This is a genomic window from Desulfonauticus submarinus (assembly GCF_900104045.1).
Lineage (GTDB): Bacteria > Desulfobacterota > Desulfovibrionia > Desulfovibrionales > Desulfonatronovibrionaceae > Desulfonauticus > Desulfonauticus submarinus.
Map to the genome: position 1 here is coordinate 1 of NZ_FNIN01000001.1, position 57,671 is coordinate 57,671.

The window sequence follows — 57,671 nt, forward strand, 5'->3', positions numbered from 1 at the left end:
ACCAGTCTTTTGTTTTCATCTAAAACTGGCAAAGAATTAATTCCTCTTTCTACAATCAAGGCCTCAGCTTCCATAACATGATCAGTAGGTTTTAAATAAACAAACTCAGTAATCATAATATCTTTTGCTTTTTTAGCCTCTACCTTTTCAATGCATTTTCTTAGAAAATCATTAATCTCAGGTTCTTGAATAGTCCTGGCTAGCTTTGCATCTAAATAATAAGGCATAACTTCCTTTAACAAATCATATCCTGTAATAATCCCCTCTAACTCCATCTTGTCATTTACAATATAAATCTGACGAGGAGCAAGCTTTCCTATCTTACATAATAAACTCTTAAACCTACACTCCCCACTCGCTAATACTAATTTCGTCTGCATAAACTTCGATACTAGCATTATTCCTCCTTATCGTTTAATGTTTAATTGTTTAATTTATATTTTTTTAATTTTCTCCATAAAGATACTCTATCTATGCCAATAATTTTTGAGGCACGCGTTTTATTAAAGTTACATTTTTCTAATACCCATTTTATATATCTTTTTTCAACTTCTTCTAATGAAGGTATTTCACTAAAATCTTTATGGTAGATTATAATATCTATACTTTTGATATACTCTGGAAGATCGTCCTCTGTAATAATGTCTGCGTTACTAAGGGTTACAGCTCTTTCTATAACATTTTCAAGCTCTCTTATATTTCCAGGCCATGAATAATGTTTTAAAAGTTTCATTGCTTCTACAGAGAAGCCTTGGATTTCTTTATTTTGTTCTTTGCTTTTTTGAGCTAAGAAATAGTTAGCTAAAATAGGAATGTCATCTTTTCTTTCACTCAAAGGTGGTAGAGCAATTGAGATGACATTTAAACGATAAAATAGATCTTGCCTAAAATTGCCTTGTTGAATTTCTACTTGCAAATCTCTATGGGTAGCTGCAATAAATCTTACATCTACTTTAATGGGTTTTGTACCACCTACGCGAAGGATTTCCTTTTCTTGAATTACTCTTAGTAATTTAACTTGTTGGGATAAGGGCATGTCTCCTATCTCATCTAAGAATAGAGTTCCTTTATGAGCTATTTCTATAAGTCCTTTTTTTAAAGAGGTGGCACCAGTAAAAGCACCTGCTTCATGTCCAAATAATTCATTTGCTATAAGTTCTTCTGTTAGAGAACCACAATTGAAGGCTACAAAAGGTTGTTGTGAGCGAGGACTGAGTTCGTGAATTGCTTTGGCAATAAGTTCTTTTCCTGTTCCGCTTTCTCCAATAATTAAAATATTAGAATTGCTTTTTGCCACTTGTTTAATTGTTGCAATAACTTTTTTAATTGCTGCGCTTTTGCCTTTAATTTGTTCTAATATGCTAGATTCTTTTAACTCTTGTTTTAATTTTTGATTTTCCAAAATAAGAGAACGTTTAGTTAAAGCTTCTTTAGTTATTTTCCTAACTTCTTCTAATTTGTACGGCTTTTCTAAATAATAATATGCCCCTAGTTTCATTGATTCTACTGCAGTATCTATAGATGCATGTCCAGTTATTAGAATCACTTCAGTATAAGGATATAGCTCTTTAGTTTTTTTTAGAATTTGAAGACCACTTACTTCTGGCATTTTTAAATCAGTAATTACTAGATCTGGTTCATGAGTTTCTAATATTTCTAAAGCTTTTTTGGGAAATTGTATCGGTACTATGTTGTATCCTTCTTTTTCAAGAATATGAGAAAGATTTTTTAGAGCAATTTTTTCATCATCAATAATGAGAATATTAGCTGAATTTTTCATTTAACTTTCTACTATATTATCTTGAGGTATAATGACGCTAAACGTAGTGCCTTGACCTTCTTTGCTTTGGACTTCAATTTTACCGCCATGTTGAGATATAATTCCTTGACATACAGCTAGTCCAAGACCTGAGCCCTTTCCAACATCTTTGGTAGTAAAAAAAGGATCAAATATTTTTGATAAATTTTCTTTGGGAATGCCTGGACCACTGTCTTTTACCTCAAAAATAAAATTATTTTTTTTCTTAAATCCAGCTACAGTGATAGTGCCTTCTTTTTTGTCTAGAGCTTGAATAGCATTTAAAACAAGATTTAAAATAACTTGTTGTATTCTTCGAGGATCTATTTTTACTTCCAGATCAGAAGGAATATCTATTTCTAGTTGAATATGAGTAGGGACCTCTCCTTGAATGAGTTTGAGAGTATTTTGGACGAGTTGTTTAAAGTTTATATTTTTTAAGGAAAAGGATGTTTCTCTTGAAAATTCTAAAAGGTTTCTAACTATTTCTTTGGCTCTATCTACTTGATTTAAACTTTCTTGAAGAAGTTCTTGTTGATATTTTTTATCTCCTGCATCTATCTCTTCCAATAAAATTTGGAGGGAAGTAGATATATTGTTTAGGGGATTGTTAATCTCATGAGCCACTCCAGAGGTTAAAGTTCCTAAAGCAGCCATTTTTTCTTTTTGAAGGAGTTGTTTATTCCTTAATCTCATTTCTGTTAATAGATAGTTTATATTTTTTACTAGGTTTTCAAATTCGTCCCCTGTTTGGATATTAGGTAGTTTATCATAATCTCCAGATACTATTTTTTGAATTGCTTCTTCAATATTTTTTAATGGTTTAGTAACATTTTTTAATAAGAATAAGAATGTAATAATAGCCAAAGAAATGAATGTTATAATTGTTATAAATAAAAAATTTCTAGATTGATTTATAATATGTTGAATTGTTTTTCTGCGTTTACTAATTGCCTTTTCTAAGAAAACAGTAGCTTTTCTACCTTTTTCTCTTATGTCGTGTATCTCTTTGCTATTTGTTTTAATATTTTTATTGTTTTTATTTTTATTAATAAAATTTGATATAGCGTCTTTATATTGTTTTAGAAATAGTAGCTCTTGAGAGAGAATATTGTCATTATCTTTTTCTGTTAAAATAATATTTTCTAACTGGTCCTCGCTTTTTTCGATAAAACTTTTTGCTATAATTAGGTTTTTAATATCATAACTTATAAAAAAATTTTTTTCATATCTTCTTGCTTCTAAGATATTATTTAATAAAGCTTCTTTTTTTTCTAATATATGTATTGTTTGATTTAAATTGCTATAATTAAAAAAGCTTAAAAGAGAGACTAGAATAACAATGAAGAAAAGAATTAAAAATGTTATGATAATCTTTTGTCTAATGCTTAGTTTTATTTTCATAGCCAAATTTTTGAGGCCTAACACCACTTTTAAAAGTGGTGTTAGGCCGAAGTTTTTTAGAATGTACTTCTTTTAATTATTGGATACCATAGAAAAAGTAAAGTACCCCTAATTCAACTACTAAGAAAAGGATGGTCATGATAGTTCCTGCTTTTGCATAGTCGATAGTTCTATAACCACCTGGTCTCATTATAAGGGCATTTACTTGATGGGTAGGGAGAACAAAGGTGTTAGATGCAGAAAGTCCTACGACAAGGGCTGCCATTCTTGGGTCCCCTCCTGCCATTACAGCCATATTCATACATAAAGGTACAAGAAGAACAGTAGCTCCTACGTTTGATATTACTAGGGTAAAAAAGGAAGTCATAATGCCAATGACAGTTAAAAGTACAATAGGAGAGGGTTGTCCTATTAATTCTAAAACTTTATGGGCAATATAAGAAGCTGTTCCAGTTTTTTCAAAAGCAATTCCTAGAGGTATTAGGCCAGCAAGTAAAAATACGGTCATCCAGTCTACAGAACGATAAGCTTCATCAACAGTAAGTACACCTGTAATTACCATGCCAAGTGCTCCTGACATGAGAGCCACGGATAACTTTACTTTAAAGAAAATAATCTGGGCTAGGGCTAAAGCAAGCCAGAATACTGCCCATTTAGCCTTGTGGGGTTTTAAGATTTCTCCTTCTAAAGGGCTTGCAAAAGCTAGGGGTCTGGGTTGTGGACGACTTTTTAAAATATGAAATTTTTCCCATGGTCCAAAAAGAAGTAAAGTGTCTCCCATTGCGAGTCTTATATTGGTTAAGCCACTATAAAATACCTTATTATTTTTTAATAAAGCTAAGGGAGTAACTCCATATAATTCTTTAAATTTTATTTCAGAAAGGGTTTTACCAATTAATTCAGATCTAGGAGTAATAATGGTTTCAGCAAGACCTGCATTGGTCTTAGCTAATTCTTCAGCAAATACTTCTAATCCATCTTTTATGGTAAAGCCAAGTTCTTTGGCCAATATTTCTACGTTTCTTTTTTTACCTACAATTGCAATAGTATCTCCGCCCTCTATAATATCAGAGCTTCTTGGCACCAAAATTTTTTCCTTTTTTTTGTCTTTGGCAATAGCAACAACAGTGACAAGATATTTTTCTCTGATAGCAAGTTGGACTAAACTTTGGGGAGAAAAATTTTGAGGAACACTTAGCTCAAATATACTTTCTAAACCCGTGTAAGCCTCCATAAGTAAGTCAGAGATTCCTTTATCTGATTGTCCACTTCCAGAAGGGAGAATATATTTACCGAAAAAAGCAAAATAGATAATAGCAGCGGCTAAAAGACAGATACCAATAGGGGTTTGGGTAAATAAACCGAATGGTTTTAATTTTTCTCCATTTAATATCATTAAGTCGTTTAACAAAATAGTTGGACTGGCTCCAACTAAAGTTAACGTTCCACCTATAATTGCACAGAATCCCATTGGCATAAGAATTCTAGAAATAGGAACTCCTGTTCTCTTGGCAATTCTTTGGGCAGCTGGCAAAAATAATGCTGCCGCCCCAATATTTTGCATCATACTTGAAATTATACCAACAGTTCCTGCAATAAAAGTGATTATTCGTTTTTCACTTTTTCCTGCTAATTTAATAATAGGACTGGCAACTTTATTCATTATGCCTGTTTTATCAAGACCTGCACCGATGATAATAACTGCAATGATGGATACAACTGCATTGGAACTAAAGCCGATAAATGCTTCTTTTGGAGTGACTAAGCCGATAAGAGGCAAAATAACCATCATCATTATTCCAACTACATCTACACGTACCCATTCAGATACAAAAAGAAAAATTACAAAAGCAAGCACAATCATTGTAAGTAGCATCTCTGGGGTCATAATTCCTCCTCATTTCTTAATTACAATAGGTATTTGAATTTTGATTTAAATTATTTTTTATTCTCATTGCGAAACATATAGCAAAGTATAAAAGTAATGATAATTATAGCTAATCCAAAGTAAAATTTAATGCCCATCATAATCCTCCTAACATAAACAATATACACATACTCTAGAGCAATTTTCTGGTCTGTTATCATTTGCTACAAAGTCTCTTTCTGCATCAGAAATTACAAATTCAATTGGTATGTTTTGTTGTTTAAGGTGTTCTAAAGCTGCCTCTTTATCTTCAAATAGAATTTTATGCTCTATGTCTACTCCGTTTGCTTTGGCTTTTTGGGCAAAGCTTAAAAAAGATTTTTCACTTTCTTCAGTAAAAGTTTTGATTAATTCTTTTTTAGCACTACTACTTAAAGGTACTCCATTTTCAGATAAGGGGGCAGCATTTAAAGCCAGTATTTTATATCCCATTCTTTTGGCCATATCCAGACTATAGTCTATGACTTCAGAACTAAATTTGGCTCTATCTCCGATTACCAAAAGCATAGGGTCTTTAGAAATAGTTTGATCCTCTTTGTTTAGAAGTTTACTTGCAGTATCCTTATCCCCTGCCTCTGCAAAAGTAATTGCTTCTTGGTACTGCTCTAATTTTTCTTTTGTCTTGCGGTTAAATAGCTTTTTTAAAAACATAATTCCTCCTCTTGTGTTTTTACTTTATCAATACCAGAGGTATATCTAGTTCTTTTTTAAGCTGACATAATCCTTTGTGATTCAATTTAAATGCATAAACAGGAAGAATTGTCATTAGAACATCTCTATGTTTGTTTACGAAATTCTTTATTTCTTTTATCAAAGATCCCTGTTGAATGTATATTTCTGGTTTTATTAAATTTTTATTAGGCAAATTAGAATTTATAGATTTTACTTCTTGGTAAATAATTTTTTTATAGTCTTCTAAACTTAAACTTTCAGCATAAGTTATATTTACCATCCTATCTTCTAAAAACATTCTTATCTTTTTTAAATTATTTTTTAATTTTTCTAAGTTGTTTTTTGGTTTATTAAATGGAATAATTTCTAAAATACTTAAATTTGCTTTCATTTCTTGACTTAAATTACATGCATATTGTAGAGCCTTGCGATCTGCCTTAAATCCTTGATTAGCAAGAAGAATAGTGTTCATTTTTTATTATAACCTCACTCTTGGAGTTGCTCTTCTTTCTACTCTTTTTTTAGAAATGTTTTTTATTTTTTTTTGGGATTTTGAATTTAAAAAATATTTAGCCTTATTAGGACAATTTGCCTCTGCAAAAGTAATTGCTACCATCATGCTTTCTAACTTTTCTCTTATATTCATTTTTTACCTCCTTTGTCGTTTTTGCACAGCATATTTTGTGCCATCTAACTTTTATAGTTAATTTATTGATTTTATTAAATTAATTTTTAAGTTTAATTTTATTCAGTGTTGCGAAATGTAATAGTATGTTTAGGTGACATTTATTTTTTTATTGTAATTCATTGAAATATAATTCTTTTTTTATAAATAAGGTTGTGTTACAAATAGCAATACCTAGTAAAGGGTTAGCGGCTTGCTTTTTTTAGTTTTTTTATACTAAGCTTAGTTAAAGAATAGTAAACAAAAGAATAAGTTTTTAGGAAATGGATTGAGATTGTTATTTTTAATTTTTTGAGCTGCCCGAAAGCACGTTTTATTCTCTGCTGTACAAAGATTTGGACACGTCTAAAACGTGCTTTTGAACTGTGCATAAACTGATTTAGTGGGACAATGGTATTTTTGTAAGGCACGTCAGAGGACGAGCTTTCTAAAAGGATTGCAATACCAATAGGTTAATAAAGTTAGAGATTGAATTAACTTATATTTAAAAAAAGTGTTAAAGGAGTCTTTAGTATGTTTTTTAATAAAAAAAGCAAAGAAGAAGTAGAGCAGCAGCAAGAAGTTTCTTCGTCAGAATTAGATGAACTTAAAAAGAAAATATTAAATGCTAGTTTGCCAGATAATGTTACAAAAGTTGCTCTTAAAGAATTGGAGAAAATTAAATATATTAGCACATCTTCTGCTGAGTATACTATTGGTCTGAATTATATAAATTGTCTTTTGGGATTGCCCTGGAATGAAGTGACTGCAGATAGTTTGGATTTGAGGAGAGCAAAGGAAATTTTGGATGAAGATCATTATGGTCTTATGGAGGTAAAAGAAAGAATTTTAGAGTTTTTAGCGGTTCGTTTGCTTAGAGCCAAAAAAAAGATAGGGGTTTTAGTGGTTGATGATGAAAAATTAACTTGTTTAAATTTGCAGCATGTATTGGAAAAAGATGGATATCATGTGGATTATGCTTTAAATGGAAGAGATGCTTTAGAGTTAATAGAAAAAAACAATTATGATATTGTAATTACTGATCTAAAGATGAGGGATATAGATGGATTTGGAGTGTTAGAAGCTGCTAAAAATAAGGATACTCATATAGAGGTTATTATTATTACTGGATACGCCACTGTCTCAACTGCAGTGTCTGCCCTGAAAAAGGGATCTTATCATTTTTTATCTAAACCTCTTCAGTTAGATGAAGTTAGAGATACAGTTAGAAAGGCATTAAATAAACGATTAGTGCGCTTAGATCCTAGGGGACCAATTTTATGTTTTTTAGGTCCTCCAGGAACAGGTAAAACTTCGTTAGGTGTTTCCATAGCAAGAAGTTTAGGAAGAAAGTTTGTTAGAATCTCTTTGGCAGGGGTAAGAGATGAAGCTCAAATTCGAGGACATAGAAGAAGTTATGTAGGTGCGTTGCCTGGAAGAATTATTCAGGAAATTAAACGGTGTGGTTCCAAGAATCCTGTATTTATGTTAGATGAAATGGATAAAATAGGACAAGATTTTAAAGGTGATCCTGCAGCTCCTTTATTAGAGGTTTTAGATCCTGAACAGAATAAACATTTTGTAGATCATTATTTAGAGGTTCCTTTTGATTTGTCAAAAGTGATGTTTATTGCAACAGCTAACACTTTAGATACTATTCCAGAACCTCTTTTAGATCGATTGGAAGTTTTATATTTGCCTGGATATACTAATGCAGAAAAAGTACAAATTGCTTTTAAATATTTGATCCCTAGAGCCATAAAAAGTGCTGCTTTAGAAGAGGTAAAGGTAAATTTTACAAAAGAAGGGGTAGAACATTTAATCAGAGGATATACTAAAGAAGTTGGTCTTCGGGGGTTAAATAGGCAAGTGGAGGCTATTTGTCGTAAGCTTGCTAAGGAAATTTTGTTGTCAGCTGATACTAATATTCAGGAGATTATTGTTGATGTAGAAAAAGTAGAGAGTTTGTTGGGTCCACCAAGATATGTTTCTCAAGTTTTAGATGCAAAAGATAGGGTTGGAGTGAGTACTGCTCTTGCTTGGACTCCTACTGGGGGAGAAATTCTTTTTGTAGAAGCTACTAAAATGAAGGGAAATAATGAACTTATTTTGACAGGTTCATTAGGAGATGTTTTAAAAGAATCTGCTCAAGCAGCTTTAAGTTATTTTAAAAGCAAAGCAGAGGAGTTTGAGATTCCAGAAGACTTTTTTTCTACCCATGATATTCATATTCATGTCCCTGCAGGTGCTATTCCAAAAGATGGTCCTTCTGCAGGGCTAGCTATAGCAGCGGCTTTATATTCTCTTTTAAAAGAGATGCCTTGTAAAAGAGAAGTTGGAATGACAGGTGAAATTACACTTACAGGAAGAGTGTTGCCCATAGGGGGAGTTAGAGAGAAATTAATGGCAGCTCATTTAGCAGGGGTTAAAATAGTTTTATTGCCTGAAAAAAATCGACCAGATTTAGATAAGGTGCCAGAGGATATAAAAAATAGTTTGCGTATTATTTGGATTAAAGATTTAAAAGAAGCTTTAGAATTTGTTGTTTAAAATATATTCAGGCAGAGGTATTTTTTTACAAATTAAAGGCAGTTTTAACTGATTTCCTGTATCTCCAGGTTTGAGTTTAGATGATTTCCATGCTTCATACCAGCCTGGCTTCATTAAAATAACTTTAGCGGCATTAAGAAAGTTTTGCTTTCTAAATACTCCATAGGGAAGTAAGCCATCTCCAAATAATTGTTTTTCTATTTCTTCGCTTATTTTTTTTAAAAGAGAATTAATAGAATCAGGTATTGTTTTTAATTCAATACAAAATAGATAACAAAAATTTTTATTGTCTACAACCATACACCAATGTGTTATTCCAATAGATAGATTTTTTTGCATTTTATTAACTGCTTTTGAGATTAATAGAGGAGAACTTTTTTCTCCACATATATTAGCTATTTCTCCTGATTTGCTTTCAAAAATAATATTGGGAGTTGTTCCTGTAAAACTTTCAACTCTAACTAAATCATGCATAGCATAACGATATAAACCAGACCATGTTGTAATATACATCTCGTAAACTTTGCCTTTTTCTAATTCATGGGCAAGAAGAAAATTTTTTTTATCATCTGGTAGGCAAAACTCAAAAAATATACCAAATACTGCAAGAGGTGCTGCTGGAGTTTCTGCTTTTAAGGGAATAGTAAATTTACCTTCGCTTGCACCATATCCACAGTCCATAAAGCTAATGTTTGGAAACATGTTTCTTATTGTTTCCACATAACGACCAACAGAGCCTCCAAGCCAGCAACTTATTACCTGTAAATTAGGCCAATAGTTTTTAGGTGTGAGAGGAGATTTGTTTTTTATCATTTGGTGTTTTAATAAGTTCGCCTGTTGAGGTTGAGGACGGAGAAAGGGATTAAGAGATTTTCTTATTTTAGTTGGTATATTGAATATTGAACTAAGAGTGCCATTTGCGATATCTTTTAAGATAATATCTTGATATTTTATAACAGTATTTACAAGTTGTTTTAAGCGAGCGGCATTGTTGCCAATGATTAATCTTACATCTTGGGTTAAAGCAAATCTCATTAATGTGTAATCTAGGGCCAACGGATCTTTAATATCCAGGATTTCAAGAGGATAAGCACAAGTACGAATTAAGGCCTTGGGTGCTTTAATAAGACTAATTCCTGATGCACATCCTACAGGTATGTTTTTTTTACTAGGAGGAAAAAGGATCTTATTGACCAAGGGCAACATCATTCCCTCAGATATTTTAGGAAATATTTCTTTTAATGCTTCTATTCTTAATTTAGTTATAAGATTTTTTACTTCTAGTCCTTTGGGAGATTCCGGTAAAATTTTTTCTTTCCCTGTAGTCCCACTAGTGACAATAAATACTTTTGGATCTCCTTTAAATAATTGATGAGGCTTTCCTTGAAAACTAGATATTGTATATGGTTCAATATCTCTCCAGTTAGTAGGATTAACATAATTTCTAAAGTCTTGAATGGTTTTTATTTTAGAAAAATGATGTTTTTGTCCAAATAAAGAATTTTTATTTTCTTTGATTATAGAAAAAAGTAGTTCTTTTTGAATGGAATGACAATTTTTACATATTTGTTTAAATTTTTTTATATTCATATTTTTAGATTAAATCTACTAAGTTATAATATTGTTGAACATAGTTTTTTAACTCGATTGCTTTATTTTCAAATAAGTTAATTTCATTAAAGTCTATATTTTGATTGTTTAAGTAAGTATATAAAAGTGTAAAATTAGATATAGTTCTTAGGCAGATTCCAGAAAAGAAAAATTTTAAATTCAAAAGAGATTCGTCTATATTCCATGGAAGAGGGTTATCTGTGAAAATTTTTAAATGTATAGTTTTAAAATTTTTTATACAGAGATCTTTTATAATATTTTTAAGTTCTTTTTGCCAGTGTATGCCAAATTTTTTAATTATGATTGTAGTTAACATTGCTCTATTATCTTTTTTTATCAAAAATTCAGTTTTTCTTTTTAAATGTTTATTATACTCTTTTTTAACTAAAGCAGGTAAACCACTGTGCTGTATTAAGTTTTTAATAATGATCTGATGTTCTTTTGGGACATAAAGTACACTTTCTGTTTTAGGTTTTTGAGTTAGAGAAATAGAATATAAAAGAGATTCTCTTTGGTTTGCTGTCTGCTCTTTAATATTTATGAATTTTGCTTTTTCATGAACTGAAAGTTTAAGAGCAAGAGGACAAAATTTAAAGTGTTTAGTAAGGCGTTGAGAGCCTGTGTGAGTAGTAACTAGATTGGATTCTAAGATTACTATATTATTATCCTTTTGCAAAGCATAGTTATATAATTTTTTTGCAATACGTATTAAAGCTGTACTATGCCTGTAGGTAGGATGAGTCATAAGTGCTCCTGCTTCTGCAATTTCTCTACATTCTGGAGATCGGATTAATGCTGAGTGAGCAATAACTTCATCTTCTTCATTTTTTGCCACAAAAGATATTATATTTCTCTCTTCTAGATGTTCTTTTAGTATTTCTGGATAATAAAAAGACGTTTTTGTGTAGGTGTATCTATATGTATGATAGGCGAGTTTAGTAATTTTATAAGAGTCATCTGGGATAGCTACACTAATATTAAATTTTGATTTTTCTTTATTGTTAGATTCAATATAAGATTTTTTTGTTCGAGGAATGTTAAAATTTGATATTTTTTTATCTAAAATTGTTTGCCAACCATCATTGCCACAATTAATAAATTCGAAATTGTCTGTAAGTTTTTTAATAAGAAAAAATTTTAGCCCATCTATAGAGTTTTCTGGATTTTCTGGTGTATATTGAGGAATATTTTTTTCATCAATAGGTATTCCTTTATTTTTTAAAATAACTTGAATTAGTTGTTTATCTTTTTTTATTTTAACTTTAACTTCAAATAATTCTTTTTCATCAGAGGGAAAATTTTCAATAATATGCTCAGCAGCTTCTTCAACTGCTAAAGTTAATTCATTTTTTTCTTTTTCATTTGCTCCATAGAATTCACAAATAGAAAAAATAAAATTTCTAATTATTGGTATTGCTTCAATTTGATAAATCGTTCTTAAGTTCATAATTATTACTATACTGTTTTTAAAAATAAGAGAGAATATTATATTTCTTTTGTTTAATTAATGTCAATAAATTTATTTATTAGGGATATTTTAAAAATTTGAAGTTTTTTGGACAATTTTTAAAAATTATAATATGTTAAAAACTATATTATAAAAAAATGTGTGGCCTCGATAATAAAAGATAGTAGAGAAGAAATATTGAGAACAAGGACTATTTTGTTTTTGGGATATAAAATGTCCTTGTTCTCTTATTTGCTTTATTTATATTTTTCTCTGAGCATTTTAGCAGCAGAGACCATATTTTTAAGAGAGGCAAGGGTTTCTGGCCATTCTCTTGTTTTTAATCCACAATCTGGATTTACCCAGAGTTTTTCTTTGGGTATTACTTTTAAAGCTAGTTCTAGAAGTTCTTTTATTTCTTCTATGCTTGGTACTCTAGGACTGTGAATATCATAAATCCCAGGACCTATTTCATTCGGATAATTGAATTCCTTAAAAACTTCTAAAAGCTCCATTTTGCTTCTACTTGCCTCTATACTGATGACATCTGCATCCATTTTAGCAATCCATTCTATTATATCTTCAAAATCACTATAACACATATGGGTATGTATTTGTGTTTCATCTTTTACGCCAGAGGTTGCTAACTTAAAGGCATTTATTGCCCAAGATAGATATTCTGACCATTTGTTTTGTTTTAAAGGCAATCCTTCTCTTAAAGCAGGTTCGTCTATTTGAATAACTTTAATATTGGCTTTTTCTAAGTCTTTTACTTCTTCTCGTATGGCCAAAGCAAGTTGAAAAGCAGTATCTTTGCGAGGTTGATCATCTCTAACAAAACTCCAACAGAGCATAGTAATAGGACCTGTAAGCATTCCTTTGACAGGCTTTGTGGTTTTAGATTGAGCATAGGTAATCCATTCTATTGTCATGGGAGAGGGTCTTTCTATGTCTCCATAGATAATAGGTGGTTTAACACATCTAGTTCCATAACTTTGCACCCATCCATTTTCTGTGGAGCAATATCCTTTTAATTGTTGTCCAAAATATTCTACCATATCATTTCGTTCGGGCTCACCATGAACAAAAACATCTAGTCCAAGTTCTTCTTGTCTTTGGATTACTTCATCTATAAATTTTTTTATTTTTTGTTTATATTCTTGTTCATTTAACTCTCCTTTTTTATATAAAAGACGGGTTTTTCTAATTTCTGGTGTTTGAGGGAATGATCCAATAGTAGTGGTTGGGAATAATGGTAAATTAAGGATAGAGCGCTGTTTTTTATTTCTTTCTTTATAGGAACTTTGTCGTTGAAACATTTTGGTATTAATTTGACTTAATTTATCTTGGATGTTTGTGATAGTTCGTAATGTGCTTTTTTGTCTAGAGTCTATTGTTTTTTGATTTTCTTCTAAAATTTTTGATACATCCTTTCCCTCTAAAGCCTGTTTTAAAATTTTTAATTCTTCACATTTTTGTTTGGCAAAAGACATCCATGATTTTAATTCTAAAGATAATTTTTTTTCATATTCTAAATCAATAGGAACATGTAATAAAGAACAAGATGTAGATAACATAATTCTTTCTATATCTAAGGATTTACTAGACAAAATATTTTTTATATCATCTAATATTTTATTTAAATTTGCTTTCCAAATATTTCTACCATTGATGATACCTAGGGATAAAAAAGTGTTTTTAAATTCATGTAAGTAATTGAGTTGTTTTTTGCCTCTAATTAAATCTAAGTGTAATCCATCTATAGGAAGAGATAACACAGTATCTTTATTGTCTAAGATATCTTCAAAGTATGTTGCTAATAAGATTTTATTGTTAGAAGGAAGATGTTTTTTTATTTTTTTATAGGCCTTGATAAATAATTCTTTGATCTTAGATGGAAGATTTAAGACAAGAATTGGTTCATCAATTTGAATCCACTCACAATACGGTGATATTTTAATAAGTAATTCAATATAGATATCTATTATCGGATCTATTAAACTCCATTTATCAAAATTTTTATCCTGAGATTTTCCAAGATAAAGATAAGTAAGAGGGCCTATAAGAATAGGTTTTAGATTAGCAAAACCACTATTTTTAGCCTCTTTTAATTCAACAATTATTTTATTACTGTTGAGAGAGAATTGTTGCCCTTTATAAAATTCAGGAACTATGTAATGATAATTAGTATCAAACCATTTAGTCATTTCCATGGCTTTAGCATTTTGAGTGCCTCTAGCCATGGCAAAGTAAGTATCCATTTCTGATTTTGTAGAAGAAGTTTGAAATCTTTTTGGTATTGCACCCAAAGTCATACTCATATCTAGTACTTGATCATAATAGGAAAAATCTCCTACTGTAATAAAATCAAAGTTCATTTCTTTTTGTAAGTATAAATTTTGTTGTCGAATATTTTTTCCTGTCTGTTCAAGTTGTTCTAGAGAAATGTTGCCTTTCCAATATGCTTCTATTGCCTTTTTAAGTTCTCTTTGGGCACCAATGCGTGGTAACCCCAATACATGTGTGTACATTTGGGTCCTCCTTTTTATTTTTTTGTTTTAGTATATCGTAAAATTTTTAAATCTGCCAACTTTATTTTAAAAAATAAAAAAGCCCATTCCTTATTACAGGAATGGGCTTTTACGCATAATAGAATAGCAGTGGCCTTTTATTTTAGGCCCTCTCCTATTCTTCACCCATCCCCGCGGGGTGAGAATAGACGCGTTAATCCAGGACGTCTTCTGGCTTCCGACTAGATAAATCTATGTAAACACCCTTCCCAAGATAAAATCTCAGTGGATGTTTACTCTATATATGTCGGTTACAGCAGCGCGTCTGCCACGGATTTTCACCGTGTTCCGTTTCCTGGACGCGTTTATGTGTTTACAGAGTAAACGGGCTTGTATATTGGGAGAGGAATAGGTGTCAAGTTTAAAATTGTTTTTGAATTTAGGAGTATTGTTATGAAAGTTGTTATTGCAGGGGCTACTGGTGATATTGGAAAGGCCGTGGCTAAAGAACTTTTACATCAGGGATATAACTTACTTTTACTTTATAGGAGTGAAGAAAAAAGACAAACTTTAGAACAAGAGTTAGGAACTTTTGGGATAAATTTTTTCTGTATAAAAAATTTTGATTCTCAACAATTTAAAAAAAGTCTTGACGATTTTTTGCCTACAGCCTTTGTAAATGCAATAGGAGATGGATTTTATAATAAAATAGAAAATATTACTGTTGAAGAATTGGATAATTGTTATGAATCAAATTTCAAAGTTCCTTTTTTTATAAGTCAATGCATATTTTCTTTTTTTAAAAAAAATAAGAAAGGACATATTGTATTTATTAACTCAATTTCTGGATTAGAAGGTTTTCCGTATGGAGGGGCATATTGTAGTTTTAAATTTGCTTTGAGAGGATTGGCTGAAGTTATGTATAAAGAAGGTAAACGTTATAACATTAAAATTAGTTCAATATATCCTGGTGTTGTTAATACAAAATTACTAGAGAAGATGCCTTTTAGACCAAAAATAAAAGATTGCCTTGATCCTAAAGACATTGCATTGGCTGTTAAATATATTTTGGAACTACCATATCAAGTTGAAATTAAAGATTTAATTTTAAAAAATACATCTTTGCATTGGATAAAAGTGTCTTCTAATAGAAAAAACAAAGAATAAATTTTATTTTATATTATTTAGTCTGAATATATCTTTTAATATAATAAACAGCACAGTATACGATGGGAGTATCTAAAAGAGCTATAATTACTTTAATTAGATATTGGCCAGCAATGGCTGGTATAATGGGAAAAACTCCATAGAAAGAAATGGTTATAAAGATACAAGTATCTATAAATTGGCTTATTAAAGTGCTTCCATTGTTTCTTAACCATAGGTGTTTACCATTGGTTAAGTGTTTTAGTTTATGAAATATCCATACATCGAGATGTTGACTCACCATATAAGAAGTCCATCCACCTGCAAGCATTCTTGGACCCAACTGGAGAGTAGTTTCATATGCTTTTTGATTTTTCCAAAAAGAAGCTGGTGGAGCGGCAATGGAAATAGTAAAAAATATTACAGAAATTAAAAGTCCTAAAAAACCTATTTTTACTGCAAAACTTGCTTTTTGTTTACCATAAATTTCAGAAATAATATCTGTAAAAACAAAACTAAAAGCGTAAGAAAATACAGTTGCAGAGGCAGCTAAGTTTCCAAATACAGAAATCATTTTAGCTCCTGCTGCATTACTTGCTACTAGTAAGGCAGTATTTAAAGATATTAGTGTTATTAAAATTTTTATATCTTTTTCTGTTAAATGCTGTATCCTCATTTAAATAAGATATAAAAATATTAAGAGTTTTTTGGTTTTAAAAAAAATTATTATATATAGGTTAACATTTTTTGTCAAATTAGAGGCTAGAGATAGATAAGGAAAAGATAAATTTATTTTATTAAAATAAGAGCTCAAGTTTATAGGAATGGTTGGGAAGAAAGAATGTTAAAAAAATAAACTCATGGAGACGTTGTTTAAGTATTTTTATTTTTAAAAATCAATTTTTGATTTTTTGTGTTTATTAAAGACAATTATGGTTTTTGGTTTTAGTTGACAGTTGTGGGTTAAGGATATAAGAACTTTTGTTTCCTTGTTCCTGGTTTTAGGATCAGGGGCCATAAAGACCAAAAGGAGGTATTATGTTAAGAAGGTATGAAACGTTGTTGTTGTTAAGTCCAGAACTTTCTTCTGAAGAAAAACAAGGTGTTGTAGAAAAGGTTTCAGATATTATTAAACGAGATGGTGGGGAAGTGGTTCTGGTAGATGATTGGGGGATGAAAGAGCTAGCTTATCCTGTTCGTAAGCAAACAAGAGGATATTATGTACGTCTGGAGTTTGGTTTGCCAGGAAAGTATGTATCAGAGTTAGAGCGGAATCTAAGAATTATGGAAGAAGTGTTTAGATTTGTGACCGTAAAGCTTGCTGATTCATTTGAGTCTAAGGAGGAAAAAAATGAGCAATAACAAAGTAAGAAAGTTTGTCCCTCGTAAAAAATTTTGTCGTTTTTGTGCAGATAAGAATTTGGTAATAGATTACAAGAGGCCAGATATTTTAAGTCAATTTGTGACTGAGAGGGGAAAAATTATCGGACGGAGAATTACAGGCACTTGTGCTAAGCATCAGAGAGCTTTGACTCGGGCAATTAAGAGGGCAAGACAGATGGCATTGATGTATTATACTACTGTTCACAGTACAGAAGTTAAAAAGAAGACAATGAGTATTTAAGTTAAGTAAGGAGAGGAACTATGCAAGTTGTATTGCGTGCAGATATAGAAAATTTAGGAAGGCTGGGAGATGTAGTAAATGTAAAGCCTGGGTATGCTAGAAATTATTTGATTCCCAAAGGCCTAGCTATGTTGGCCACTGATAAAAATTTGAAGCGATTTGAGCGAGAAAAGAAAAAATTACAAGAGAAAATGGATGCAATTAGATTTGCAGCCCAAGAATTAGCTGATAAGTTAAATGCTTTAGAAGTGGTTTTGCCTGTAAGGGTTGGAGAAGGAGATAAACTTTATGGTGCAGTAACTGCGGCAAATATTGCTGACAAGGTAGCTGAACTTGGTTATGAAGTAGATAAGAGAAAAATTCTTATTAAAGAACCAATTAGGGCGTTAGGAGAATATGAGTTAGAAGTAAAATTACATCCTGATGTTAGGGCAACTTTAAAGGTAAAAGTAATAAAACATGGAAGTGAGCAAGCCCAAGAAGAGGGTTCAGAAGAGTAAACAGAGGGGGAAAGATATTCCCCCCTCTCAAATTTTAGGGAAAACCCCCCCCCATAGTTTAGAAGCTGAAAAGGCAGTATTGGGGGGGGTTTTTTTATCCAATAATATATTTTTTTCTCTTGTTGATCTATTAGTCCCTGAAGATTTTTATTATCCTGCTCATCAAATTATTTTTTCTGTGTTTATAGAACTTTATCGTAGAAGCATACCTATTGACTTGGTAACTGTTGCAGAGGAGTTAGAGAAAAAAGGAAAATTAGAAGATATTGGTGGTGCAGTTTATTTAGCAAGTTTGCCAGAAAGTGTGGCTGCTAGTGCCAATGCTTTGTTTTATGCCCAGATTGTGAAAGAAAAATCTTTAAGACGGCGTCTTATTGAAACAGGTACAGAGTTAATTTCTAAAGGATTTGAAGAAGAAAAAGATATTGATGAAATTGTAGATGAATCTGAACAAAAGATTTTTAGTTTGGCTGAGAGTTCTATTCAGCCTGTTTTTGTTTCTACAAAAGAGCTAAGCGATAGAGTTTTTGAACAGCTTCAAAAAAGAGTAGAAAGAAAAGAATTAGTTACAGGTGTTCCTACTGGATATTTTCAATTGGATGAGATGACAGCAGGTTTTCAACCTACTGATTTAATAATTATAGCTGGTCGTCCTAGTATGGGTAAAACAGCTTTTGCCTTAAATGTAGCTATGAGAGCTGCAGTACAAGCAGGAGTCCCTGTTGCTATATTTTCTTTAGAAATGTCTAAAGAACAACTTATGATGAGAATGTTGTGTTCATGGGGAAAGGTGGATCTTAGAAATATGCGTACAGGCTTTCTTTCAGATGAAGATTTTGTTCGTCTCACAGATGCAGCTTCTGCATTATCTAGTGCACCTATTTTTATAGATGATACTCCAGCTTTAAGTACTATTGAGGTTAGAGCAAGGAGTAGAAGACTTAAATCAGAGCACGGTCTTGGAATGGTAATTGTAGACTATTTACAGTTAATGCGGGCAAGCAGAGGAATTGATTCTCGTGAACAGGAAATTTCTGAAATATCTCGTTCATTAAAAGCGTTGGCTAAAGAATTGGAGGTGCCTGTTGTTGCCTTATCTCAATTAAATAGAAAAGTAGAAGAACGTACAGATAAAAGACCAAAGCTTTCAGATTTGAGAGAATCTGGAGCTATTGAGCAAGATGCTGATCTTATTTTATTTTTGTATAGAGATGAGGTGTATAATAAAAAAGAAGATAATCCCAATAGAGGAAAGGCAGAAGTTATTATAGGAAAACAGCGAAATGGCCCAATTGGTAAGGTAGAGCTTGCATATCTTGGAAAATTTACTGCATTTGAAAATCTGGCAGCAGAGCCTACCCCTTCAGAGGGATAAAGTTTTATTTTTTATAAGGCTTGGGGTATAATGATTTGTTATTTTTATCTTAAAAGGAGTTTTGATTAATGAAATTCTTGCATTTAGAAGAACAGTTATCAAGGGAAGAGATAAAAAAGTTACAGTTGGTGAGATTAAAAAGTGCTGTTGCAAGGGCAAAGAAATCTCCTTTTTATGCCAAAAAATTAAAGGGTATAGAGCCAGAGGATTTAAAAAGTATAGAAGATGTGAAGCTTTTGCCATTTACTACAAAAGAGGACTTGAGAGAACATTACCCTTATGGATTTCTTACCGTTCCTAAGAGTGAGTTTGTCAGATTACATGCTTCTTCTGGTACTACTGGGTCTCCAACAGCTATTTTATATACTGAAAATGATTTAAATACTTGGGCTGATTTGATGGCTAGATGTTTATTTATGGTAGGAGTTCGGAAAGAAGATGTTTTTCAAAATATGAGTGGTTATGGTCTTTTTACTGGAGGTTTAGGTATTCATTATGGTGCTGAACGGTTGGGTTGTCTTACTATTCCTGCTGGAGCTGGAAACAGCAAACGGCAAATTAAGTTGTTAAAAGATTTTGCTGTAAGCGTTGTACATATAATTCCTTCGTATGCTTTACATCTTAGTACCGTATTTGAGGGTTTGGGCATTAATCCTAAAGATTTTAATTTGCGTATATTTTTAATTGGAGCAGAGCCTCATACAGATGAGACAAGACGTCGAATAGAGGAGATTTATGGAGTCAAGGCTTTTAATTCTTATGGACTATCTGAAATGAATGGACCTGGAGTTGCTTTTGAGTGTGAATATCAAAATGGAATGCATATTTGGGAAGATGCGTTTTTAGCAGAAATTGTTGATCCTGTTGATTTAACTACTTTGCCTGAAGGTGAAGTTGGGGAACTCATTATGACTACGTTAGCAAGAGAGGGCATGCCTCTTATTCGCTATAGAACAAAAGATTTAACTAGATTTTTGCCAGGTGAATGTCCATGTGGTCGTAGCCATGTAAGAATAGATAGAATTACTGGTCGAGCTGATGACATGATTATCTTAAAAGGTGTTAATATATATCCTATGCAAGTGGAAAAGGTACTTATGTCTATGAAAGAGGTAGGACAGAACTATTTAATTGAGCTTTATAAAGAAGGTCATTTAGATCAAATGAGAGTAAAAGTAGAGATAAAAGATGAATATTTTGTAGAAGATATGAGAGTGTTAAAGGCATTGCAAAGTAAAATTGCTAAAAATTTGAGAGAAGAAATTTTAATTACACCTAGAGTCGAGTTGGTAGAACACAATTCTTTACCTAAATCTCAAGGAAAAGCCATAAGAGTGATAGATTTAAGAAATTAAGAAGTTACCATATTGTTTTTTAAAAAGGGGGTCAATATGCCTAAAGTTGCTATTTTTATGGGAAGTAAGTCAGACTTAGAAAAGGTAAAACCCTGTGCTCAAATTTTAGAAATGTTAGAAATTGACTATAAAATGACTATTACTTCTGCTCACAGAACTCCAGAAAGGACTTATAATTTAATTAAAGAAATGGAGGAAAAAGGTTGTCAGGTGTTTATTTGTGCTGCAGGTATGGCTGCTCATTTGGCAGGAGTTGTGGCTTCTAAAACTGTGAAGCCAGTAATAGGTATTCCTATTTCAGCCTCTTCTTTAGGCGGAATGGATGCTCTTTTATCAACAGTGCAAATGCCCCCAGGCTTTCCTGTGGGCACTGTAGCCTTAGATAAAGCAGGAGCAAAAAATGCTGCTTGGTTTGCAGCCCAAATTTTAGCGTTAACAGATGCTAGTTTAGCTCAAAAAATTGCTAACTTTCGTGAAGAAATGAAAAAGGAAGTAGAAAAGGCTGCAAATGAACTATAACTAAAAATTAATTTTTTTATTTAAAGGAGCCTTATGAAGCAAGAAGGTAGAATAAATAATTTTGCATTATATTTTTTGATAGCTGCTTTTAGTGGAAGTTTAGTTATTGCTCAGGTTTTAGCTTCAAAAATAGTTATGTGGAAAGGGATTGTATTTCCTGCTGGAGTAATTGCATATTGTATTACTTTTGTAGCTACAGACGTTATTAGTGAAATTTGGGGTAAAAGTGTAGCTAAACAAGTTGTTTGGGCAGGGTTTGGAGCTGTTATCGTAAGTTTATTTCTTATTCAAGGAGCAGTTTTGATGCCTGCTGCTCCTTTTTGGGGAAAGGATAGTGCTTTTAGCTCGATTATGGTCTCAACTCCGCGTATTATTTTGGCTTCTTTGATAGCTTATTTAGTAAGTCAAACCCACGATGTATGGGCGTTTCATTTTTGGAAAAGGGTTTGTAAAGGAAAATATCTTTGGGTGCGGAATAATTTTTCTACAGCTATTTCTCAGCTTATAGATACTACTTTGTTTATTGGTATTGCTTTTGGGGGACAAGTTCCTATATTATCTTTAATAGGTGGACAATTGCTTATTAAATTGGGTATAGCTTTATTAGATACACCAGTTGTTTATTTATTTGTTTGGGTTTTAAGAAGAAATGATTTAGGTTTTCATGAGACATAATTTTTAAGACTGGGTAAGAGGTCTCGAATATGAATAAGGTAAAGATTATTTTATTAGGGTTAGCTTTTATAATAGGAATGCCCTCTTTAGTCTTTGCCATGACTACAACAGAAGAAAAGCGTTTATTTCAAGATATTGCAGAAATTAAAGCAACATTAAAAGTATTTATGCATCAAGTGGATAAGCGTTTTGAACAGATAGACAAACGCTTTGAGGAAATGGATAAACGATTTGAAAAACGTTTCGAGCAGATAGACAAACGTTTCGAGCAGATAGATAAGCGTTTTGAACAAATAGATAAACGTTTTGATCAAATAAATAATAGATTTGAAGATTTTAGAACTTTTTTATGGATGATTGTAGGTATTTTTACTACTCTTACTGGTGTTGTTATTGCATTTGCTTATTGGGATAGGCGAACTGTTATTAAAGCTGCAGTAGATGAAACCATCAGTAAAATAGAAAAGGTTGGACGTTTAAAAGATTTAATTTATGCCTTGCGAGAGCTTGCTAAAACAGATAAAAAACTTGCAGAAGTTTTAAGAAGTTTTAATTTACTTTAAAATTATGATTTTATTTATTTATGTTTTTATTTTTCTTTTATTTTTATTTTGGGCACTTAATTTTTTAAGTTTGCCCGGAAATTGGTTGATGTTGATTAGTCTAGGAATAGTAGATTATTTTAGCCAAGCTATTCATTTTGGTAAATGGTATTGGTTAGGTTTTGTGTTTTTAGCTTTAGCTGCCGAAATTGTAGAATGGGTAGGGCAATATATAGGAGGGAAAAAATACGGACTTAGTAAAAAGGGGAATATTGCCGCAATTGTTGGGGCTATAATAGGCTCTATTTTAGGCGTGCCTTTCTTTTTCGGATTTGGAGCACTTATAGGTGCGTTGCTAGGTGCATATGTAGGAAGTCTTGGCCTTGAATATTTAACAGAAAAATCTTGGGAATTAGCACATCAAAAGGCCAAAGGCGCTTTTTTAGGTAAGGCCCTTGGCCTTGCTGCTAAGTTGGGTCTTGGTATAGCTATTTTATCTTTGGCTATCCCTAAACTTTTACAAAGTGGTTAATTTTTCTATTCCTTTATCTCCAATATCTCTTCTAAAATACATGTTTTCAAAATAAATTTGTTCTATTCCCTGATATGCCTTTTTTTTGGCTTCTTTTAAATCTTTACCTAGAGCAGTAATATTTAAGACTCTTCCACCACAAGTATAATATTTATTATTTTCTTGTTTTGTTCCAGCATGGAATACAATAATATCTTTTAAATTTTCTAATTTATCTAATCCTTGAATTTCCATATTTTTAGAATAACTCTTAGGATAACCTTTAGCTGCTAAGACTACGCATAAGGCACTCTGGTTATCTATTTCTAAATTTATTTTGTCCAACTTTCCTTGTACACATGCTTGCATAATTTCTACTATATCTGTTTTTAATCTAAGCATTAGTGGTTGACATTCTGGGTCTCCGAAACGGACATTATATTCTAAAACCTTAGGTCCTTGTTTGGTCATCATAAGACCAGCATATAAAATTCCTATAAATGGATTTCCTTGGTTAGCAAGATAATCAATGATTGGTTTTATTACAAGTTCTCCTACTTTTTCCATTTCTTTATCTGGAAGAATAGGAGCAGGAGAATATGCTCCCATGCCGCCTGTATTGGGCCCTGTGTCATTTTCTCCTATTCTTTTATGGTCTTGGGAAGAGGGAAGATACTTCACATTTTTACCATCACAAAAAGCCAAAAAAGAAGCCTCTTCTCCTTCTAAGGCTTCTTCTATGACTACTTTATCTCCAGCATCGCCAAAAATTTTTTCTTCCATAATTTCTGTTAGAGTTTTTTGGGCTTCTTCAAGAGTTTTGGCAATGATTACACCTTTTCCTGCTGCAAGCCCATCTGCTTTAATAACTATTGGAAAAGATTGAGTTTTTATATAGTTTAATGCTTCCTTATAGTTGTCAAAAACTTTAAAGCTAGCTGTTGGAACATTTGTTTTGGCCATAAGTTCTTTAGCAAAAGACTTACTCCCTTCTAATTTTGCTGCAAATGAATTTGGACCAAAGCAAGGAATATTTTCTTTATCCAGGGCGTCTTTTAGTCCCATTACTAATGGTAACTCTGGCCCTACTACCACTAAGTCTATTTTATTTTCTTTAGCAAATTTGACTAGTTCAGGAATGTCATTTGCTTTTATGTTTATATTTTGTCCTTCTTTGCTCGTACCACCATTGCCTGGAGCAATATAAAGATTTTTTACGTTTGGGCTTTGTTTTATTTTCCAAGCCAAGGCATGTTCTCTACCTCCAGAACCAACTAACAGGATATTCATAAAATTTTCCTCCCAAATTTAGTGTATTTAAATTTATTAAAATTTATTTGTTATCTAGTTTGTGGCTTTAGGTTTTTATTTTGCCAATTATTAAAGTTTTTTGTTAGTTTTAATTTTTTGTTTAGCATTTAAGTATTTTTGATTTAAAATTTTATGTAAAAAAATATTTTAAGATACCAATTAAAGCAATTAGCTGTCCTGTCCAAAAAGTGAACATCCATTTTATCATTCTCACTTCAACGGCTTTTATTTCTTTAGATAAGTTAAGCTCTACTTCTTTTATTTCTTTTCTAGTGTTTTCTATTTGTTGAATTAACCTCAGTTCAATTTCTTTTATTTCTTTTCTAATATTTTCTATTTCTTTAGCTAATTTTAGTTCAGTTTCTTTTATTTCTTTTCTAATATTTTCTATTTCTTTAGCTAATTTTAGTTCAGTTTCTTTTATTTCTTTTTTAGAATTGTCTATTTGTTGAACTAATCTAAGTTCAACTTCCTTTATTTCCTTTCTTGTTTCTTCTATTTGTTGAATAAGTCGTAGTTCTGTTTCATTAAGATCTGCTTTGGTGGACATTTGAGTAAGTTGAGGATAACGTTTTTCTAATTCTTCAAAGGCTTCTGCTAATACTTTAGCTTTTTCTTCGTTATCATCTTTAAATGCTTGGTATATTTTCAGAGCATAACCCATTTGTATAGCTCCCTATTAAATTTTAGACTTAAATATTTTTTTCTATAAATTTAAGCATTTTTTGAGCTAAATCAAAATCTGGCTTTAAATTTAAAGCTTTTTTAACTGTATTTTTGGCTTTTTCCATGTCTTTTGCATCTAAATATACTCTTGCAAGGTTAAAGTATAGATAAGCATCATTTGGGTCTATTTTTATTGCGTGTAAATAAGCTTTTTCAGCGTCTTTATATCTTCCTAATTTTCGTAAGGCAATTCCCAGTCTATTGAATATGTGAATAGATTCTGGATCTTCTCTATAAGCAAGTTTAAGATATTTTAAAGATTTTTCAAAAGCTTCTGCTTCTATAAGTTGATCACTAATTTCTATTTTTAGTTTAGTGTCATTTTGAAACTTATTTATCAGATGATCATATATTTTTTCAGCAGCTTGGATATTTTTTTCTTCAAGGTGTTGTTTGGCTTTAGCTAATTCTTTTTGCTTTTGGGCTTCAAGTTGAGCTAACTTTTCTTGGGCTACCTGCGTTACTCCTTCTTGGAGAATTTCTAGTAATTCTTTTAAAGTTTCTAAAAGTTTTTTTTCTTCACCTGGTTTATATTCGATTAACACAGGATAAATTTCTCTTAGCTTTGGATTTTGATTAAGATAGTATAGGTCTTTAGAAATAAGTTCAGCTAGTTCTTTTTTTTCGTTATTCATAAGTGGTTGTTTTATGTAGCCTAAAATCCCGTCATAGAGAGCTTGAACACCTGCTAGTACTTTATTTTGTTTTAGCAGAGATTGTATACTGTTTAGTTTTTGTCTTGCTTGGATTAAGCTAGCACTCATAAGTTATCCTTTTATATGTTTTTTTACCATTTTTTTAAAATGAGCAAAAAAAGTTTGACAATCGTGCGGCCCAGGACCTGCTTCTGGATGGTGTTGGACAGCAATAATTGGTTTTGTTTTGTGCTTAAACCCTTCTAAGGTGTTGTCATTTAAGTTTATATGAGTAGCTTGTAAAAAATCAAGTTCACTAATATCCACACAAAAACCATGATTTTGAGAGGATATTTCAATCTTGTTTGTAGCTAAATCTTTTACAGGATGATTTAGTGCGTGATGTCCAAATTTTAATTTAAAACATTTTCCTCCCAAAGCCAGACCTAAAATTTGATGTCCAAGACAGATACCTGCAAGAGGATAATTTTCACTCAATTTTTTTACAGTTTGAATAACTTCAGTTAGAGGTTCAGGATCTCCAGGGCCATTTGATAGGAAAATAGCATCAGGTTGTAAAGAGTTAATCTCTTCGTAAGACGTAGTCGCAGGCACTATTAGAGGTTCAAATTCATATTTTTTTAATAACCTTAAAATACTCCATTTTATTCCAAAGTCCAATACTACTAACCTGATTCTATTTTTGGGCCATTTAAAGTTTTTTAAATCTACTTCATGCGGTTTATTGTTAAAAATATAAGGTTTATTACAGCTTACCTTATAGGCTAGTGCCTGTCCTTGCATAGGTGGTAGGGACTTTGCTTTTTGTTTAAGATTTTCTACATTTAAATCTTTGGTTGAAATGATGGCTCTCATAGCACCATGTATTCTTATATGCCTTGTAAGAGCTCTAGTATCTATACCTTCAATACCTAGTATATTATTTTCTTTTAAATAATCTGGAAGGCTTTGTGTAGCTCTCCAATTAGATGGGGTTTTTACACATTCTTTTACTACAAAAGCACTTACATGGATTTTACCTGATTCTATATCTTCATCATTTATCCCATAATTTCCTATATGTGGATAGGTCATACATACAATTTGTCCTAGATAAGACGGATCTGTTAGGATTTCTTGATAACCTGTCATTCCTGTGTTAAAGATAACCTCTCCACCTATTTCTCCATGACCTGTGAAAGAAGTTCCCTCAAAAAAGGTTCCATCTTCAAGAACCAACATTGCTTTCATTTATGTTCTCCTGTTTTTTTAATATTTGTTTTACTTCTTCTAAGTCTTCTGGTGTATCCACACCTATACTTGTATAATTGGTTTTGACAATATATATTGGGATTTGATTTTCTAAAAATCTGAGTTGCTCTAGAGACTCAATTCTTTCTAACTCTCCTCTTTTTAGACAAGCAAATTTTTTTAAGGCCGTATATCTATAGGCATATAATCCTATGTGCCCTAAAAATAAATTACTTTTATTTCTAGGATAGGGGATTTTGCTTCTAGAAAAGAATAGGGCAAAGTTATATTTATCTATTACGACTTTTACTTGATTTGGGTTTTCTGCATCTTTTTCAGAAATTTTTTTAGCCAGAGTAGTTACTTGAATGTCTTTATTTTTAAAAGGTGCAAGAAGTTCTTTTAACATTTCAGGGTTTATAAGCGGTTCATCTCCTTGAATATTTGCTATCACACTTTCAGAAGGCAGAGCTAATTTTTCCGCTGCTTCTAAAATTCTGTCTGTTCCGCTTTTATGGGTAGAAGATGTTAAAATAACAGGTATGTTTAGTTCTTGGGCTTTTTGAAAAATTAGTTGATGATCAGTGGCAAGATAGATTTTTTTGAATAATTTACATTTTTTTGCCCTTGTATATACATGCCAAAACATAGGCTTACCACATATTTCTGCCAAAGCTTTTCCAGGAAATCTGGTGGAGGCGTATCTAGCAGGGATAAATCCGTAAAATGGAATTGATGTAGTTAATGGCAAAATTTAAGCCTCCTTTTTTGGTTTTTAAATAGGTTGTAAATTTTTGAAAAATTTCATTTCTATTAAAATGAGAAGAATTTTCTAAGCATGTTAAAAGTTCTTGTTTGTTTTTTACTTTTTTTGCTAAATTTAAGTTAAATACTTCTTCTCCTACCCAGGTAAAGTTCGTCCAATATGGCCCAATAATTGGTTTTATACCCTGAGATAGAGGTTCTAAAAAATTTTGTCCTCCATAAGGAGCTAAACTTCCTCCTACAAAAGCTTTTTGGGCCAAGGCATAGGTAAAAACGAGTTCACCTATTTTATCCCACAAGACAATACTTCCTGGTTTTATTTTATTTTTTAATTTGCTTCTTAAAGTATAGGGCAAATTCATTTTTTTTAATTTTTTTTCTAGATCATTTATTCTATTTAAATGGCGAGGAAATATAGTAAATGCTGTTTTAGGATGTTTATTTTTGTAATGTTTAATTACCCATAAAATATCATCTTGCTCTGCTAAACGTATTGAACCAAATACAATCAACTTTAAATTAGGAGAAATAATAGAATTTAATGGATTTTTTATATATGGTATTGGGCCTTTAGGGTTTATGTTTTCAAATTTTAAATTAGGCATTATTTTCACTTCAGAATCTTGGAATATAAATTTAAATCTTTTAGCGTCATCTTCTGAAATAGCCAAAATAGCATCTGGAGGGCTAATAAAGTTTTTTAAAATAAGATAATGAGTAAAAGTTTTTCTACTCATTCTTCCATTTATAATGATTAAAGGAATATTTTTCTTTTTACATTCAAAATAAAAGTTTGGCCAGATTTCGGTTTCTAAAACAATTGTTATTTTAGGAGCAACATTATTTAAAAATTTTTTTATTAACGGTAAAAAATCAAAAGGGAAAAATACTGTTTTTATATTTGCTTTTTTTAATACTTCTATACCTTGAGCAGTATGTGTGCTTACAAGAATTTTAATAGATGGATTTATTTTTTGTATTTTTTTAGCCAAAAGTATGGCTAAGTAGGCTTCTCCTACTGAAGCAGCTTGAATAAGAATATCTGCTTTAGGAAAAGGAATAAGGCTTAGTCTTTGTTTTAAACCTGTTTTAATTTTAGGAATAAATGGTGTTGTAAAAAGAAGGGGAAACCATAGAAGATTGTAACACGACAAAAAAAAAGAGTTTTTAAAAGTTTTATTGGAAGTTAACTTATTTATTTTTTTCAAGCCCAAGCTCCAATAGACGCTTGATTAATTGAGAAAAATTTAAACCTATTGCCTGTGCTTCTTTAGGAAGAAGGCTTGTTGGTGTCATTCCAGGAAGGGTATTTACTTCAAGGATATAGATATTTCCTTTTTTATCTAACATAAAATCTGTACGACTATAATCGCTTAATCCAAAAAGAGTATGTACCTTAAGAGCTAATTCCTGTAAAGTCTGGGTTAAGCTATTTTCAATAGGAGCAGGGCAAATTTCTTCTGCACCATTTGGTTCGTATTTGCTGGTGTAGTCAAAAAAGAAAGATTTATTGGGTTTTATAAGTACTGGAGGGAGGGCTTCCTGACCTAGAACCCCACAAGTAAGCTCTGTTCCTTGAATAAATTCTTCTATGAGATACTCAGTTTCTGGATTTAGTTTTAGGTTCAAAAATTCTTGTTGGTTTTTTATTATTTTTATACCTACACTAGAACCTCCTAAATTTGGTTTTATGATAAGTGGGAACTCGCTAGGAAAGGAAAAATGTTCTAAATCTTTTTTATATAATGTCCATTTAGGAGTAGGTAAGTTGTGATTTAAAAGAATTTGTTTAAAGAATAGTTTATTTAAGCATAAAAACGAAGGAAATGGTCTAGAGCCCTGATAGGGGATTTTTAGGTCTTCTAAAAGTGCTTGAATTGTCCCATCTTCTCCTGGACTCCCGTGTAAGTTGATAAAGGCAAAGTCATGATTTTTAGCGTATTTTATAAGCTCATTTAAATTAGGAGTGAGATTAAATAGGGTTACCTCATGTCCTAAAGACAAAAGTGATTTTTTGATTTCTTTTGCTCCTGCTAAAGAGACTTCTTTTTCACTAGACCATCCGCCAGCAATTAAAAGAATACGCACTTAAATTTACCTCCAATAAATCACTGAGTTGTTGTTCTATTGCTAATGCCTGTATTTTAGATTTTTTAATTAGTTCAATTTTTTGCTGGCTAGTTCCGTAGCGAATAAATAGGTCTTCAAAGCGTTCTTCTATGGAAACTAGTTTGTCATGTTTAGCGCGTTTATCACTATAAATAATTAAAAGCGGCAAAAAGTGTTTCTTTATGTTTACTTCATAAGGCCAATAAACATGATGAAGCACTGCCTGAGCTAGAGCTGGGTTTAAAAAATGAGAAAGCACAATGCTTGCTCCTAGCTGGCTGTGTGCTCCACCATGCTTGATAGTATAGTTTTTGCCTATATCATGCAAAAGGCCAGATGCATAAGCAAGATGCTCATTAATAAGGGAAAGCTTGTTTTTGCCTAGTTTTATAATTTCTTTGGCTAAATTCCCAACCAAAAGGGAGTGCTTTTGAATATGTTCTGGCATTTTATAAATAGACCAGATTTTTTTGCACTCATTTTCTGTTGGTATTTTCCAACCTGACTGTAAAGGAAAATTGGGCAGTGTTCTCATTGTTCTAAATTAGCTATTACTCTATCTCCAAATTCCTTGCAACCAACAACCTTTGCCTCTTTCATTTGGGAAGCTAGATCTATGGTAACAGTTTTTTGTAAAATTGTTTTTTCTATAGCTTTTTCAATATGCTGGGCAACTTGTTTAAAACCCATATGTTCTAACATCATAGCCATACTTAGAATCATACTACAAGGGTTTGCTTTATCTTGGCCAGCAATAGAAGGAGCAGTGCCATGTGTTGGTTCATATAAGGCAAGCGAGTCTCCCATGTTCACTCCAGGAGCGATTCCCAGTCCGCCTACTTGAGCGGCTAAAGCATCAGACAGATAGTCTCCATTTAAGTTAGTAGTGGCAATTACATCATATTCTTCAGGCCGCAATAAGACTTCTTGAAACATTGCATCAGCAATTCTGTCTTTTAATATAATTCCTTGTTTCCCTTGTTTTGCTTCTTGTTCTGTAATTATGCTGTTGGAAAATTCTTGTTTTGCTAGTTTATATCCCCAGTCTCTAAATGCACCTTCTGTGTATTTCATTATATTTCCTTTGTGTACAAGGGTTATAGATTTTTTATTATGAATTAGAGCATATTCAATAGCTTTTTTTATGAGTCTTTTAGAGCCTTGTTCTGTCATTGGCTTTAACCCGATTCCAGCACTAGGATTTAAATTGATTTGAAATTCTTTTTCTAAAAAAGAAATTATTTTTTTGGCTTCGTTTGAGTTGGCAGGCCACTCTATTCCTGCATATACGTCTTCTGTGTTTTCTCTAAAAATAATCATATTTACCTTTTCTGGGTGTTTTACAGGGCTAGATATTCCTTGAAAGTAGCGGATAGGTCTAATACAGGCATAAAGGTCAAAAGTTTGCCTTAAAGTTACATTTAAACTTCTAAATCCTTTGCCAATAGGAGTGGTAAGAGGGCCTTTTACTGCAAAACGGGCTTGTTTAAGAATTTTAAGAGTTTCTTCTGGTAAATAACTACCTGTTTGTTGAAAAGCTTTTTCTCCTGCTAAAAGTTCTTGCCATTTAATTTTTTTTTCAAAATTATGAATTTTTAATGCTTCTTTAATTACTTTTATAGCCACAGTCATTACTTCTGGGCCAATACCATCACCAGCAATAAAATAAACAGTTTCCACCTTCACCTCCCTAAAAGTTTTGAATAAAAGATTAAAAATATAAAAATTAAAGGTCAAATAATTTGTTGATAGCGTTTAAAAGAAAACAGTGTTTTTGTTTAGATTTTGTTAGTCTTGTTTTTCCCAATTTTTTATTAGTGGTGTAAGTTGCATAAAAATGTAAATATGTGTGTTAATATAGAAAAAATACTTGAAATAAAATTGGGTATGACATATTATCATACTTGGAGGTGATAAAAATGCCAGTTTCAAAAATTGCAATTACACTTGATAAGGAGTTGGTTAAAGAAGTTGATTTATTAGTAAAATCAAATTTATTTCCAAATAGAAGCAAAGCTATTCAAGAAGCTGTGAAGGAAAAATTAGAGAGACTAAAAAGAACTAGGTTAGCTAAGGAGTGTGCTAAACTTGATCCTGGGTTTGAAGAAAGTATGGCAGAAGAGGGATTTTCAATGGAGATAGAAGAATGGCCAAAATATTAAGAGGAGATATTTGTTGGGCTGACTTAAATTCTGTAATAGGAAGCGAGCAGGGAGGCTTTCGTCCTGTTCTTATTTTAAGCCACGATATTTTTAATGAAAAGTCGGGCACTGTGATAGCTATGGCAATCACAAGTCAACCTCAAAAAGCAGGCTTTCCCTTAACTTTTGAGCTTTCAGAGACACAACTCCCCAAAAAATCATGGGTTAAGATAAGCCAAATTCGGACATTATCTGTCAAAAGAATTAGAGGTAAAATTTCAAGTGTTTCTTCTGAAGAGCTCGAATTAATTATAGATGGATTAAATGAAATAATTGGCGGTTAACTTTGAAGGTAATAAAGAAGGAAAGAAAATATTATTGAGGGGTACAAACAGTTTTTGAGCTATGATTTACAGTGGTAATAGAACAATTAAACACGTTTTCTCGGTAGATAATTTGTCCTCTTCCTGCTACTGTAATTTGTCCTGAGGTATCATCTAACACAAGAGAAACAGTATTATTAAAAACTTGACAATTATAGTTTTTGGTTCCGTTTTCAGCGTACCTAGCGCCTAAAATGTTGGCACATTCGGTAAGTTGTGCTTCTATAACTGTTTGTAGAGATGTTTTTTTATATTTGGCATATTGAGGAATAGCTATTGCTGCTAAAATTCCTATAATAGCAACTACTATTAATATTTCTATTAAGGTAAATCCTTTTTTAATTTGAGTCTTTTTAAACATAATTTTTTAATAAAAAAAGGGGGAAAACTCCCCCCTTTTTTATAGTTTAATTCTTATTGTGCTGTACAACCAACTTTATTACTATTTTGAGCATGATCAATTTGACAGTCTACAGTAATGTTTTTAATAGTAAAAGTTCCGTTATTATCTGTGTGAGCGTTATCAAACCATACTAAACCAGTATCATCATCCATATAAAGAGTTGTTGTGCCATTACCTACTGCACAAGGCCACTGGGTGGTACCGTTATCTGTATAAGCTGCTGCTAATTCGGTGATACAACTTGTAAGAGCACCTTCTCCTCCAGATTCAGCTGCTCTTTTTTTGTACTTAGCAAATTGTGGAATTGCGATTGCAGCCAAAATACCAATGATGGCTACAACGATTAAGAGTTCGATTAGGGTAAAACCTTTTTCTTTGTTCATACAAAAACCTCCTTTTAAAATAGTTTGTTTAAACTGGGCTCTTCAAATACTATGCCAGGAAGAAATGTCAATAGAAAAGCTAAAAGTATTTTTTTAATTTTAAGAAATGGACATTTTTTGTCTTTTTATGAACAAAAAATGTCAAAAGACGAGGTCTTTTATTAATATTTTTTTATTTTTAAAATTTGAAACTATCTTTTTGTAACTTTTTATAAAAAGATAGTATGCTTTTAAGTGAATACTAAAGTGTGAAAGTGTGAGTTGGTTGTTGTATATATTGATTTTGTTTAACTTGATATTATGTAGAACAGATAAGTAGGTAATTAAGAACTTTAGACTTTTAGAGTTTATAGCTTAGTTTTTAATATTTTAATAATTGATCTATAATATTTTATTTTGATATGGAATGGAATTGTTTAAATATATTTTATAGATAAATTAAATTTAAATAAATTTTAAATTAAATTTTAGTTTAAGGAACTATTATAACTGCGTAGTGTTGTTAAAGTGTAGTACTGTTAAAATAAAGAGAAGAGAACTAAAAGAAAAAAGATAGGTGTGTTGTTTTGTTTAAAAAAGTATTAACAGGCGATTTAAAAACACTTCTTATATCTAAAAGGATGTAAAAAATAATCTATTTTTATTTTTTATATTTTATCTTCATCTTTATCTTTTTTATGATATAGAGTATAAGTAGCCTCGGAAATTAAAAAAGGAGATATTTTTTTTAGACATTGCAAATTATAAGAGCAAGTAGATGTGCCATGCAACGAACAAGGACGACACTTAATATTACGTTCTTGAAAAATATGAACATTTTCTCCATAAGGGAAAAATCCCCATTCAGGCACGCTTGGTCCAAAAAGACAAATTAAAGGTTTATTTAAAGCCCAAGCCATATGCATTGGACCAGAATCTGTGCTTAATACTATCTTAGCTTCATTTAAAAGTGCCAGGGTTTCTCGAAGAGTTGTTTTATTAGTAAGATTATAAGAATTGTAAACTGGCAGAATTTGTTTTTCTCTTCCTAAAATAATATAAGGGATATGTTTTTTTTCAATATAATCTATATATTCTAGCCAATAGTTTTGGGGCCATGTTTTTGTTTTAAAAGATGCATAAGGATGTATTGCCACAAAATTATTTGATTTTAGATGTAATTTTTTTAATATTTTTTGAGCTTTAATTTTTTCTTTTTGTGTAAGATATATTTTGGGAACAAGAAAAATTTTTTTAGGAATATTGTTTAATGCAAAATAAGTTAAAGCATATCTTTCTGGAACACTGTAGTTTAATGCTTTAAATTTTATTTTTCCTTTTGATAAAAGAAAAATTCTTCTTTGAAGACTTAACTTAGAATACCTATATACCTTGCCTTGCCAGAGTAAAGATAAAAAAGATGATCTTAAATTTACGTGTAAGTCTAAAATAGGTATATTTTTATATTTTCTTTTTATTGTTTTAAATAAATTAAATAATTCAAAAATAGAACTAGTTTCTAAAGTATAAATTTTTTCTATGAAAGGATTGTGAAAAAAAATGGGAGCAAAATTTTTTTTGGTAACTATGATGGTTTTTTTATTTTCTATGCGTCCCAAGTATTCGATTAGGCCTGTAGTTAAAATAGTATCTCCAAGAGAGCTAAATCTAATAATAATATAATTTTTACTCATCATACTAATTTAATATCTAAAAGAGCTTGCCAAGCAAAATATAAGTCTTTAGCAATGATAAGTTTTTTGTCATTAAATTTAGTTAGAGTATAATTTGAAGTTAAAGCAAAATTATATTTTAAAGCTTCTTTTTTCCCATGACCTGTAAGCAAAAGAATATTCAAGCTAAGTTTTGCGTTATATCCAAATTTTATATCACATATTTTATCTCCTATCATTATAGTTTTATTTGTATCTAAGTTATATTTATCTTTTATTTTTTCCCATAATCCTATTTTAGGTTTTCTACAATTACAATTATCATTTGGAGAATGAGGACAAAATAAATATTCCTGAAATTTTATTTGATGTTTGGCTAAAATTTCATCTATTTTTGATTCTACTAAATAATAATCTTTTAAAGAAAAATATCCTCTTCCTATTCCGCTTTGGTTTGTAATTAAGAATAATTTAAGTTGTTTATCAGTCATTTGTTTTAAAGTCGAGATGACATGGGGAAGAAATTCTACATCTTCAGGATTATGTAGATAGTGTTTCTCATAAATAATAGTTCCATCTCTATCTAAGAGAATATTTTTGATTTGAGATCGGTTGTTCATTGTTCTCTAATCCGTTAAAAAGATTTTTATTTCATTTTTTTAATGAATACAAGATTAAACTTAAATGTTAAAAATTTTAATAGATTAACTCTTTAGTTTTTTAAACTTTTTTTAACTTAATAATTTCAACTAATTGTTTTTATTTGAAAACACAAATTTAACAATAATGTGATTCAAGAATGAGTTACGATGTTAGGTTGGGCAAGCTATGGGCTAAATTTTACCTTTAAAGTTTGTATCTTGATAAAGTATGATTTCAACTATATGGATAAAGGAAAAGTTTAATATTTTGGGGTAAAAATTTTAGGGGGCAAAATGATAGATTTTCATACTCATACAACATTTAGTGATGGGGAATTAATTCCAGCCGAGTTGATTCGAAGGGCAAAAGTAGTAGGCTATAAGGGGATAGGAATTAGCGATCATGCGGATCTTTCTAATTTAGAATTTATTATAAAAAGTCTTTTACCTTTAAAAGAACAGTATAGTTGTCATATGGATATAGAAGTTTTTATTGGAGTTGAACTTACTCATGTTCCTCCTAGTTTGTTAGGAGAAAGCGTTTTTTTGGCAAGAAAATTTGGGGCAGAATATGTAGTAGTGCATGGGGAAACCATTGTAGAGCCAGTTGCTAGAGGAACAAATTTGGCCGCTATAGAGGCTGGAGTAGATATTTTAGCGCATCCTGGTCTTATTACAGAAGAAGAGGTGAAGTTGGCTAAAGAAAACAAAGTTTATTTAGAAATTACTACGCGCAAAGGACACTCTCTTACTAATGGACATGTGGCTAAATTAGCCTTAAAATATGGAGCAAAATTGCTCATAAATAATGATGCGCATGCGCCAAGTGACTTAGTTTCTAAGGAAATGAGAGAAAAGATAGGGGTTGGATGTGGTCTTTCTAAAAAAGATTTAGATTTTATAGAGAGGAACGCAGAAGAGTTAATGCAAAAAATGTTAAAGAAGAAAATTTAGGAGAAAGAGGTTAAAACTGAACTTTAATGTCTTTGAAAGTATAGGAATTTAAGGAATCTAAATATGGACGAAAAGATTAATAAAGCTGCACAATGGATAAAAGAAGCTAAATATGTAGTAGCTTTTACTGGAGCGGGCATTTCTGTACCAAGCGGTATCCCAGATTTTAGAAGCCCTGGTGGATTATGGTCTCATTTTGACCCGTGGCAGGTATGTTCGGACTGGGCATTACAGCACAATCCAAAAGGTGTGTGGGAGTTTTTGTTAGAAGCAGTCTTTATGTTTAATAAAGCCGAACCAAATCCTGCGCATTTATCTTTGGCAGAATTGGAAAGAAGAGGTGTTTTAAAGTGTATTATTACTCAAAACATAGATGGTCTTCATCAAAGAGCTGGGTCTAAAAATGTTATAGAGTTTCATGGTGGATGTACAAAATTTTATTGTAATGATTGTGGTAAAAATTATTCTTTAGAAAACCTTAAAAAGCTGACAAGAGAAAATATTCCCTGGATGTGTACTGATTGTGGTTCTATTGTACGGCCAGATATAGTTTTTTTTGGAGAACAAATACCTCCAAGTGCTTTATTTTCTAGTCAAGAGCATTGTTCTAAAGCTGATTTAATGTTAATTATTGGAACTTCTGGAGAGGTTGCTCCAGCAAACACTTTACCTACAATAGTTAAACAGAATAGTGGTAAAATTATAGAAATAAATTTGGGAGAAACAGCATATGAGTCTGTTTCAGATATAAGGTTTAATCGAGGTGCAGAAGAAGTTTTACCTTTAATCGTTTCTAAAATAGGAGGGAAAAATTAAAATGGATATTTTTACATCAAATGCAGCTCTTACTCTGGTGGCTAATTCTACATTAGCAGTGAAAATTGTTTTGATTTTATTAGTTCTTATGTCGATTTTTAGTTGGTCTATTATTTTTAATAAGTTATATATTTTCTTTATTACTAAAAGAGATAATAAAAATTTTGCGCGTTATTTTGAAGACGAGATAGTTGGGTTAAAAGGATTGGAAGTAAAATTAAATGCGTATAGAAAAAAAGCTTGTGCGAGAGTGATATATGTTGCGTTTAAAGAATTAAAAAGGATAGAACAAACTTCTTTACCTTTAAATCTTAAATTAAAAATTTTAGAAGAAAATTTAAAAAGAGCGCTTATAAATGGAAGACAGATTGAATTATCAAATTTAAAAAAGACAATTCCTTTTTTAGCTACTTGTTCTAATGCGGCTCCTTTTATTGGTTTGTTTGGTACAGTGTGGGGAATTATGCATTCTTTTCATTCTATTGGTTTACAAAAGAGTGCCTCTTTGGCCACAGTTGCTCCTGGTATTTCAGAGGCGCTTATAGCAACCGCAATTGGTCTAGCTGTGGCTATACCTGCTACTATGGCTTATAATTATTTTTTAACCAAACTCCAGGATGTGGATAAGGATTTTGATATACTTGGCAATATGTTTTTAAATCTTGTTCAAAGGAATTTAATATTTTTTAAGGAAAAAGAAGGAGAATAATGAGATGAAGATAGAAGAAAATACTTCTTTTCTTTCAGAAATTAATGTGACTCCTTTTGTTGATGTAATGCTTGTTTTGCTTATTATTTTTATGGTTACGGCCCCAATGATGACGCAAGGAGTAGAAGTTAATTTGCCAAAAGCGAAAACAGTAAGCACATTGCCTGAAGAAACTGATAATGTAGTTGTGAGCTTAAAAAAAGATGGTTTAATTTTTGTGGATACTTATAAAGTGTCATTAGATGAGTTAGAAGATTTTTTAAAAAAACATGCTAAGAATAAAAAAATGATTTTTTTAAAAGCTGATAAAGATGTTTCCTATGGGGTAGTAATAGATGTAATGAGTAGAGTAAAATCTGCGGGAATAGATAAACTTGGCGTTATTGTTCAAAAAGAAGATAAGTAATGGGTTTTTTATTCTTTATTTTTTCGCTAATAGTGCATATCTTTTTATTTTTTTCACTTTCCAGTCATTTGGAATTTAATTTAAACAAGAATATAAAATATTCTGTTTATAAAGTACAGTTGGTTGAGGTGCGGGTAGCCAAAAAAAGGTCTTTAAATACTTCAAAAAATACTAAAAAAGTAGTTAAAGATAAGATTATAAAAATTGCAGATAAAAGAATAAAAAAAAATAACAGACATTTAGATAAAAATGCTACAAATAAAAGAAAAGCTGAAGAAGTTGATATTAAAGGCATAATTTCTTCTCTTGAAAAAGAAGTTAAAACAAGTCAACAGGTAAATATTGCAGCTAAGGAAATTAAGAATTTGGAGAAAGAGATTGGATATTATGGTAATAATACTGGAATAGTGGGTAAAAATGTAGAAGATGAATACGTTTTTATTTGTTCTATAAAAATAAAACAGAATTGGAGAATGCCTTTTTTTAAATTAGGAGAGCATCTTATTACAGTAGTTGCAATAAAAATTGATAAAACAGGAAAAATTTTGCATGCAGAAATAAAAAAGACTTCTGGGAATAAGTTTTTTGATGAAACAGCTTTAAAGGCCATTTATTTAACTTCTACTTTACCTCCTCCTCCACAGGGAATTGAAAAAAATGATATAGAAATTATTTTTGATTCAGAGGAACCTAAAAGATGATAAAAAGAAAGAATTTTATTTTTTATTTGTTTTGTTTTTATTTGTTCATTTTTAATAATGTTTATGCTAAATCTTTAAAGATATCTATTTATGGACCAGCTCAGCATAAGGTTAATATTTTTGTGGCAGATCCTGTTATTTTGAACAAGTCTGGTGTTATTTCTAATGAGATTGCAAAGTTAAAGTTAAGTTTTATTAGTAAGTTAAAATTGTTTCCTTTTTTAAATATAGTAAAAAAGGAAAATGTTTTAGATAAAGGGAAAATACAATATATAGATTTACCAAAATTGGACTTAAAAAAGTTTTTTTTATCTCAAGTAGATATTCTTATTACAATAGGAATTAATTTCAAAGAAAATACTTTAGGTAGGGTAGAGCTTAGAGCCTTTGATGTTTTTCAAAGAAAAATGTTTTTAGGCCAAGCATTTGAGCTTGAGAATAGTCAACAAATAGAGTTGGTTGTAAGACAATTTAGTGCGGCATTATTAAAACAGTTTATAGGAAAAGATGCATTTTTTAAAAATCCAATTGTATTTGTCAGTAAGAGTAAAAATAGCAGTTCTATTTATCAAGTTTTTGCTGATGGGTTTGGCTTGAAAAGATTGTTTGAAGTTAAGGGTATTGCTGTAAGTCCTTGTTGGTCTTTTGATGGAAGAAAGATTGTTTTTTCTGTGATTCAAGATAGACGCCATAAATTAGGTGTTTTTGATCTTGATACTCAAAAGATAAATTATAAAAAGCTTCCTGGAAATACATGTATATCTCCTGTTTTTACTCCTTTTGGAGATATTGCTGTAAGTTTAGACTTAAATGGAAATCCTGATATTTATCTTTTGGACAAAAATTTTAAAATCAAAAAAACATTGGTAGAGCATTGGGGTATTGATATTTCTCCTTTTTTTGATAAACAAGGAGATAAAATGGTGTTTACTTCTTCTAGGTTAGGAAATCCTCATATTTTTTTGTGGCAAAAAAATGGAGAAGAGATTAAGAGAATTACCTATGATGGCAAATATAATACTAGTGCTGTGATAAGTCCTGATGGTAGACTGGTGGTGTTTAGTAGGCTTACGCCAACAGGACATAGAATTTTTGTTTATGATTTACTATATGATATAGAAAAACAAATTACTTTTGGCCCTGGTAATGACGAAGAACCTTTTGTGTCTTTAGATGGTTATTTTGTTGTTTTTGTTTCTAATAGAGATGGGAAGTATAAACTTTATTATACAACTATTAATGGAGATGGTCCTTATTTGATCCCAACAAAAGGAATAGAAGTTTTTTCACCTGCTTGGAGTTGGGTCAAAGCACATTAGCTTTTAAATTTTAGAATAAAAATTTGAGGAGGAATTTATGAAAATAAGTAAATTTATTTTAGGTGTAATAGTAGTTTGTTCTTTATGTTTTTTGGTAAGTTGTGCCAAAAAGAAAATAGCAGCTCCTCATCAATCTTCAGAAGTTAAACAAAAGGTAGAACAGCAACAAAAGTATAAAGGATTAGAAGCCTTAAGAGAAAGTAAGGAGCAGAAAGTAAAGTTAAAAGCACAGAATTTACAGCAAAATAATGTAAAGGAAAAAATAGATGTAAAAAAGGTTCTTGGAGAGAGAATTTATTTTGATTTTGATTCTTATGAATTAAAGCCAGAAGCACGAAAAATTTTACAAGAAAAGGCAAAAATTTTGAAAATGTATCCAAAGTTGAAAATAGTTATAGAAGGTCATTGTGATGAAAGAGGTACAGAGGAATATAATCTGGCTTTGGGAGAGAAACGAGCTAGAGCTGCTTATGAATTTCTTATCTTGTTAGGTATTAATGCCAATAGAATGCAAATTGTAAGTTATGGAGAAGAATATCCTTTAGATCCAGCACATAATGAAACTGCTTGGGCAAAAAATAGAAGAGATGAATTTAAAATTATTGAACAATGAGGATAAGAGGATAATATATGGAAGCATTAGAAGCAATTCTTACGAGAAGAAGTATTCGCAAGTTTAAAAAGACTCCTATTTCTAGAGATATGTTAGAAAAATTATTGCGAGCAGCAATGGCTGCTCCTTCTGCAGATAATGCACAACCATGGCACTTTATTATTGTAGATGCAGAAGAGTTGCTTAAAAAAGTTCCTAAACTCAATCCATATGCTGCAATGTCTCCAGAGGCTCCTTTAAATATTTTGGTTTGTGCTAATCTACATAAAGTTAAAAATTCTAATTTTTGGGTCCAAGATATTAGTGCTGCTATTCAAAATCTACTTTTAGCTGCCCATGCCATTGGTTTAGGAGCAGTATGGACTGGTATATATCCAGTACCAGAACGGGTAGATGGGTTTAAGAAACTTTTTAAGTTGCCAGATTATGTAGTTCCTGTGGCCTTAATACCAATAGGTTATCCAGATGAATATAAAGAACCTGAGGACAGATTTGATATTAATAATGTTCATTATAATACCTGGGATGAAGGGTATTAAGTGTTAAATAAAGTAAATTTTTAATAAGTCTTATTAACCCCTAACTTTAAAGGAGGGGAAAATGGCTAGTCTTATCCCCACGCCAGATTTTCTCCAGGTTTCTTTTGGGTGGTTTCAATTTTTTCTTATTTTAACCTTTATTTTACATTTAATTGTAATGAATATTTTTGTTGGTTGGCTTATTATTACTCTTAGTGAGGAAAGTAAGTCGTATCTGTCTGTACCTAACTTTACAAGGACTAAAATGCCGACTTTTTTGGCTTTTACAATTAATTTTGGAGTTGCTCCATTATTATTTTTACAAGTTTTATATGGTCAATTTTTATATACATCCTCAGTGTTAATGGGTAATTTTTGGATTAGTATAATTTTTATTTTAATACTAACTTATTATCTAACATATTACTATGATTTTAAATTTAGTACCTTATCTATATCAAATAGAAAGGTAATATTGTTCCTAGTTTTAATTTGTGTTTTATTTGTAGCCTTCTTATTTGTGAACAATATGACTTTAATGTTAAATCCAACAGATTGGTATGTTTTTAGTAAAAATAAAATAGGTAGTATTTTGCATTTAAAAGATCCCACTTTATTTCCCAGATATTTTCATTTTTTAATTGCTTCTGTAGCAATTGGAGGTTTGAGCTTAAGTTTTTACGCGTCTTTTAAAAAACACAATAAAGAGATTGTAGAAAAGGGATTGAGGTGGTTTTTTAATGCAACCATTGTTCAACTTTTTGTTGGATTGTGGTTTATTGTATCTTTGCCAGAACGAGTGATGCTTTCGTTTTTAGGAAAAAATATTTGGGCAACTTTATTCTTTAGTTTAGCTATGGTTTTGATCTTTTTTGCATTGTTTTTTTCCAAAAGAAAACAATTGAAACCAACAATAACTTCTGTATTTTTATTGATAACTTGTATGGTTTTAGTGCGGGATTGGGTGAGGAGAGAATATTTAAAGGAATATTTTAATCCAGCATCTTTACCCTTAAAAACCAACTATTTACCTTTTATTTTATTTATTTTGTTCTTTGTTTTAACCTTAGGTCTTATTGGTTATATGATTCGTTTATACCTCAAGCCAAATAGAGAGGTGTAGTCATGCAATATCCAGTTTGGGAACTAACTTTTTGGGGTGGAGGGCTTACTATTGCTCTTTTGGCAATTTTTCATGTATATATTGCTCATTTTGCAGTAGGAGGTGGTTTATTTCTTGTTTTAACAGAACAGAAAGCAAGGTCTTTAAATTCTAAAGGACTATTAGAATATCTTAAAAAACATTCATTATTTTTTCTTTTAGTTAGTATGGTTGCTGGTGGAGTAACTGGAGTTGGTATATGGTTTAATATTTCCCTTATTCAACCTCAAGCAACATCTGTTTTAATCCATAATTTTGTGTTTCTCTGGGCTATAGAGTGGTTGTTCTTTTTAGGAGAAATAGTTGCTTTATTACTTTATTATTATGGGTTTGAACGTTTAAGCCCTAAAAATCATACTATTATTGGGTGGCTTTATTTTGCCTTTGCCTGGGGGTCTTTGTTTATTATTACAGGCATTATTGATTTTATGTTAACCCCTGGTAAATGGATTGTGACTGGTAATGTCTGGGATGGTTATTTTAACCCTTCTTTTTTACCTTCATTATTTTTTAGAACCTTTTTAGCTTTTTCTGTGGCTGCCTTGTTTGGATTGGTTACAGCATGTTTTATAAAAGATGAAAAAGATAGAAATGCTATTATAAAATTTTATGTAAAATATCTTAACATTTGTTTAATTTTGACTTTTTTCTTTGGATTATGGTATTATAATATTTTATCTCCTTTGATTAAAACGTATATATTTAAGATGACTCCTTTTTATCAGGTGTATTTAAAAACTTTTATTTATTTAACGCCAGTTTTAATGTTTTTAGGTTTATTCATGCTGTTAAAATTAGATATAAATTTTAAAAGACTAATTTCATTTATTCTTTTAATTTTTGGTATTTTATATTTTGGTTCTTTTGAATTTTTAAGAGAGGGGGCAAGGAAACCTTTTGTTATCTATAACTATATGTACTCTAATTCTATCAAGCCAGAACAAGTTCAAAAAATAAATGAAAAAGGTTTATTAAAAGTAGCTAAGTGGAGTAGAATTAAAGAGATTGTTCCTGAAAATGAGCTTAAGGCTGGAAAAGAGATTTTTAATTTAGAATGTTTATCATGTCACTCTATAGGAGGTTGGTTACGGGATATTTTACGATTAACAAAAAAATATGATGTAAGAGGTCTAGAAGCTCAACTTTCAGGACAAGGAAAAATTCTAAAATATATGCCACCTTTTGTTGGCACTGCAAAAGAAAAACAAGCGCTGGCAAAATATATTATTTACGAGTTACAAGGAAAGAAAGGTTTAGATACTATTTCTTATACCCCACCTAATCTCAAATTTAGTATGCCTACTTTTAATATTGAGAAAGATGAGTATGTTCTTTTGGCATGGAATAATATGGGAATGCATTGTATTTCAGACTGTTCTTCTTTTTGGGTTATCTTGCCTCCAGCAAATGATCTGTATGCTCAGTTATTAAAAAGGGGAGAAACTCCAGAAATAATAACAGAAGGTATTACTATTTGCTATAAAGTAGAAAAGGATTTTTTGCATCCAGAAAATAAGATTAAATTGTGGGCTAATATTAAAAGTATTTTTGGCAAAGATTTAAAACCTGGGGTTGGCTTGTCTGGGAATAGGGTTTTTGGAAAGATGAAATTAGAAGAAGAGAAAAATTTATTCGTTGCTGATTTGATTCCTGTAGTTCCTTATCCAGAGAGTGGTGGGTTTAATCCCTATCCTTTAGTTAGTGTTGAGGCTGTAGATAATCTTACAGGAAAAGTTTTGGCCTCTACAAAGGCAGTTCTTCCTACTTCTACTGAAATGGGTTGTAAAAATTGTCATGGAGGTCCTTGGAAAGTGGGAGGAGTTGCTGGTATTTCAGATATTACAGCAGAAGATGTGTTAAAGGTTCATGATAGAATAAATAGAACAAACTTATTGGAAAATGCCAAAAAAGGACGGCCTGTTTTATGTCAGTCATGTCATCCTGATCCTGTTGTAGGTGCTAAAGGTAAGCCAGGAATTCCAAGTATGTCTGCTGCATTGCATGGCTGGCATGCTAGTTATTTAAGTGGGAGAGGAGCAGATGCTTGTTCTATGTGTCATCCAGCTTCTGCAACAGGACCAACAGGTTGTTTACGGGGAGTGCATCAGGCAAGGGGGTTAAGTTGTATAGATTGTCATGGATATATTGAGGATCATGCTTTGAGTTTGTTAAAGTATGAATTGAAAAAAGGTAAACCTGTACAAAAATTGATTACACCGTTAACTCCTCGAACGGTAAGTAATTTTAAGCAAATTGTAGCTAGAGTACCCTGGGAAAATGAGCCAACATGTGAGAGTTGCCATAACGATGCAAAACATGTAGGTAGATCTAGCTTTAATATGTGGACTAAGGATGGAGGGGAACTATACAGAAATTCATTAGACGCAACAGAGGGACTTATGTGCGCTTCTTGTCATAATTCTCCTCATGCTATTTACCCTGCTATGAATGCTTATGGTAAAGATAGAGATAATATTCAACCTATTCAATACCAGAAGATGAGGGTTAGTATTGGGGCAAAGAATAATTGTAAAGTGTGCCATAAAGTAGATATGGAAGAAGATGCACATCATTGAGAAAAATGTAAATAAGTTAAGGAGGTTTAAAATAATGAAAAAATTGTTGGCAGTGTGTTGTATGTTGGGATTGTTAATAGGATGTGGTTCATCAGGTCCTGATTTAAAAGAAGGGCAGTGGAAAATTAAGACAAAGGTAATAGCTAAAGGTCTTCCTTTTAGTATGCCTAGTGGTAGTTATACTGTTTGTTTAACAAAAGATAACTATATACCTAAGCAAGGTATAGAAAAGAAAAATGAACATTGTAAAATAACCGATCAATCTGTCTCTGGCAATACAGTACATTGGAAAATGGAGTGTGATGACAACGGAGTAAAAATGACAATGACTAGTGAAATTACTTATAGTGGAGATACTTTAAATGGTAAATATGTGACGCAATATGGAGGTATGTCTTTTACTACTGAGGTAAGTGGTAAGTGGATTGGAAAGTGTGAGTAAATTTTTTAAAAATATAGAGATAAAAACAGGGCTAGGCTTTTAAGCCCCTAGCCCTGTTTTTATTTATCTTTATCATAGAAAATATTATTGTTTAGAATTTTCTTTTTCTTGTTCTTTAGAAGTAACAGATTCTTTGGGAGGAGAGACTTCTATCTCATCTGGTTCAGAAGTTGCTTTTTTAAAATTTTTAATTGCTTTTCCCATGCCCGCTCCAATTTCTGGCAATTTATTTGCTCCGAATATTATAAGCACAATAACTAAAATAATGATAAGTTCTGGAATACCAATGCCAAACATGTTCTCCTCCTTAGTTACTTTTCCCAATAAGTCTTAACTTGTTTTAAAGTCTATACACCTACGTATGACTGTGGTCAAGAAAAGCCTAGAATTATACAATGGTTCTTTTATTTAATTTGATTTTTGAATTTATAAGGGATCATTTTTTTAAAACATTAACTATTTTAGAAGACTGGAGATAGATTTTCTTATTATGGCTAGATTAAGAAGCATATTAGGTGCTATTGAGTTTAAGTTTTTGTCGGTATTTTTCCTTGACAATTTATTTATCCATATATAAAGACAGTTGTTTACCTCGTGGGCCTATAGCTCAGTTGGCAGAGCTCCCGGCTCATAACCGGACGGTCCCAGGTTCGAATCCTGGTAGGCCCACCACTTATGTTTTGAGGAGAAAAATTGAACAAGCTATTATCTCTAGTTAAATCAATAGTAGGAAATAATTTTAAAAAGGTGCTTTCCTAAAAAGAAGGAAAGCACCTTTTTTATTTGTAATATGGATGTTTGGGAATTAATAGACATTATTGAGAAATATGCTCCTTTAAACTTTGCAGCATCGTGGGATAAAAGCGGTCTTTTGGTGTTAGGTGAAAAGGAAGATATCCAAAAAGTAGCTATTTCTTTAGAACCTTCTTTAAGTGCTGTAAATAAAGCCTTAGACTGGGGAGCCAACTTTCTTTTAACCCATCATCCTCTTGCTTTGCATCCTGAGTTTCCTAACAAAAAAAATGAATATTTTTATGTTTTAAAGAAAGTTTTAAGTTCTGGCATGTTTTTATATTCTGCTCACACTTCTTTAGATGCGAATTCTAAAGGTCCTGTTTCTTGGTTTGCTAAGGAGCTTGGTTTACAAAATTTAAGAGTAATAGATTCTTTTTTAGATGTAGATGAAAAAGGAACCGTTGGCTTTGGATTAAGAGGTGAATTTTCTGCTAGAATAAAAACAGTGGATTTTATTCATAAAGTAAAATCTATCTTAGGAATAGATATTTTAAGAGCTATAGGTAAAGCTCCTTCCAATATAAAACACGTTGCCTATTGTCCTGGTTCTGGAGCTTCTTTGGCAGAAAAGGCTTTTAAGTTAGGAGTTGATGTCTTTATTACAGGTGATTTTAAATATCATGAGGCTTTGGAAGTAGGTTTTCAGGGATTTGTTTTAGATGTTGGCCATTTTATTTTGGAAGAAATGATGATGCAATATTTTTATAAAGATATTGCTAAAAATATAAAAGAGGTAGATTTTATTTTTATTCAAAGTAAAGACCCATTTTGTTATTTATAATTTTTAAGAGGAGGACTAAATGTATCTTGAACAAATTAAAAAACTTGTTTTGTTGCAGGATATTGATAATAAGTTAATCTCATATAAGGAAAAATTAGATATTCTTCCTAAAGAATTAAATGAACTTAAAGAAAATTTATCTAATTTAGACAATAAAAAATTAGAGCTAGAAGATAAATTAAATATTTTGAATGACCAAAAAAAGAGATTAGAGTTTGAAATAGAAGACAATGATAGTAAAATAAAAAAAGTAAAAAATAAGTTAATGATGATTTCAAATTCCAAGGAATATCAGGCAATGATGAGAGAATTGGATAATTTTGAACGTCTTAATAGAACAAAACAAGAAGAACTTACTAGTTTGCTAGAAGATATAAATTTGCATCAAAAAGATTATGATGAGCTTTTAGGGGAAATAGAAGAATTAGATAATAAGATTAAAGAACTTGAGAATCAGTCTGAAAGTGAATTAAAAGATATTGAAAAGAAAATAGAAGAATTAGAAAAAGAAAGAGAGGCCTCTTGTGCTTCTATTCCTGCTCCTATTTTGGCGAGATATAATTTTATTCGAGAAAGATTAAGTCAACCTGTGGTTGTAGCTGTTAGTAATGGAGTGTGTATGGGCTGTTATATTAGCATTCCTCCTCAAACTTTTGTTGAATTGCAAAAAGGTGAGCAAATTTTAAATTGTCCTAATTGTCAGCGTTTAATTTATTGGGAAGAATTCTATAATAAAACAGAAGCAGAATAAATTTTTTTAATCTTTTTATTGTAGATTAAAATATTTAATTTTTGTTAGAGAATTATTTGTCTTATTTTTTCTCTTGTCTAATAGACTATAAGGTCTTAAAATAATGTTTAACTGGAGTTGGACAGGCTACCGCCTCTATTTTTTGATAGAGGAGGAAAGTCCGGGCTCCGTAGGGCAAGACGCTGGGTAACACCCAGTGAGGGCGACCTCAGGAAAGTGCCACAGAAAGGAGACCGCCGAGCACCTAAAAGGGCACAGAAAAGTTTATTAAATAAGAAAATTTATCTTTTCCCTTTTAGGTGCTCGGTAAGGGTGAAAGGGTGGGGTAAGAGCCCACCAGCTGTCATGGTGACATGACAGGCTAGGTAAACCCCGTCTGGAGCAAGGCCAAATAGGAAGGCGCTTTTAGGCTGGCCCGGCCGATGCCTTCGGGTAGGCCGCTAGAGGCAGGGAGTAATCCTTGTCCTAGAGTAATGGTAGCCACCTGGATTCAGGAACAGAACCCGGCTTATGTCCAACTCCAGATTTTTTTATAATAAAGGAAGACAAGGGTGCCCTCTATTAATAATTTGTGGTCTATAGTCCTTGCTGCTGGTCGAAGTTCTAGATTAAGAAAAACTGGAATAAAACAAAAAAAACAGTTTTTGGAATATAAAGGTTTTCCTTTATTTGTTCATTCCTTAGTAAAGTTTTCCTCAATACCTCTTATACAAGGCATAGTTTTAGTAGTATCAGAAGAAGACTTTGAGCTAGTTCAAACGCTACTTGTTTCTTTTGATTCTCGTCTTAATTTAAAAATTCCTATAGTTTTAGCTAAAGGAGGAGAACTTAGACAGGAGTCTGTTTATAATGGGCTTCAATGTTTACCTAGAGAATGTTCTCATGTTTTTGTGCATGACGCGGCAAGACCTTTTTTTTCTTCTGTATTAGTTGACCGTATTTTAGAAAAATATATTTCTCTTGAGAATGATGAAGGTGTTATTCCTGCCCTTCAGGTCAAAGATACAATTAAACAAGTTGATCAATATGGAAAAGTTATCACAACCCTAAAGCGTTGTTATCTTCGTTCGGTACAAACTCCTCAACTCTTTTCTTTTGAATTATTAAAAAAAGCTCACGATCATGCACGAGATAAGGAGATAGTAGGAACAGATGATGCCAGTTTAGTAGAAGAAATAGGTCATTCTGTGTGTGTAGTTAATGGAGAAGAACAAAATATAAAAATAACAACTAAAGAAGACCTTAAAATGTTGGCCATACCTAAACAAAAAGTTTTTATTACTGGATTTGGTTATGATGTGCATAAATATGGTGGAGATAAACCCTTAATTTTAGGGGGTATTCCTATTAGCAATAAAATAAAGGTAGTTGCCCATTCAGACGGTGACGTAGTTTTTCATGCTTTAGTAGATGCGATTTTAGGATGCTTAGGGGAAGGGGATATTGGAGAACTGTTTCCAGATTCAGACAAGGATAATGCTAACCTACCAAGTTCTATTTTTGTGTCAGAGGTATTGTTGCTGGCTGAAAAAAAAGGCTTTCATTTTACTCATATAGATATTACTATTATCGCTCAAGTTCCTAAGATTAGTCCATTTAAAAAGCAAATACAAAAAAATATTGCCAATCTCATAGGCCTTCCTATAGAAAGAGTAGGTTTAAAAGCTACAACGGAAGAAGGTCTTGGATTTACAGGGAGAAAGGAAGGTATTAAGGCTGTTGTGATAGTAAGTGGTTATTTTGAATTTGAAGAAGATAATTTTTAGAAGTGTTTTTTTAAAGATAAGTAGATGAGGAGATTTAGATGTTAATTTATAATTCTTTTTCAAGGAAAAAAGAAGAAATAAAGCCCCTTAAAGATAAAAAACTTGGTGTTTATGTATGTGGAATAACAGCTTATGATTATTGCCATATAGGACATGCAAGAAGCGCAGTGGTATTTGATGTTTTGATTAGATATTTAAGGTTTTTAGGATATGATGTTAAGTTTGTTCGCAATTTTACAGATATAGATGATAAAATTATTAAACGGGCAAATGAGGAAGGAATTAGCTGTGAAGAATTAGCAGCAAAATATATTGATGCATTTTATAAAGATATGGATGCCTTAAATATTTTACGGGCAGATATTGAACCAAAAGCAACAGAGCATATAGAAGAAATGATAGAATTAACAAAAATTTTATTGGATAAGGGATATGCTTATCTTGCAGATAATGGAGATGTCTATTTTAGGGTTAGAAAATTTTCTTCTTATGGTGCTCTTTCAGGGAGAAATATAGAGGAATTGCAGGCAGGTGCTAGAATAGCGCCTGAAGAAAAAAAAGAAGATCCATTGGATTTTGTGTTATGGAAAAGTGCAAAGCCAGGAGAACCTAGTTGGGATAGTCCATGGGGAAAAGGAAGACCTGGCTGGCATTTAGAATGTTCTGCAATGAGTAAAAAGTATCTAGGTATTCCTTTTGATATCCATGGAGGAGGACAAGATTTAATTTTTCCTCATCATGAGAATGAAAGGGCTCAGAGTGAAGCTGCTTATGGAACTACTTTTGTTAAATATTGGGTTCATAATGGTTTTGTGCAAGTAAATTCAGAAAAGATGTCTAAATCTTTGGGGAATTTTATTACTATTCGAGATATTTTAAATAATTATCATCCAGAGGTTTTGCGTTTTTTCCTTTTAACTAAGCATTATAAAAGTCCTTTAGATTATAATGTAGAAGCTTTAGAGGAGTCAGAAAAGGCACTTAAAAAGATATATAAAACACTAAAAGATATAAATAGTTCTTTAGAAATTAAAAAATGGAAAAATATAACATTAAAACAAGATTTAATTCAAGAATTTAATTCTAATAGAGAGAATTTTTTTAAAGCATTAGATGATGATTTAAATACTGCAAAAGGTTTGGGATTTCTTTTTAATGTAGTAAGAATATTAAATAGAATTTTAAGCGATAAAAATTATCGCAAATCAGTTCAAACAAAAGAGATGTTAGAAGTGGCAAAAGATTTTTTTGAAAAGGTAAAAGATATATTAGGCATATTATATTTGAAACCAGATATATTTTTAAATGAATTAAAAACAATTCAACTTAAACGTAAGAATATTGATTTAGCAAAAGTAGAAGAATTGATATCTTCACGTGAACAGGCAAGAAAAAATAAGGATTTTACACAAGCAGATGCTTTAAGAGAAGAATTAGATAAAATGGGCATAGAAATAAAAGATACTCCGCTAGGAACAGAATGGGATTTAAAGTAAAAGAATGTCGATTTTAGTTGGTTTTAATTATATTTATGTTAAAACATATTGAAAATAAACTTATAATTTTTAAGTGAGGAGGCAGATATGTGTTTGGCAGTGCCGATGGAGGTAAAATCAATAGATGGTCAGGTGGCAGAAGTAGAAGTAGGAGGAGTAAAAAACCAAGTAAGGTTGGATATTATTGACGAACAACCTAAAATTGGGGACTATGTTATAGTCCATGCTGGCTTTGCAATTAGAAAGTTGGATAAGGATGAAGCTTTAGAAACTTTAAAACTTTTTGAAAAGGGGCTTGGAATTGAACTTACTTAATCAGTTTAAAAATCCTAGGCTTTGTGAGGAAGTTTTAACTCAGCTTAAAAATGAGTTAAAAGGTCCGTTTAGGTTTATGGAAGTGTGTGGGACTCACACAGTAGCTATTTTTCAATCTGGCCTTAGGTCTTTGTTTCCTGAGGAATTAATACATGTATCTGGGCCTGGATGCCCTGTGTGTGTGACCCACGAGCGGGAAGTAGCTGCTTTTTTAGAATTAGCGCAAAAAGATGTAATTTTAGCTACTTTTGGCGACTTAATGCGCGTGCCTGGGCCTGACAAGAAAACATTAAAAGACTTGCAGGCAGAGGGAGCAAGAATAAAAATAGTCTACTCACCTTTTGATGCTTTAAAGTTAGCTATAGAAAATCCTAAAGAAAAAGTAGTATTTTTAGGCATAGGTTTTGAGACTACAGCTCCTACTGTGGCAGCTACTTTAAATCTAGCCAAGGAACAAGGGATTACAAACTTTTCTGTTTTATGCCTGCATAAACTTGTTCCACCAGCATTAGAAGCATTAGTTAGTGATAAGAGTTTAAAAGTAGAAGGTTTTTTACTTCCTGGGCATGTATCTGCTATTATTGGTCTTGAGCCATATAAATTTTTAGCTAAAAATTATGGTATTCCTTCTGTAATAGGTGGTTTTGAGCCTTTAGATATTTTGCAAGCAATTTATTTGATGGTAAAGATGGCTAATGAAGAAAAACCTGAAGCTATAAATAATTATAAGCGAGTAGTAAAAGATCAAGGGAATTTAAATGCCTTGGCTATGATGGATAAGGTATTTGAGCCATGTGGTGCTTTGTGGAGAGGTATAGGAGAAATTCCAAATAGTGGCCTTAAAATTAGAGAGGAGTTTGCTCAGTTTGATGCTAGAAAGTTGTTTTCAATAGAAGAGCTTCCAGATGTTCCTCCTATTAAGGGATGTAGATGTGGTGATGTATTAAAAGGTATTATACGCCCAGATGAATGTCCTTTATTTAAAAAAGTATGCACTCCTCAGAGTCCTGTTGGGCCGTGTATGGTTTCTACAGAAGGTTCTTGTGCAGCTTATTATAAATACTCGTTATAAGGAAATATAAACTAGGAGTTTATAGATGTCTAAATTATTATTAGATTATGGAAGTGGAGGAAAGGCTTCTCATAGATTAATAAAAGATATTTTTGTAAAGCATTTGAGCAATCCTTATTTGGATAAATTAGACGATGCTGCTTTTTTAGATAATATCAAAGCTCCTTTGGCTATGAGTACAGATTCTTATACTGTAGATCCTATTATTTTCCCAGGAGGAGACATAGGCTCGCTGGCTGTTCATGGCACAGTGAATGATGTTGCTATGTTAGGTGCAAAGCCAAGGTTTTTGAGCTGTGGTTTTATTTTAGAAGAAGGTTTGGAGATTGAGTTATTGGAAAGGATTGTGTCTTCTATGGCGCAGGCAGCAAAACATGCGGAAGTATTTATTGTAACTGGTGATACTAAAGTTGTGCCAAAGGGTGCGGTAGATAAAATTTTTATTAATACCACAGGTATTGGAGAAGTATTAGTAAATCCAGCTCCTGCAGGTAATAGAGCTAAAGTTGGAGATATAATTATTGTAAGTGGTACTATTGGAGATCATGGTCTTACAATATTATCTAAGCAAAAAGGTATTTCCTTTGATACAGAAATAAAAAGTGATTCAGCGGCATTAAATTTAATAATAGAAAAATTACTTAAAGAGATTCCAGAAATTCACGTTTTAAGAGATCCTACAAGAGGTGGCTTGGCTACAACTTTAAATGAAATAGCCAAGCAGTCTAATGTAGAGTGTTTTATTGAAGAGGATTTTATTCCAATTAGAGAAGAGGTAAAAGGAGGATGTTCTTTTTTGGGATTAGATCCCTTGTATTTAGCCAATGAAGGTAAATTTATTGTTATTTTGCCTGAAAAATATCAAGATAAAGTCTTAGATATTTTAAGAGAAGATCCTCTTACTCAAGAGGCAAGAGTAATTGGCTTAGTAAAAGATGAGCATCCTGGTAAAGTTGTATTAAAGACTGGCCTTGGAGGGCAGCGTTTGTTAGATATGTTAGAAGGTGAGCAGCTTCCTAGAATATGTTGATGATTTATTAAGGAGGAAAAATGCGTTGGTCTAGATATTATATCCCAACTTTAAAGGAAGATCCAGCAGATGCAGAGGTAATTAGCCATAAGCTTTTGCTTAGGGCTGGTATGATAAGAAAGCTGACAGCTGGCATATATACTTATTTGCCCTTGGCTTTAAGGTGCTTACAAAAAATTTCTCAAATTATTAGAGAAGAAATGGAGAGATTTGGAGCAGTAGAAATTTTAATGCCAGGAGTACAACCAGCAGAGTTATGGAAGCAATCTGGACGTTGGGATGCATACGGCAAAGAACTTTTAAGATTTAAAGATAGACATGATCGGGATTATTGTCTTGGACCAACTCACGAGGAAGTGGTTACAAATCTTATAAAAGGAGAAGTAAAATCTTATCGCCAATTACCTCTCAATCTTTATCAAATTCAAACTAAGTTTAGAGATGAGATAAGACCTCGCTTTGGGCTTATGCGAGGAAGAGAATTTATTATGAAAGATGGGTATTCTTTTGATAAAGATGATAAGGGAGCGATTAGTAGTTATGAAAATATGTACGAAGCTTATAAAAGTATTTTTACAAGACTTGGCTTAAAGTTTAGAGCTGTAGAAGCAGATACTGGACAAATTGGCGGTACATATTCTCATGAGTTTATGGTTCTTGCAGATACAGGTGAGGATACTATTGTTGTTTGTGAAGAGTGTGATTATGCTGCTAATTTGGAAAAAGCAGAAGTGTTATATAATGAAGTAGAGCAGAGAAAAATAGATTGTCCTCCATTAGAAGAAGTTAATACTCCAAATAAACATACAGTAGAAGAAGTAGCAAAATTTTTAAATATTTTTCCTCATAAAATTGTTAAAACTTTACTTTATAATATAGATGGTAAAGTTGTTGCTATTCTGATTAGAGGAGATAGAGAACTTAACGAAGTTAAATTAAAAAATAAATTAAAAGCCACTGAGGTTAGACTGGCAACAAAAGAAGAGGTTGAAAAATATTCTGGAGCTCCTGTTGGTTTTGCTGGTCCTGTTGGTTTAAACATAGAAGAAATTTATGCAGATCAAGAGTTGCAATTTGATACAGATTACGTAATAGGAGCTAACAAAAAAGATACTCATTTTATTCACTGTGATTTAAAAAGAGATGTTAATATAAAAGATTATTATGATCTGCGTAATATTACTGTAGATGATAATTGTCCAAAATGTGGAGGTAAAATATCTTTAACAAAAGGTATAGAAGTTGGACATATTTTTAAATTAGGTACAAAATATAGTAAAGCCATGGGAGCAACTTTTCTAGATGAAAATGGAAAAGAAAAGCCATTGGTTATGGGATGTTATGGTATAGGAGTAAGTCGAGTTCTTGCTGCTTGTATTGAACAAAATCATGATGAAAATGGTATTATTTTTCCTTTGCCAATTGCTCCGTTTGAGTGTTTGCTTATAGTATTAAATCCTAAAGATAATAAAGTATTAGATGCGGCAAATAAGTTATATGTAGAGTTGAAAAAAAGTAGAATTGATTGTTTATATGATGATAGAGACGAAAGGCCTGGTTTTAAATTTAAAGATGCAGATTTAATTGGTGTCCCTATTCAAATAATAATTGGTGCAAAGGGCTTGGCAAAAGGAGTTGCAGAGATAAAAATAAGGAGAACAGGAGAAAAAATAGAAGTTCCTCTTTCAGAATGTATTAAAAGTGTAATTGATCTTAAAAGTAAGAATAATTTTTAGATAAAAGTGGAGAGGGTTTTTTTAGCTTAAAGAAAATAATTTTGAAAAATATTTTTTGAGTTTTGAGTATAAAAATAAAAATTAATTTAGGAGGAAACAGTGGCAGAAAATAAATGTTCTGGTTGTTCTAAACAAGGAAGTTGTTCAGTTCAAGATGAGGCAAGTTGTCCAGAGGAAAAACTTAAAAAAACTGTTAGTCGTATTAAGCATAAACTGGTTGTTTTGTCTGGAAAAGGTGGTGTGGGTAAAAGTACTGTGGCTGTTAATTTGGCAGTAGGTCTTGCTTTGCAAGGGAAAAAAGTGGGTTTATTGGATGTAGACGTGCATGGCCCATCTATACCAAGACTTCTTAGTTTAAAAAAAGAAAAGCCTCATATGGAAAAAAATTATATGGAGCCTGTTCCTTGGAATAAAAATCTTTTTGTGATGTCTTTGGGTTTTCTTATTCCTTCAGAGAAAGAGGCTGTGATTTGGCGTGGACCTGTTAAGATGGGACTTATTAGACAGTTCCTAGAAGATGTTGCTTGGGGAGATTTAGATTATCTTATTGTAGATTGTCCTCCCGGAACAGGAGATGAACCTTTGAGCGTGTTGCAGCTTCTTGGAAGTGAGGCTAAAGCAATCATAGTAACAACTCCTCAAGGTGTGGCAGTAGATGATGTGAGGAGATCTGTTACTTTTTGTGCCCAGTTGGGAAATCCTGTTTTAGGTATTGTAGAGAATATGAGTGGATTTGTTTGCCCTAAGTGTGGGGAAAGAACAGACGTATTTTCTTCTGGTGGTGGAGAAGGTTTGGCAAAAGAGATGGGTGTTCCGTTTTTAGCTAAAATACCTTTGGACCCAGAAGTTGTTCGTTCTGGTGAGGAAGGATATGTTTATATAAAAACTCATCAAGATAGGGAACCTGCAAAAGAAATGCAAAAGGTTGTGCAAGCGGCTTTAAAATTAGAGCAATAGAATTTAATTTAATAAGGATATGGAAAAAATAATTTGAAAATTTAAAAATAATAAAAAAAAGATATTAATATAGAGTATAATTTTAACTTTATAAAATAAATTATAAATTTAAAATTACGTTTAAGAGAGAATCTCGTTCCACAACTCCTAAAGGCTCTTTGTTCTGATTAATGACAGGGAGCCTTTTGACTTTCCATAATTTCATTTTTTTTAAAATACTATAAATATTTTCTTCTGGTTGGATATAGTAAAAATTTTCGTGTAAAAGTTTTTTTAATTCTATTGATTCTGTACTAAAGAAATCTTTTAATTTATCCCAAAAACTGAGATCATTTTTTTGAAGAAAATATTTTGTTATATCTGAATCAAAAATGAGACCTTTTACTTTTTTATTATTGTTCACGCAAATCGCCATTTGAAGAGGATGCTCAAGCACTAAGGGGATAATCTCATGAAGAGGAGTATTTACTTCTATAATAGGAACGTTTTTGCATAGAATTTCTTTAGCTAAAAATCCTTTTTGTTTAGTTTCTAGAGCTTTAGATGGGCCTTCATTAGTAAGAGCATAGAGAATATCTGTACGGGAAATAACTCCAACTACTTTATTATTTGTATCTATAACAGGCATCCTTTTTATTTGTTTTTGATTTAGAATTTTAGCACATTCTATTATCTTACATTCTGGGTTTATTGAAATTGGTTTAGATGTCATAACTTGATGTACATTAATATCTTTTTTAATTTGTTTTAAAACTGTTTGCGTGAAATTATGGTTTTTTAAATTTAAATCTATATCTATTTGAAGATTTTTTAAAATATCACTGCCAGTTAATATCCCTGTTAATTGTTCTTTAGTGTTTACTACTGGAAGAAATTTTATTTTTTCTTTTATAATTAATTTTAAAGCTCTAGTAATTTTTTTATTTTCTTGAATTGTTATAGGAGGATAAGACATTACATCTTTTACTAACAGAGGATAATGAAAGGCATTTTCAAGGTTTATTATTGCTATACTGCCTTCATGAATAAGGTTTTTTATTTTTTGTAAAAAAAGATTTATTTTAGTTTCTTCATCTATTATATCTATAATAATGGGTAAATCTTCTGATAATCTTAATATTTTGGCACTATGGATATAAGAATTGCTACCAAATCCCATTATTCCTCGATAGGCAGTAGCTCCTTTTAATCCCATTTTTCTGGCAATTGAAATTAATTTTTCATAAGTTGGAATTCCTTCTATTTTATCACTTTCTCCTAAATATATTTTTAAAAGTTGATTGTTGGCCATTATTATTCCCTTTTAAATAAGTTTTGCTAAAAGATAACCAAGATATAGTCCAAGAAATCCTATCATTATTTCTCCAATAAGATTACATCCACCTAATAACCATTGTCCATCTTTAAACAATTGAGCGCATTCAAAGATAAAAGATGAAAATGTAGTAAAAGCTCCCATAAATCCAGTAAGAATAATAATTCTCATCTCAGGAGAGATTAACATTCTTTGTTCTGCCATTTCAAAG

Annotated in this window: 60 protein-coding genes, 1 tRNA gene, 1 other RNA gene and 1 riboswitch (1 of these 63 running past the window's edge); of the genes, 35 read left to right on the top strand and 27 right to left on the bottom strand. The window is 31.5% G+C overall.

Translation table 11 applies throughout. The annotated features are described in order from the left end of the window. The 7 genes from BLP60_RS00005 to BLP60_RS10560 form a co-directional block, all read right to left on the bottom strand. On the bottom strand, positions 1-398 hold a 398-nt coding region (locus BLP60_RS00005; RefSeq protein ID WP_143338893.1), incomplete at its 3' end, for a CBS domain-containing protein. Between the two features lie 23 nt (positions 399-421). Next, positions 422-1,780 (bottom strand): sigma-54-dependent transcriptional regulator, encoded by a 1,359-nt coding sequence (locus tag BLP60_RS00010; RefSeq protein WP_092061460.1) that lies wholly within the window; start codon positions 1,778-1,780, stop codon positions 422-424. Then, positions 1,781-3,202 (bottom strand): sensor histidine kinase, encoded by a 1,422-nt coding sequence (locus BLP60_RS00015; RefSeq protein WP_143338894.1) that lies wholly within the window; start codon positions 3,200-3,202, stop codon positions 1,781-1,783. It lies immediately after the preceding gene. Positions 3,203-3,278: 76 nt separating this feature from the next. After that, on the bottom strand, positions 3,279-5,090 hold the full coding sequence (locus tag BLP60_RS00020) for an SLC13 family permease (protein ID WP_092061467.1): 1,812 nt from the start codon (positions 5,088-5,090) through the stop codon (positions 3,279-3,281). A gap of 147 nt (positions 5,091-5,237) precedes the next feature. Then, entirely contained in the window at positions 5,238-5,780 is a 543-nt protein-coding gene (locus tag BLP60_RS00025; protein ID WP_092061471.1) for a hypothetical protein, read from the bottom strand. A 19-nt stretch (positions 5,781-5,799) separates the two neighbouring features. Beyond that, positions 5,800-6,273 carry a hypothetical protein gene (locus tag BLP60_RS00030; RefSeq protein WP_092061474.1) on the bottom strand — a complete coding sequence of 158 codons (474 nt, stop codon included), beginning with the start codon at positions 6,271-6,273 and terminating at the stop codon, positions 5,800-5,802. Positions 6,274-6,279: 6 nt separating this feature from the next. Then, positions 6,280-6,447 (bottom strand): hypothetical protein, encoded by a 168-nt coding sequence (locus BLP60_RS10560; protein WP_159427654.1) that lies wholly within the window; start codon positions 6,445-6,447, stop codon positions 6,280-6,282. A gap of 552 nt (positions 6,448-6,999) precedes the next feature. Here BLP60_RS10560 and lon point away from each other — a divergent pair. Next, positions 7,000-9,015 carry an endopeptidase La gene (lon, locus tag BLP60_RS00035; protein WP_092061477.1) on the top strand — a complete coding sequence of 672 codons (2,016 nt, stop codon included), beginning with the start codon at positions 7,000-7,002 and terminating at the stop codon, positions 9,013-9,015. Here the strand turns inward: lon and BLP60_RS00040 are convergent. The 3 genes from BLP60_RS00040 to metE form a co-directional block, all read right to left on the bottom strand. Continuing rightward, positions 8,998-10,605: a GH3 auxin-responsive promoter family protein gene (locus tag BLP60_RS00040; protein WP_092061480.1), complete on the bottom strand. Its 1,608-nt coding sequence runs from the start codon at positions 10,603-10,605 to the stop codon at positions 8,998-9,000. The genes lon and BLP60_RS00040 overlap by 18 nt on opposite strands. Before the next feature lie 4 nt (positions 10,606-10,609). Beyond that, positions 10,610-12,073: an ATP-binding protein gene (locus BLP60_RS00045; protein ID WP_092061483.1), complete on the bottom strand. Its 1,464-nt coding sequence runs from the start codon at positions 12,071-12,073 to the stop codon at positions 10,610-10,612. Between the two features lie 257 nt (positions 12,074-12,330). Next, positions 12,331-14,604, bottom strand: coding sequence for a 5-methyltetrahydropteroyltriglutamate--homocysteine S-methyltransferase (gene metE / locus BLP60_RS00050; RefSeq protein ID WP_092061486.1), 2,274 nt, complete (start codon positions 14,602-14,604; stop codon positions 12,331-12,333). A gap of 183 nt (positions 14,605-14,787) precedes the next feature. Further along, positions 14,788-14,979: riboswitch (cobalamin riboswitch) on the bottom strand. A gap of 57 nt (positions 14,980-15,036) precedes the next feature. Here metE and BLP60_RS00055 point away from each other — a divergent pair. Continuing rightward, entirely contained in the window at positions 15,037-15,750 is a 714-nt protein-coding gene (locus BLP60_RS00055; RefSeq protein ID WP_092061489.1) for an SDR family oxidoreductase, read from the top strand. A gap of 13 nt (positions 15,751-15,763) precedes the next feature. Here the strand turns inward: BLP60_RS00055 and BLP60_RS00060 are convergent, their stop codons facing one another. Further along, the gene (locus tag BLP60_RS00060) at positions 15,764-16,405 is read right to left on the bottom strand and encodes a queuosine precursor transporter (protein ID WP_092061492.1); all 642 of its coding nucleotides are present in this window, start codon (positions 16,403-16,405) and stop codon (positions 15,764-15,766) included. 362 nt (positions 16,406-16,767) lie between these two features. Here BLP60_RS00060 and rpsF point away from each other — a divergent pair, with 362 nt between their 5' ends. The 9 genes from rpsF (at position 16,768) to BLP60_RS00105 (ending at position 22,851) form a co-directional block, all read left to right on the top strand. After that, entirely contained in the window at positions 16,768-17,091 is a 324-nt protein-coding gene (rpsF, locus tag BLP60_RS00065; protein ID WP_092061495.1) for a 30S ribosomal protein S6, read from the top strand. After that, positions 17,081-17,353, top strand: coding sequence for a 30S ribosomal protein S18 (gene rpsR, locus BLP60_RS00070; RefSeq protein WP_092061498.1), 273 nt, complete (start codon positions 17,081-17,083; stop codon positions 17,351-17,353). The genes rpsF and rpsR overlap by 11 nt, the downstream gene beginning before the upstream one ends. Before the next feature lie 20 nt (positions 17,354-17,373). Continuing rightward, positions 17,374-17,853 (top strand): 50S ribosomal protein L9, encoded by a 480-nt coding sequence (gene rplI, locus BLP60_RS00075; RefSeq protein WP_092061501.1) that lies wholly within the window; start codon positions 17,374-17,376, stop codon positions 17,851-17,853. Next, positions 17,813-19,228, top strand: coding sequence for a replicative DNA helicase (dnaB, locus tag BLP60_RS00080; protein WP_092061504.1), 1,416 nt, complete (start codon positions 17,813-17,815; stop codon positions 19,226-19,228). Before rplI ends, dnaB begins: the two co-directional genes overlap by 41 nt. A 68-nt stretch (positions 19,229-19,296) precedes the next feature. Beyond that, on the top strand, positions 19,297-20,583 hold the full coding sequence (locus tag BLP60_RS00085) for a phenylacetate--CoA ligase family protein (RefSeq protein ID WP_092061507.1): 1,287 nt from the start codon (positions 19,297-19,299) through the stop codon (positions 20,581-20,583). A 36-nt stretch (positions 20,584-20,619) separates the two neighbouring features. Beyond that, on the top strand, positions 20,620-21,102 hold the full coding sequence (purE, locus tag BLP60_RS00090; protein ID WP_092061510.1) for a 5-(carboxyamino)imidazole ribonucleotide mutase: 483 nt from the start codon (positions 20,620-20,622) through the stop codon (positions 21,100-21,102). A gap of 33 nt (positions 21,103-21,135) precedes the next feature. Next, on the top strand, positions 21,136-21,777 hold the full coding sequence (locus BLP60_RS00095) for a queuosine precursor transporter (RefSeq protein ID WP_092061513.1): 642 nt from the start codon (positions 21,136-21,138) through the stop codon (positions 21,775-21,777). 29 nt (positions 21,778-21,806) lie between these two features. Next, complete coding sequence (locus BLP60_RS00100) at positions 21,807-22,340, top strand: coiled-coil domain-containing protein (protein ID WP_092061516.1); 534 nt, start codon at positions 21,807-21,809, stop codon at positions 22,338-22,340. Between the two features lie 4 nt (positions 22,341-22,344). After that, positions 22,345-22,851: a DUF456 domain-containing protein gene (locus BLP60_RS00105; protein ID WP_092061519.1), complete on the top strand. Its 507-nt coding sequence runs from the start codon at positions 22,345-22,347 to the stop codon at positions 22,849-22,851. Here BLP60_RS00105 and purD read toward each other — a convergent pair. The 9 genes from purD to icd form a co-directional block, all read right to left on the bottom strand. Continuing rightward, complete coding sequence (gene purD / locus BLP60_RS00110) at positions 22,837-24,120, bottom strand: phosphoribosylamine--glycine ligase (protein ID WP_092061522.1); 1,284 nt, start codon at positions 24,118-24,120, stop codon at positions 22,837-22,839. The genes BLP60_RS00105 and purD overlap by 15 nt on opposite strands. Before the next feature lie 151 nt (positions 24,121-24,271). Beyond that, positions 24,272-24,805, bottom strand: a complete 534-nt coding sequence (locus tag BLP60_RS00115) for a hypothetical protein (RefSeq protein ID WP_092061525.1) — start codon at positions 24,803-24,805, stop codon at positions 24,272-24,274. Positions 24,806-24,833: 28 nt separating this feature from the next. Beyond that, positions 24,834-25,631: a tetratricopeptide repeat protein gene (locus tag BLP60_RS00120; protein ID WP_092061528.1), complete on the bottom strand. Its 798-nt coding sequence runs from the start codon at positions 25,629-25,631 to the stop codon at positions 24,834-24,836. Between the two features lie 3 nt (positions 25,632-25,634). Continuing rightward, positions 25,635-26,753 (bottom strand): glutamine-hydrolyzing carbamoyl-phosphate synthase small subunit, encoded by a 1,119-nt coding sequence (carA, locus tag BLP60_RS00125; protein WP_092061530.1) that lies wholly within the window; start codon positions 26,751-26,753, stop codon positions 25,635-25,637. Further along, a complete protein-coding gene (gene kdsB / locus BLP60_RS00130; RefSeq protein WP_092061532.1) occupies positions 26,731-27,504 on the bottom strand; it encodes a 3-deoxy-manno-octulosonate cytidylyltransferase in 774 nt (257 codons plus the stop codon). The genes carA and kdsB overlap by 23 nt, the downstream gene beginning before the upstream one ends. Next, positions 27,458-28,726, bottom strand: coding sequence for a 3-deoxy-D-manno-octulosonic acid transferase (locus BLP60_RS00135; RefSeq protein ID WP_159427656.1), 1,269 nt, complete (start codon positions 28,724-28,726; stop codon positions 27,458-27,460). The genes kdsB and BLP60_RS00135 overlap by 47 nt, the downstream gene beginning before the upstream one ends. After that, entirely contained in the window at positions 28,710-29,606 is an 897-nt protein-coding gene (locus BLP60_RS00140) for a D-alanine--D-alanine ligase family protein (RefSeq protein WP_092061538.1), read from the bottom strand. Before BLP60_RS00140 ends, BLP60_RS00135 begins: the two co-directional genes overlap by 17 nt. Next, the gene (locus tag BLP60_RS00145; protein ID WP_092061541.1) at positions 29,572-30,162 is read right to left on the bottom strand and encodes an HD domain-containing protein; all 591 of its coding nucleotides are present in this window, start codon (positions 30,160-30,162) and stop codon (positions 29,572-29,574) included. Before BLP60_RS00145 ends, BLP60_RS00140 begins: the two co-directional genes overlap by 35 nt. Beyond that, positions 30,159-31,313: an NADP-dependent isocitrate dehydrogenase gene (gene icd, locus BLP60_RS00150; RefSeq protein ID WP_092061544.1), complete on the bottom strand. Its 1,155-nt coding sequence runs from the start codon at positions 31,311-31,313 to the stop codon at positions 30,159-30,161. Before icd ends, BLP60_RS00145 begins: the two co-directional genes overlap by 4 nt. A gap of 233 nt (positions 31,314-31,546) precedes the next feature. Here icd and BLP60_RS00155 point away from each other — a divergent pair, with 233 nt between their 5' ends. Both BLP60_RS00155 and BLP60_RS00160 read left to right on the top strand, forming a co-directional pair. Then, positions 31,547-31,789 carry a ribbon-helix-helix domain-containing protein gene (locus tag BLP60_RS00155; protein WP_092061547.1) on the top strand — a complete coding sequence of 81 codons (243 nt, stop codon included), beginning with the start codon at positions 31,547-31,549 and terminating at the stop codon, positions 31,787-31,789. Then, positions 31,774-32,112: a type II toxin-antitoxin system PemK/MazF family toxin gene (locus BLP60_RS00160; protein ID WP_092061549.1), complete on the top strand. Its 339-nt coding sequence runs from the start codon at positions 31,774-31,776 to the stop codon at positions 32,110-32,112. The genes BLP60_RS00155 and BLP60_RS00160 overlap by 16 nt, the downstream gene beginning before the upstream one ends. A gap of 31 nt (positions 32,113-32,143) precedes the next feature. On the opposite strand, the gene BLP60_RS10710 is transcribed toward BLP60_RS00160, so the two are convergent. The 4 genes from BLP60_RS10710 to BLP60_RS00180 form a co-directional block, all read right to left on the bottom strand. After that, the gene (locus BLP60_RS10710; protein ID WP_289626246.1) at positions 32,144-32,512 is read right to left on the bottom strand and encodes a prepilin-type N-terminal cleavage/methylation domain-containing protein; all 369 of its coding nucleotides are present in this window, start codon (positions 32,510-32,512) and stop codon (positions 32,144-32,146) included. 53 nt (positions 32,513-32,565) lie between these two features. Next, entirely contained in the window at positions 32,566-32,937 is a 372-nt protein-coding gene (locus BLP60_RS10715; protein ID WP_289626247.1) for a prepilin-type N-terminal cleavage/methylation domain-containing protein, read from the bottom strand. A 647-nt stretch (positions 32,938-33,584) separates the two neighbouring features. After that, positions 33,585-34,613 (bottom strand): glycosyltransferase family 9 protein, encoded by a 1,029-nt coding sequence (locus BLP60_RS00175; protein WP_092061552.1) that lies wholly within the window; start codon positions 34,611-34,613, stop codon positions 33,585-33,587. Beyond that, the gene (locus BLP60_RS00180) at positions 34,610-35,209 is read right to left on the bottom strand and encodes a D-glycero-alpha-D-manno-heptose-1,7-bisphosphate 7-phosphatase (protein WP_092061555.1); all 600 of its coding nucleotides are present in this window, start codon (positions 35,207-35,209) and stop codon (positions 34,610-34,612) included. The genes BLP60_RS00175 and BLP60_RS00180 overlap by 4 nt, the downstream gene beginning before the upstream one ends. Positions 35,210-35,524: 315 nt before the next feature. Between BLP60_RS00180 and BLP60_RS00185 the strand changes: the two genes are divergently transcribed. From BLP60_RS00185 to BLP60_RS00235, 11 genes are all read left to right on the top strand, one after another. After that, complete coding sequence (locus BLP60_RS00185; RefSeq protein WP_092061558.1) at positions 35,525-36,184, top strand: histidinol phosphate phosphatase domain-containing protein; 660 nt, start codon at positions 35,525-35,527, stop codon at positions 36,182-36,184. A 63-nt stretch (positions 36,185-36,247) separates the two neighbouring features. Further along, positions 36,248-37,000, top strand: coding sequence for an NAD-dependent deacylase (locus BLP60_RS00190; RefSeq protein WP_092061561.1), 753 nt, complete (start codon positions 36,248-36,250; stop codon positions 36,998-37,000). A gap of 1 nt (position 37,001) precedes the next feature. Continuing rightward, positions 37,002-37,709: a MotA/TolQ/ExbB proton channel family protein gene (locus BLP60_RS00195; RefSeq protein ID WP_092061564.1), complete on the top strand. Its 708-nt coding sequence runs from the start codon at positions 37,002-37,004 to the stop codon at positions 37,707-37,709. A 4-nt stretch (positions 37,710-37,713) separates the two neighbouring features. Further along, positions 37,714-38,115 (top strand): protein TolR, encoded by a 402-nt coding sequence (gene tolR / locus BLP60_RS00200; RefSeq protein WP_092061567.1) that lies wholly within the window; start codon positions 37,714-37,716, stop codon positions 38,113-38,115. 128 nt (positions 38,116-38,243) lie between these two features. Continuing rightward, a complete protein-coding gene (gene tolA, locus BLP60_RS00205; RefSeq protein ID WP_159427657.1) occupies positions 38,244-38,816 on the top strand; it encodes a cell envelope integrity protein TolA in 573 nt (190 codons plus the stop codon). Next, positions 38,813-40,135 carry a PD40 domain-containing protein gene (locus BLP60_RS00210; protein WP_092061575.1) on the top strand — a complete coding sequence of 441 codons (1,323 nt, stop codon included), beginning with the start codon at positions 38,813-38,815 and terminating at the stop codon, positions 40,133-40,135. Before tolA ends, BLP60_RS00210 begins: the two co-directional genes overlap by 4 nt. Positions 40,136-40,172: 37 nt before the next feature. Further along, a complete protein-coding gene (gene pal / locus BLP60_RS00215; protein WP_092061578.1) occupies positions 40,173-40,748 on the top strand; it encodes a peptidoglycan-associated lipoprotein Pal in 576 nt (191 codons plus the stop codon). Between the two features lie 17 nt (positions 40,749-40,765). Then, the gene (locus tag BLP60_RS00220) at positions 40,766-41,287 is read left to right on the top strand and encodes a nitroreductase family protein (protein ID WP_092061581.1); all 522 of its coding nucleotides are present in this window, start codon (positions 40,766-40,768) and stop codon (positions 41,285-41,287) included. A 61-nt stretch (positions 41,288-41,348) separates the two neighbouring features. After that, a complete protein-coding gene (locus tag BLP60_RS00225) occupies positions 41,349-42,389 on the top strand; it encodes a hypothetical protein (protein ID WP_092061584.1) in 1,041 nt (346 codons plus the stop codon). A 2-nt stretch (positions 42,390-42,391) separates the two neighbouring features. Continuing rightward, positions 42,392-45,004: a cytochrome c3 family protein gene (locus BLP60_RS00230; RefSeq protein ID WP_092061587.1), complete on the top strand. Its 2,613-nt coding sequence runs from the start codon at positions 42,392-42,394 to the stop codon at positions 45,002-45,004. 34 nt (positions 45,005-45,038) lie between these two features. Then, on the top strand, positions 45,039-45,446 hold the full coding sequence (locus BLP60_RS00235) for a DUF3617 domain-containing protein (RefSeq protein ID WP_159427658.1): 408 nt from the start codon (positions 45,039-45,041) through the stop codon (positions 45,444-45,446). An 84-nt stretch (positions 45,447-45,530) separates the two neighbouring features. Here the strand turns inward: BLP60_RS00235 and BLP60_RS00240 are convergent, their stop codons facing one another. After that, positions 45,531-45,743 carry a twin-arginine translocase TatA/TatE family subunit gene (locus BLP60_RS00240; protein WP_092061593.1) on the bottom strand — a complete coding sequence of 71 codons (213 nt, stop codon included), beginning with the start codon at positions 45,741-45,743 and terminating at the stop codon, positions 45,531-45,533. A gap of 299 nt (positions 45,744-46,042) precedes the next feature. Between BLP60_RS00240 and BLP60_RS00245 the strand changes: the two genes are divergently transcribed. The 11 genes from BLP60_RS00245 (at position 46,043) to BLP60_RS00295 (ending at position 56,145) form a co-directional block, all read left to right on the top strand. Then, positions 46,043-46,118 (top strand) — tRNA-Ile (locus tag BLP60_RS00245). Positions 46,119-46,236: 118 nt separating this feature from the next. Further along, positions 46,237-47,022, top strand: coding sequence for a Nif3-like dinuclear metal center hexameric protein (locus tag BLP60_RS00250; RefSeq protein WP_092061596.1), 786 nt, complete (start codon positions 46,237-46,239; stop codon positions 47,020-47,022). A 19-nt stretch (positions 47,023-47,041) separates the two neighbouring features. Further along, the gene (locus tag BLP60_RS00255; protein ID WP_092061599.1) at positions 47,042-47,773 is read left to right on the top strand and encodes a zinc ribbon domain-containing protein; all 732 of its coding nucleotides are present in this window, start codon (positions 47,042-47,044) and stop codon (positions 47,771-47,773) included. 113 nt (positions 47,774-47,886) lie between these two features. Next, positions 47,887-48,299: RNase P RNA component class A (gene rnpB / locus BLP60_RS00260), an RNA gene on the top strand. A gap of 25 nt (positions 48,300-48,324) precedes the next feature. Continuing rightward, on the top strand, positions 48,325-49,539 hold the full coding sequence (gene ispD / locus BLP60_RS00265; RefSeq protein ID WP_092061602.1) for a 2-C-methyl-D-erythritol 4-phosphate cytidylyltransferase: 1,215 nt from the start codon (positions 48,325-48,327) through the stop codon (positions 49,537-49,539). A gap of 38 nt (positions 49,540-49,577) precedes the next feature. Beyond that, positions 49,578-51,035, top strand: coding sequence for a cysteine--tRNA ligase (gene cysS, locus BLP60_RS00270; protein ID WP_092061605.1), 1,458 nt, complete (start codon positions 49,578-49,580; stop codon positions 51,033-51,035). A gap of 87 nt (positions 51,036-51,122) precedes the next feature. Further along, positions 51,123-51,350: a HypC/HybG/HupF family hydrogenase formation chaperone gene (locus BLP60_RS00275; RefSeq protein WP_092061608.1), complete on the top strand. Its 228-nt coding sequence runs from the start codon at positions 51,123-51,125 to the stop codon at positions 51,348-51,350. Continuing rightward, positions 51,337-52,422: a hydrogenase formation protein HypD gene (gene hypD / locus BLP60_RS00280; protein ID WP_092061611.1), complete on the top strand. Its 1,086-nt coding sequence runs from the start codon at positions 51,337-51,339 to the stop codon at positions 52,420-52,422. Before BLP60_RS00275 ends, hypD begins: the two co-directional genes overlap by 14 nt. 25 nt (positions 52,423-52,447) lie before the next feature. After that, entirely contained in the window at positions 52,448-53,452 is a 1,005-nt protein-coding gene (gene hypE / locus BLP60_RS00285) for a hydrogenase expression/formation protein HypE (RefSeq protein WP_092061614.1), read from the top strand. A 20-nt stretch (positions 53,453-53,472) separates the two neighbouring features. Beyond that, on the top strand, positions 53,473-55,188 hold the full coding sequence (locus tag BLP60_RS00290) for a proline--tRNA ligase (protein WP_092061617.1): 1,716 nt from the start codon (positions 53,473-53,475) through the stop codon (positions 55,186-55,188). Positions 55,189-55,287: 99 nt separating this feature from the next. Further along, positions 55,288-56,145 (top strand): Mrp/NBP35 family ATP-binding protein, encoded by an 858-nt coding sequence (locus BLP60_RS00295; RefSeq protein WP_092061620.1) that lies wholly within the window; start codon positions 55,288-55,290, stop codon positions 56,143-56,145. Between the two features lie 100 nt (positions 56,146-56,245). Here BLP60_RS00295 and BLP60_RS00300 read toward each other — a convergent pair whose 3' ends face one another. Beyond that, positions 56,246-57,436 carry a DUF190 domain-containing protein gene (locus BLP60_RS00300; RefSeq protein ID WP_092061623.1) on the bottom strand — a complete coding sequence of 397 codons (1,191 nt, stop codon included), beginning with the start codon at positions 57,434-57,436 and terminating at the stop codon, positions 56,246-56,248. Positions 57,437-57,448: 12 nt separating this feature from the next. Next, a protein-coding gene (crcB, locus tag BLP60_RS00305) for a fluoride efflux transporter CrcB (protein ID WP_234970918.1) crosses the window boundary here: on the bottom strand, positions 57,449-57,671 show its 3' portion. Its footprint extends 158 nt past the window's final position; 223 of the gene's 381 nt are visible here — the last part of the coding sequence; the start codon falls outside the window, past its right edge — the gene reads right to left on this strand; the stop codon is at positions 57,449-57,451.

Coding starts and splice junctions, on each gene's coding strand:
- BLP60_RS00010 (WP_092061460.1), bottom strand. CDS start 1,780: ATGAAAAATTCAGCTAATATTCTCATTATTGATGATGAAAAAATTGCT.
- BLP60_RS00015 (WP_143338894.1), bottom strand. CDS start 3,202: ATGAAAATAAAACTAAGCATTAGACAAAAGATTATCATAACATTTTTA.
- BLP60_RS00020 (WP_092061467.1), bottom strand. CDS start 5,090: ATGACCCCAGAGATGCTACTTACAATGATTGTGCTTGCTTTTGTAATT.
- BLP60_RS00025 (WP_092061471.1), bottom strand. CDS start 5,780: ATGTTTTTAAAAAAGCTATTTAACCGCAAGACAAAAGAAAAATTAGAG.
- BLP60_RS00030 (WP_092061474.1), bottom strand. CDS start 6,273: ATGAACACTATTCTTCTTGCTAATCAAGGATTTAAGGCAGATCGCAAG.
- BLP60_RS10560 (WP_159427654.1), bottom strand. CDS start 6,447: ATGAATATAAGAGAAAAGTTAGAAAGCATGATGGTAGCAATTACTTTT.
- lon (WP_092061477.1), top strand. CDS start 7,000: ATGTTTTTTAATAAAAAAAGCAAAGAAGAAGTAGAGCAGCAGCAAGAA.
- BLP60_RS00040 (WP_092061480.1), bottom strand. CDS start 10,605: ATGAATATAAAAAAATTTAAACAAATATGTAAAAATTGTCATTCCATT.
- BLP60_RS00045 (WP_092061483.1), bottom strand. CDS start 12,073: ATGAACTTAAGAACGATTTATCAAATTGAAGCAATACCAATAATTAGA.
- metE (WP_092061486.1), bottom strand. CDS start 14,604: ATGTACACACATGTATTGGGGTTACCACGCATTGGTGCCCAAAGAGAA.
- BLP60_RS00055 (WP_092061489.1), top strand. CDS start 15,037: ATGAAAGTTGTTATTGCAGGGGCTACTGGTGATATTGGAAAGGCCGTG.
- BLP60_RS00060 (WP_092061492.1), bottom strand. CDS start 16,405: ATGAGGATACAGCATTTAACAGAAAAAGATATAAAAATTTTAATAACA.
- rpsF (WP_092061495.1), top strand. CDS start 16,768: ATGTTAAGAAGGTATGAAACGTTGTTGTTGTTAAGTCCAGAACTTTCT.
- rpsR (WP_092061498.1), top strand. CDS start 17,081: ATGAGCAATAACAAAGTAAGAAAGTTTGTCCCTCGTAAAAAATTTTGT.
- rplI (WP_092061501.1), top strand. CDS start 17,374: ATGCAAGTTGTATTGCGTGCAGATATAGAAAATTTAGGAAGGCTGGGA.
- dnaB (WP_092061504.1), top strand. CDS start 17,813: ATGGAAGTGAGCAAGCCCAAGAAGAGGGTTCAGAAGAGTAAACAGAGG.
- BLP60_RS00085 (WP_092061507.1), top strand. CDS start 19,297: ATGAAATTCTTGCATTTAGAAGAACAGTTATCAAGGGAAGAGATAAAA.
- purE (WP_092061510.1), top strand. CDS start 20,620: ATGCCTAAAGTTGCTATTTTTATGGGAAGTAAGTCAGACTTAGAAAAG.
- BLP60_RS00095 (WP_092061513.1), top strand. CDS start 21,136: ATGAAGCAAGAAGGTAGAATAAATAATTTTGCATTATATTTTTTGATA.
- BLP60_RS00100 (WP_092061516.1), top strand. CDS start 21,807: ATGAATAAGGTAAAGATTATTTTATTAGGGTTAGCTTTTATAATAGGA.
- BLP60_RS00105 (WP_092061519.1), top strand. CDS start 22,345: ATGATTTTATTTATTTATGTTTTTATTTTTCTTTTATTTTTATTTTGG.
- purD (WP_092061522.1), bottom strand. CDS start 24,120: ATGAATATCCTGTTAGTTGGTTCTGGAGGTAGAGAACATGCCTTGGCT.
- BLP60_RS00115 (WP_092061525.1), bottom strand. CDS start 24,805: ATGGGTTATGCTCTGAAAATATACCAAGCATTTAAAGATGATAACGAA.
- BLP60_RS00120 (WP_092061528.1), bottom strand. CDS start 25,631: ATGAGTGCTAGCTTAATCCAAGCAAGACAAAAACTAAACAGTATACAA.
- carA (WP_092061530.1), bottom strand. CDS start 26,753: ATGAAAGCAATGTTGGTTCTTGAAGATGGAACCTTTTTTGAGGGAACT.
- BLP60_RS00145 (WP_092061541.1), bottom strand. CDS start 30,162: ATGAGAACACTGCCCAATTTTCCTTTACAGTCAGGTTGGAAAATACCA.
- BLP60_RS00155 (WP_092061547.1), top strand. CDS start 31,547: ATGCCAGTTTCAAAAATTGCAATTACACTTGATAAGGAGTTGGTTAAA.
- BLP60_RS00160 (WP_092061549.1), top strand. CDS start 31,774: ATGGCCAAAATATTAAGAGGAGATATTTGTTGGGCTGACTTAAATTCT.
- BLP60_RS10710 (WP_289626246.1), bottom strand. CDS start 32,512: ATGTTTAAAAAGACTCAAATTAAAAAAGGATTTACCTTAATAGAAATA.
- BLP60_RS10715 (WP_289626247.1), bottom strand. CDS start 32,937: ATGAACAAAGAAAAAGGTTTTACCCTAATCGAACTCTTAATCGTTGTA.
- BLP60_RS00175 (WP_092061552.1), bottom strand. CDS start 34,613: ATGATGAGTAAAAATTATATTATTATTAGATTTAGCTCTCTTGGAGAT.
- BLP60_RS00180 (WP_092061555.1), bottom strand. CDS start 35,209: ATGAACAACCGATCTCAAATCAAAAATATTCTCTTAGATAGAGATGGA.
- BLP60_RS00185 (WP_092061558.1), top strand. CDS start 35,525: ATGATAGATTTTCATACTCATACAACATTTAGTGATGGGGAATTAATT.
- BLP60_RS00190 (WP_092061561.1), top strand. CDS start 36,248: ATGGACGAAAAGATTAATAAAGCTGCACAATGGATAAAAGAAGCTAAA.
- BLP60_RS00195 (WP_092061564.1), top strand. CDS start 37,002: ATGGATATTTTTACATCAAATGCAGCTCTTACTCTGGTGGCTAATTCT.
- tolR (WP_092061567.1), top strand. CDS start 37,714: ATGAAGATAGAAGAAAATACTTCTTTTCTTTCAGAAATTAATGTGACT.
- BLP60_RS00210 (WP_092061575.1), top strand. CDS start 38,813: ATGATAAAAAGAAAGAATTTTATTTTTTATTTGTTTTGTTTTTATTTG.
- pal (WP_092061578.1), top strand. CDS start 40,173: ATGAAAATAAGTAAATTTATTTTAGGTGTAATAGTAGTTTGTTCTTTA.
- BLP60_RS00220 (WP_092061581.1), top strand. CDS start 40,766: ATGGAAGCATTAGAAGCAATTCTTACGAGAAGAAGTATTCGCAAGTTT.
- BLP60_RS00225 (WP_092061584.1), top strand. CDS start 41,349: ATGGCTAGTCTTATCCCCACGCCAGATTTTCTCCAGGTTTCTTTTGGG.
- BLP60_RS00230 (WP_092061587.1), top strand. CDS start 42,392: ATGCAATATCCAGTTTGGGAACTAACTTTTTGGGGTGGAGGGCTTACT.
- BLP60_RS00235 (WP_159427658.1), top strand. CDS start 45,039: ATGAAAAAATTGTTGGCAGTGTGTTGTATGTTGGGATTGTTAATAGGA.
- BLP60_RS00240 (WP_092061593.1), bottom strand. CDS start 45,743: ATGTTTGGCATTGGTATTCCAGAACTTATCATTATTTTAGTTATTGTG.
- BLP60_RS00250 (WP_092061596.1), top strand. CDS start 46,237: ATGGATGTTTGGGAATTAATAGACATTATTGAGAAATATGCTCCTTTA.
- BLP60_RS00255 (WP_092061599.1), top strand. CDS start 47,042: ATGTATCTTGAACAAATTAAAAAACTTGTTTTGTTGCAGGATATTGAT.
- cysS (WP_092061605.1), top strand. CDS start 49,578: ATGTTAATTTATAATTCTTTTTCAAGGAAAAAAGAAGAAATAAAGCCC.
- BLP60_RS00275 (WP_092061608.1), top strand. CDS start 51,123: ATGTGTTTGGCAGTGCCGATGGAGGTAAAATCAATAGATGGTCAGGTG.
- hypE (WP_092061614.1), top strand. CDS start 52,448: ATGTCTAAATTATTATTAGATTATGGAAGTGGAGGAAAGGCTTCTCAT.
- BLP60_RS00290 (WP_092061617.1), top strand. CDS start 53,473: ATGCGTTGGTCTAGATATTATATCCCAACTTTAAAGGAAGATCCAGCA.
- BLP60_RS00300 (WP_092061623.1), bottom strand. CDS start 57,436: ATGGCCAACAATCAACTTTTAAAAATATATTTAGGAGAAAGTGATAAA.